This window comes from Streptomyces sp. NPDC037389 (assembly GCF_040636475.1).
Taxonomy (GTDB): domain Bacteria; phylum Actinomycetota; class Actinomycetes; order Streptomycetales; family Streptomycetaceae; genus Streptomyces; species Streptomyces hesseae.
The window spans coordinates 179,236-234,871 of the sequence record NZ_JBEZUS010000008.1 but is presented as its reverse complement, the minus strand read 5'-3'; the positions used below and the strand labels follow the sequence as shown (position 1 = coordinate 234,871).

51 protein-coding genes and 1 pseudogene (2 of these 52 running past the window's edge) are annotated in these 55,636 nt (G+C 70.9%); 24 read left to right on the top strand and 28 right to left on the bottom strand.

Annotation, left to right across the window (positions count from 1 at the left end; all coding sequences use genetic code 11):
• Nucleotides 1–254, bottom strand: the 5' portion of a protein-coding gene (locus AB0E98_RS19830) for a roadblock/LC7 domain-containing protein (protein ID WP_361704153.1). Its footprint begins 118 nt before the window's first position; 254 of the gene's 372 nt are visible here — the first part of the coding sequence; the start codon lies at nt 252–254; its stop codon lies off the left edge, out of view.
• A gap of 269 nt (nt 255–523) precedes the next feature.
• Here AB0E98_RS19830 and AB0E98_RS19825 point away from each other — a divergent pair, with 269 nt between their 5' ends.
• The 4 genes from AB0E98_RS19825 (at nt 524) to AB0E98_RS19810 (ending at nt 4,144) form a co-directional block, all read left to right on the top strand.
• Nucleotides 524–778, top strand: a complete 255-nt coding sequence (locus tag AB0E98_RS19825; protein ID WP_361704520.1) for a hypothetical protein — start codon at nt 524–526, stop codon at nt 776–778.
• 128 nt (nt 779–906) lie between these two features.
• Nucleotides 907–1,824 carry an alkaline phosphatase family protein gene (locus AB0E98_RS19820; protein WP_361704150.1) on the top strand — a complete coding sequence of 306 codons (918 nt, stop codon included), beginning with the start codon at nt 907–909 and terminating at the stop codon, nt 1,822–1,824.
• Between the two features lie 2 nt (nt 1,825–1,826).
• The gene (locus AB0E98_RS19815) at nt 1,827–3,116 is read left to right on the top strand and encodes an MFS transporter (RefSeq protein WP_361704148.1); all 1,290 of its coding nucleotides are present in this window, start codon (nt 1,827–1,829) and stop codon (nt 3,114–3,116) included.
• A 5-nt stretch (nt 3,117–3,121) separates the two neighbouring features.
• The gene (locus AB0E98_RS19810; protein ID WP_361704146.1) at nt 3,122–4,144 is read left to right on the top strand and encodes a TolB-like translocation protein; all 1,023 of its coding nucleotides are present in this window, start codon (nt 3,122–3,124) and stop codon (nt 4,142–4,144) included.
• 16 nt (nt 4,145–4,160) lie between these two features.
• On the opposite strand, the gene AB0E98_RS19805 is transcribed toward AB0E98_RS19810, so the two are convergent.
• Entirely contained in the window at nt 4,161–4,343 is a 183-nt protein-coding gene (locus AB0E98_RS19805; RefSeq protein WP_361704143.1) for a hypothetical protein, read from the bottom strand.
• Nucleotides 4,344–4,510: 167 nt separating this feature from the next.
• Here AB0E98_RS19805 and AB0E98_RS19800 point away from each other — a divergent pair, with 167 nt between their 5' ends.
• The gene (locus tag AB0E98_RS19800; protein ID WP_361704142.1) at nt 4,511–7,387 is read left to right on the top strand and encodes a DEAD/DEAH box helicase; all 2,877 of its coding nucleotides are present in this window, start codon (nt 4,511–4,513) and stop codon (nt 7,385–7,387) included.
• A pseudogene (locus AB0E98_RS19795) lies at nt 7,384–8,316 on the top strand (SWF or SNF family helicase); the annotation flags it as partial. The gene AB0E98_RS19800 and the pseudogene AB0E98_RS19795, both read left to right, overlap by 4 nt.
• Before the next feature lie 94 nt (nt 8,317–8,410).
• Here the strand turns inward: AB0E98_RS19795 and AB0E98_RS19790 are convergent.
• Complete coding sequence (locus tag AB0E98_RS19790; protein WP_361704517.1) at nt 8,411–8,710, bottom strand: hypothetical protein; 300 nt, start codon at nt 8,708–8,710, stop codon at nt 8,411–8,413.
• 286 nt (nt 8,711–8,996) lie between these two features.
• Between AB0E98_RS19790 and AB0E98_RS19785 the strand changes: the two genes are divergently transcribed.
• The gene (locus tag AB0E98_RS19785) at nt 8,997–9,494 is read left to right on the top strand and encodes a hypothetical protein (protein WP_361704141.1); all 498 of its coding nucleotides are present in this window, start codon (nt 8,997–8,999) and stop codon (nt 9,492–9,494) included.
• Here the strand turns inward: AB0E98_RS19785 and AB0E98_RS19780 are convergent.
• On the bottom strand, nt 9,442–10,323 hold the full coding sequence (locus AB0E98_RS19780; protein ID WP_361704138.1) for a phosphatidylinositol-specific phospholipase C/glycerophosphodiester phosphodiesterase family protein: 882 nt from the start codon (nt 10,321–10,323) through the stop codon (nt 9,442–9,444). The genes AB0E98_RS19785 and AB0E98_RS19780 overlap by 53 nt on opposite strands.
• Before the next feature lie 248 nt (nt 10,324–10,571).
• Here AB0E98_RS19780 and AB0E98_RS19775 point away from each other — a divergent pair, with 248 nt between their 5' ends.
• The 3 genes from AB0E98_RS19775 to AB0E98_RS19765 all read left to right on the top strand — a co-directional run bounded on the left by AB0E98_RS19775 (nt 10,572) and on the right by AB0E98_RS19765 (nt 14,938).
• Nucleotides 10,572–11,765 carry a phosphodiester glycosidase family protein gene (locus AB0E98_RS19775; RefSeq protein WP_361704136.1) on the top strand — a complete coding sequence of 398 codons (1,194 nt, stop codon included), beginning with the start codon at nt 10,572–10,574 and terminating at the stop codon, nt 11,763–11,765.
• A gap of 134 nt (nt 11,766–11,899) precedes the next feature.
• Nucleotides 11,900–13,312 carry a family 2B encapsulin nanocompartment shell protein gene (locus AB0E98_RS19770; protein WP_361704133.1) on the top strand — a complete coding sequence of 471 codons (1,413 nt, stop codon included), beginning with the start codon at nt 11,900–11,902 and terminating at the stop codon, nt 13,310–13,312.
• Between the two features lie 219 nt (nt 13,313–13,531).
• Nucleotides 13,532–14,938, top strand: a complete 1,407-nt coding sequence (locus tag AB0E98_RS19765; protein ID WP_361704131.1) for a family 2B encapsulin nanocompartment shell protein — start codon at nt 13,532–13,534, stop codon at nt 14,936–14,938.
• Between the two features lie 18 nt (nt 14,939–14,956).
• Here the strand turns inward: AB0E98_RS19765 and AB0E98_RS19760 are convergent, their stop codons facing one another.
• Genes AB0E98_RS19760 through AB0E98_RS19750 form a run of 3 tightly spaced genes read right to left on the bottom strand, consistent with a single transcriptional unit; the run spans nt 14,957 to nt 16,533 of the window.
• Nucleotides 14,957–15,151, bottom strand: a complete 195-nt coding sequence (locus tag AB0E98_RS19760; RefSeq protein ID WP_126917074.1) for a hypothetical protein — start codon at nt 15,149–15,151, stop codon at nt 14,957–14,959.
• A 48-nt stretch (nt 15,152–15,199) separates the two neighbouring features.
• Nucleotides 15,200–16,102, bottom strand: coding sequence for an AfsR/SARP family transcriptional regulator (locus AB0E98_RS19755; protein WP_361704128.1), 903 nt, complete (start codon nt 16,100–16,102; stop codon nt 15,200–15,202).
• Nucleotides 16,099–16,533 (bottom strand): ester cyclase, encoded by a 435-nt coding sequence (locus tag AB0E98_RS19750; protein ID WP_361704127.1) that lies wholly within the window; start codon nt 16,531–16,533, stop codon nt 16,099–16,101. The genes AB0E98_RS19755 and AB0E98_RS19750 overlap by 4 nt, the downstream gene beginning before the upstream one ends.
• 224 nt (nt 16,534–16,757) lie before the next feature.
• On the opposite strand from AB0E98_RS19750, the gene AB0E98_RS19745 reads away from it, so the two are divergent.
• Entirely contained in the window at nt 16,758–17,618 is an 861-nt protein-coding gene (locus AB0E98_RS19745; RefSeq protein ID WP_361704124.1) for a class I SAM-dependent methyltransferase, read from the top strand.
• A gap of 21 nt (nt 17,619–17,639) precedes the next feature.
• Here AB0E98_RS19745 and AB0E98_RS19740 read toward each other — a convergent pair whose 3' ends face one another.
• From AB0E98_RS19740 to AB0E98_RS19720, 5 genes are read right to left on the bottom strand one after another with little or no spacing between them, the layout of a single operon-like run.
• A complete protein-coding gene (locus tag AB0E98_RS19740; protein ID WP_361704121.1) occupies nt 17,640–18,578 on the bottom strand; it encodes an acyltransferase domain-containing protein in 939 nt (312 codons plus the stop codon).
• Nucleotides 18,575–18,910, bottom strand: a complete 336-nt coding sequence (locus AB0E98_RS19735; RefSeq protein WP_361704119.1) for an acyl carrier protein — start codon at nt 18,908–18,910, stop codon at nt 18,575–18,577. Before AB0E98_RS19735 ends, AB0E98_RS19740 begins: the two co-directional genes overlap by 4 nt.
• Nucleotides 18,907–20,223: a ketosynthase chain-length factor gene (locus AB0E98_RS19730; RefSeq protein ID WP_361704116.1), complete on the bottom strand. Its 1,317-nt coding sequence runs from the start codon at nt 20,221–20,223 to the stop codon at nt 18,907–18,909. Before AB0E98_RS19730 ends, AB0E98_RS19735 begins: the two co-directional genes overlap by 4 nt.
• Nucleotides 20,220–21,491 carry a beta-ketoacyl-[acyl-carrier-protein] synthase family protein gene (locus AB0E98_RS19725; protein ID WP_361704113.1) on the bottom strand — a complete coding sequence of 424 codons (1,272 nt, stop codon included), beginning with the start codon at nt 21,489–21,491 and terminating at the stop codon, nt 20,220–20,222. Before AB0E98_RS19725 ends, AB0E98_RS19730 begins: the two co-directional genes overlap by 4 nt.
• Nucleotides 21,488–21,877 (bottom strand): antibiotic biosynthesis monooxygenase family protein, encoded by a 390-nt coding sequence (locus AB0E98_RS19720; protein ID WP_361704110.1) that lies wholly within the window; start codon nt 21,875–21,877, stop codon nt 21,488–21,490. The genes AB0E98_RS19725 and AB0E98_RS19720 overlap by 4 nt, the downstream gene beginning before the upstream one ends.
• 263 nt (nt 21,878–22,140) lie before the next feature.
• Between AB0E98_RS19720 and AB0E98_RS19715 the strand changes: the two genes are divergently transcribed.
• Together AB0E98_RS19715 and AB0E98_RS19710 are read left to right on the top strand one after the other, a co-directional pair.
• A complete protein-coding gene (locus AB0E98_RS19715; RefSeq protein WP_361704107.1) occupies nt 22,141–23,520 on the top strand; it encodes an SRPBCC family protein in 1,380 nt (459 codons plus the stop codon).
• A gap of 46 nt (nt 23,521–23,566) precedes the next feature.
• The gene (locus AB0E98_RS19710; protein WP_361704106.1) at nt 23,567–24,076 is read left to right on the top strand and encodes a nuclear transport factor 2 family protein; all 510 of its coding nucleotides are present in this window, start codon (nt 23,567–23,569) and stop codon (nt 24,074–24,076) included.
• Here AB0E98_RS19710 and AB0E98_RS19705 read toward each other — a convergent pair.
• Nucleotides 24,054–24,917 (bottom strand): AfsR/SARP family transcriptional regulator, encoded by an 864-nt coding sequence (locus tag AB0E98_RS19705; RefSeq protein WP_361704103.1) that lies wholly within the window; start codon nt 24,915–24,917, stop codon nt 24,054–24,056. The genes AB0E98_RS19710 and AB0E98_RS19705 overlap by 23 nt on opposite strands.
• Before the next feature lie 259 nt (nt 24,918–25,176).
• Between AB0E98_RS19705 and AB0E98_RS19700 the strand changes: the two genes are divergently transcribed.
• Nucleotides 25,177–26,403 carry a histidine kinase gene (locus tag AB0E98_RS19700; protein ID WP_361704100.1) on the top strand — a complete coding sequence of 409 codons (1,227 nt, stop codon included), beginning with the start codon at nt 25,177–25,179 and terminating at the stop codon, nt 26,401–26,403.
• 36 nt (nt 26,404–26,439) lie between these two features.
• On the opposite strand, the gene AB0E98_RS19695 is transcribed toward AB0E98_RS19700, so the two are convergent.
• The gene (locus AB0E98_RS19695) at nt 26,440–27,045 is read right to left on the bottom strand and encodes a response regulator transcription factor (protein ID WP_361704098.1); all 606 of its coding nucleotides are present in this window, start codon (nt 27,043–27,045) and stop codon (nt 26,440–26,442) included.
• Nucleotides 27,046–27,363: 318 nt separating this feature from the next.
• Here AB0E98_RS19695 and AB0E98_RS19690 point away from each other — a divergent pair, with 318 nt between their 5' ends.
• Together AB0E98_RS19690 and lysX are read left to right on the top strand one after the other, a co-directional pair.
• Complete coding sequence (locus AB0E98_RS19690) at nt 27,364–28,149, top strand: SDR family NAD(P)-dependent oxidoreductase (RefSeq protein WP_361704096.1); 786 nt, start codon at nt 27,364–27,366, stop codon at nt 28,147–28,149.
• A 115-nt stretch (nt 28,150–28,264) separates the two neighbouring features.
• A complete protein-coding gene (lysX, locus tag AB0E98_RS19685; protein ID WP_361704093.1) occupies nt 28,265–31,639 on the top strand; it encodes a bifunctional lysylphosphatidylglycerol synthetase/lysine--tRNA ligase LysX in 3,375 nt (1,124 codons plus the stop codon).
• Nucleotides 31,640–31,726: 87 nt separating this feature from the next.
• Here the strand turns inward: lysX and AB0E98_RS19680 are convergent, their stop codons facing one another.
• The 6 genes from AB0E98_RS19680 to AB0E98_RS19655 form a co-directional block, all read right to left on the bottom strand.
• Complete coding sequence (locus AB0E98_RS19680; RefSeq protein WP_361704091.1) at nt 31,727–34,780, bottom strand: glycoside hydrolase family 38 C-terminal domain-containing protein; 3,054 nt, start codon at nt 34,778–34,780, stop codon at nt 31,727–31,729.
• A gap of 45 nt (nt 34,781–34,825) precedes the next feature.
• Entirely contained in the window at nt 34,826–36,898 is a 2,073-nt protein-coding gene (locus tag AB0E98_RS19675; RefSeq protein WP_361704089.1) for an endo-beta-N-acetylglucosaminidase, read from the bottom strand.
• A gap of 63 nt (nt 36,899–36,961) precedes the next feature.
• A complete protein-coding gene (locus tag AB0E98_RS19670; protein WP_361704087.1) occupies nt 36,962–38,191 on the bottom strand; it encodes a glycosyl hydrolase in 1,230 nt (409 codons plus the stop codon).
• 17 nt (nt 38,192–38,208) lie between these two features.
• Nucleotides 38,209–39,039, bottom strand: coding sequence for a carbohydrate ABC transporter permease (locus tag AB0E98_RS19665; RefSeq protein WP_361704084.1), 831 nt, complete (start codon nt 39,037–39,039; stop codon nt 38,209–38,211).
• Nucleotides 39,036–39,899 (bottom strand): sugar ABC transporter permease, encoded by an 864-nt coding sequence (locus tag AB0E98_RS19660; protein WP_361704514.1) that lies wholly within the window; start codon nt 39,897–39,899, stop codon nt 39,036–39,038. Before AB0E98_RS19660 ends, AB0E98_RS19665 begins: the two co-directional genes overlap by 4 nt.
• A 126-nt stretch (nt 39,900–40,025) precedes the next feature.
• Nucleotides 40,026–41,312 (bottom strand): sugar ABC transporter substrate-binding protein, encoded by a 1,287-nt coding sequence (locus AB0E98_RS19655; protein ID WP_361704082.1) that lies wholly within the window; start codon nt 41,310–41,312, stop codon nt 40,026–40,028.
• A 150-nt stretch (nt 41,313–41,462) separates the two neighbouring features.
• On the opposite strand from AB0E98_RS19655, the gene AB0E98_RS19650 reads away from it, so the two are divergent.
• Both AB0E98_RS19650 and AB0E98_RS19645 read left to right on the top strand, forming a co-directional pair.
• Complete coding sequence (locus AB0E98_RS19650) at nt 41,463–42,515, top strand: LacI family DNA-binding transcriptional regulator (RefSeq protein WP_361704080.1); 1,053 nt, start codon at nt 41,463–41,465, stop codon at nt 42,513–42,515.
• A 108-nt stretch (nt 42,516–42,623) separates the two neighbouring features.
• Nucleotides 42,624–43,622 (top strand): phospholipase D-like domain-containing protein, encoded by a 999-nt coding sequence (locus tag AB0E98_RS19645; protein WP_361704078.1) that lies wholly within the window; start codon nt 42,624–42,626, stop codon nt 43,620–43,622.
• Nucleotides 43,623–43,920: 298 nt separating this feature from the next.
• On the opposite strand, the gene AB0E98_RS19640 is transcribed toward AB0E98_RS19645, so the two are convergent.
• A complete protein-coding gene (locus AB0E98_RS19640; protein WP_361704075.1) occupies nt 43,921–44,043 on the bottom strand; it encodes a hypothetical protein in 123 nt (40 codons plus the stop codon).
• Nucleotides 44,044–44,390: 347 nt separating this feature from the next.
• On the opposite strand from AB0E98_RS19640, the gene AB0E98_RS19635 reads away from it, so the two are divergent.
• On the top strand, nt 44,391–46,064 hold the full coding sequence (locus tag AB0E98_RS19635) for an HNH endonuclease (RefSeq protein ID WP_361704073.1): 1,674 nt from the start codon (nt 44,391–44,393) through the stop codon (nt 46,062–46,064).
• 64 nt (nt 46,065–46,128) lie between these two features.
• Here the strand turns inward: AB0E98_RS19635 and AB0E98_RS19630 are convergent, their stop codons facing one another.
• From AB0E98_RS19630 to AB0E98_RS19600, 7 genes are all read right to left on the bottom strand, one after another.
• Nucleotides 46,129–46,908, bottom strand: coding sequence for a transposase (locus tag AB0E98_RS19630; RefSeq protein WP_361704511.1), 780 nt, complete (start codon nt 46,906–46,908; stop codon nt 46,129–46,131).
• 179 nt (nt 46,909–47,087) lie between these two features.
• On the bottom strand, nt 47,088–48,692 hold the full coding sequence (locus AB0E98_RS19625) for a hypothetical protein (protein WP_361704070.1): 1,605 nt from the start codon (nt 48,690–48,692) through the stop codon (nt 47,088–47,090).
• Complete coding sequence (locus AB0E98_RS19620; RefSeq protein ID WP_361704068.1) at nt 48,689–49,438, bottom strand: hypothetical protein; 750 nt, start codon at nt 49,436–49,438, stop codon at nt 48,689–48,691. Before AB0E98_RS19620 ends, AB0E98_RS19625 begins: the two co-directional genes overlap by 4 nt.
• Nucleotides 49,439–49,786: 348 nt before the next feature.
• On the bottom strand, nt 49,787–50,629 hold the full coding sequence (locus tag AB0E98_RS19615) for a DUF1932 domain-containing protein (RefSeq protein ID WP_361704066.1): 843 nt from the start codon (nt 50,627–50,629) through the stop codon (nt 49,787–49,789).
• Nucleotides 50,626–51,213 (bottom strand): guanylate kinase, encoded by a 588-nt coding sequence (locus AB0E98_RS19610; RefSeq protein WP_361704064.1) that lies wholly within the window; start codon nt 51,211–51,213, stop codon nt 50,626–50,628. The genes AB0E98_RS19615 and AB0E98_RS19610 overlap by 4 nt, the downstream gene beginning before the upstream one ends.
• The gene (locus tag AB0E98_RS19605; protein WP_361704062.1) at nt 51,210–52,217 is read right to left on the bottom strand and encodes an AAA family ATPase; all 1,008 of its coding nucleotides are present in this window, start codon (nt 52,215–52,217) and stop codon (nt 51,210–51,212) included. Before AB0E98_RS19605 ends, AB0E98_RS19610 begins: the two co-directional genes overlap by 4 nt.
• A 240-nt stretch (nt 52,218–52,457) precedes the next feature.
• The gene (locus AB0E98_RS19600) at nt 52,458–52,844 is read right to left on the bottom strand and encodes a winged helix-turn-helix domain-containing protein (RefSeq protein WP_361704059.1); all 387 of its coding nucleotides are present in this window, start codon (nt 52,842–52,844) and stop codon (nt 52,458–52,460) included.
• A gap of 636 nt (nt 52,845–53,480) precedes the next feature.
• On the opposite strand from AB0E98_RS19600, the gene AB0E98_RS19595 reads away from it, so the two are divergent.
• From AB0E98_RS19595 to AB0E98_RS19575, 5 genes are all read left to right on the top strand, one after another.
• Nucleotides 53,481–53,660, top strand: a complete 180-nt coding sequence (locus tag AB0E98_RS19595) for a hypothetical protein (RefSeq protein WP_361704057.1) — start codon at nt 53,481–53,483, stop codon at nt 53,658–53,660.
• A 111-nt stretch (nt 53,661–53,771) separates the two neighbouring features.
• Nucleotides 53,772–54,536, top strand: coding sequence for a DUF4097 family beta strand repeat-containing protein (locus AB0E98_RS19590; protein ID WP_361704054.1), 765 nt, complete (start codon nt 53,772–53,774; stop codon nt 54,534–54,536).
• A gap of 14 nt (nt 54,537–54,550) precedes the next feature.
• Nucleotides 54,551–54,937, top strand: a complete 387-nt coding sequence (locus AB0E98_RS19585; RefSeq protein WP_361704052.1) for an RNase adapter RapZ — start codon at nt 54,551–54,553, stop codon at nt 54,935–54,937.
• Between the two features lie 112 nt (nt 54,938–55,049).
• The gene (locus AB0E98_RS19580; protein ID WP_361704049.1) at nt 55,050–55,367 is read left to right on the top strand and encodes a hypothetical protein; all 318 of its coding nucleotides are present in this window, start codon (nt 55,050–55,052) and stop codon (nt 55,365–55,367) included.
• A protein-coding gene (locus tag AB0E98_RS19575) for a hypothetical protein (RefSeq protein WP_361704047.1) crosses the window boundary here: on the top strand, nt 55,364–55,636 show its 5' portion. The gene runs 33 nt beyond the window's last position; 273 of the gene's 306 nt are visible here — the first part of the coding sequence; the start codon lies at nt 55,364–55,366; its stop codon lies off the right edge, out of view. The genes AB0E98_RS19580 and AB0E98_RS19575 overlap by 4 nt, the downstream gene beginning before the upstream one ends.

Here is a 55,636-nt window from a genome sequence, read left to right as displayed (position 1 = left end):
ACGAACAACACGCCCCGATCGAATTCGACCATGGTCTGGCGCACGTCACCCGCCCGGAATTGCCGGCCCGTTCCCCGGGCGAGACTGTGCAGTCCGGAGGCGACCGCCGCCAGGTGTTCGGCCTCCTCTCTCGCCAGACTCGCGCTCGCTCCCGTCACAAGCCCATCGTTGGACAGCACCAATGCGTGGCGTATCCCACCGCCCCTCTCGGCCAACTCGTCCAGCATCGAGTCGAGTTCCATACCGAATCCCATGTCCGCCTCCCCGTTCGGCAATTCCCCGTAACCGCCGTGCAAGCCTTGCCCACCTCCGCGCTCCGGGCAACCCGCCCTCCCCTCCGACACGCATCCGTTCGCCAGTTGACACAGGATGCGGACACGACGCGGAAAACGAGCGGCACCGCGGTATTTTCCGGAGGTTCAACTCCTCGCCCACCGGGCACACTTGAACGACCGCAGGAAATTGCCGCTCACAAGGGCAGGTGATCCGCGTGTTCAACAAACTCCGCAAGCGCTCGGAAGAGATCCGGCGGGCACCGGCGCCGCGGCCGCTCGTGAGCCGCCAGCACAATCTCTTCGAGGCCGCGGCGGCATATGTCGCCGCCTGCGCCGAGAACGACTACGACAAAAGCATGGAAGCGGCGCGCTGGGTCTCGCCGGAAGCCCTCAGCTTCGGCGTGAACGAGCTCGCGTGCCGCGCCGTCATAGCCCTCGCCCGCGAACGCGACGAATCCCCGCAGACGGTGGCCCGCACCCTCCTCGGACTGCCCGCCGCCTGACGCGGAACGGCGTCCATCACGCGTCGCACGCTGCTCGGCCGCCGTTCCCGGATTCGTCATGTTGAAGTCGTGTACATGCCACCGCACACCGCCCTACGCTGCCAGCGCACCCGGCTCACCCCCCACCGATGCCACTTCACCCGGAGGAGCTCGTGCCCGCCGCAGCCAGTCCTGCCCGCCCCCATCGCCCCCGCCGCCGCCACTTCCTCGCCCTCGCCACGGCCTTCGGCCTCGCGGCCACTTCCCTCGGCCTGTGGGCCTCGGACTCCACCGCCGCGCCGGCCGTTCCCACACCTGACCACGTCGTGGTCGTCGTCTTCGAGAACCACGCCTACGACCAGGTCATGGGCAGCTCCAGCGCCCCCTACATCAACTCCCTGGCCGCGGGCGGCGCGAACCTGACCGCCTCGTACGCCGAGACCCACCCCAGCCAGCCCAACTACTACGCGCTGTTCTCCGGCGACACCCAGGGCGTCACCGACGACAGCTGCGTCGACCCCGGCTTCAGCGAGGAGCCCAACCTCGGTTCGGAGCTGCTCGCCGCGGGCAAGACCTGGGCGAGCTACAACGAGTCCCTGCCCGCCGAGGGCTCCACGACCTGTGAGAGCGGCAAGTACCGCCAGAAGCACAACCCCTGGTTCGGCTTCGGCAACGTCCCCACCAGCACCGCCCACACCTTCGGCGCCTTCCCCCGGGACTACGGCGCCCTTCCCGCGGTCTCCTTCGTCGTGCCGAACATGTGCAGCGACATGCACGACTGCTCCGTCGGCACCGGCGACACCTGGCTGAAGAACAACCTCAAGTCCTACGCCGACTGGGCCAAGACCCACAACAGCCTGCTGCTGATCACCTTCGACGAGGACAACCGCCTCAGCGGCAACCGGATCCCCACCGTCCTCTACGGCCAGCAGGTCAAGGCCGGTTCCACCTCCGGCACCGCATACAACCACTACGACGTGCTGCGCACCCTGGAGACCATGCACGGTCTCCCGCACGCCGGAAACGCCGCGAACGCCAAGGACATCACCGGCATCTGGAACAGCTGACCGTGTATCTCACGGACCGTCGTACCACCACCGACGCCGTCGGCCGGAATCCCGCTCCCGGCCGGCGGGCCGCCGTTCCCGCCACGGTGTTCGCGCTCGGCACCGTCAGCCTGGTCACCGACGTCTCCTCGGAGATGGTCAGCGCCGTCCTGCCGCTCTATCTGGTCGCCGGACTGGGCCTGTCCCCGCTCGGCTTCGGGCTGCTGGACGGCCTCTACAACGGCGTCAGCGCGCTCGTGCGCCTCGTCGGCGGCCGGCTCGCCGACCGTCGCGACGGCGGCCACAAGACCGTGGCCGTCCTCGGCTACGGTCTCTCCGCGCTGTGCAAACCGCTGTTGCTCGTCGTGCACGGCGTCCCACTGATCGGCGCCGTCCTGGCGGCCGACCGCACGGGCAAGGGGCTGCGCACCGCACCGCGCGACGCCATGATCTCGCTGGCCTGCGCACCCGCCGACCGGGCCCGGGCGTTCGGTGTGCACCGGGCCATGGACACCGCCGGGGCGCTGCTCGGCCCCCTGCTGGCCTTCCTGGTCCTGCGGACCGCCGCCGAGGGGTACGACGCGGTCTTCGCGGTCAGCGGCTGTGTGGCGGCGCTGGGCGTGCTCGTCCTCTGGCTGTTCGTTCCCGCGCGCCTCGACGAACCCGCGAGCCCCACCGACCCCGCGCTCCCCCGCCGTCCGGAGACCCGGACTCCGCTCCGGGACCTCCTGCGCCGCCCCGGGGTCCGCCGGCTCACCGCCTGCGCGGTGCTCCTCGGGCTGACCACCGTCAGCGACTCCTTCCTCTACCTCACCCTCCAGCGCCGGCTCGCCGTCACCGAGGCGTGGTTCCCGCTGCTGCCCCTGGGCACCGCCGCGGCGTTCCTCCTGCTGGCGGTGCCGCTCGGCGCGGTCGCCGACCGCTTCGGCAGGCGCAGGCTGTTCCTCTGCGGCCACCTCGCGCTCCTCGGCGCGTACGGGCTGCTGATCGCGCCCCTGGGGAGCTCGCCCGCCCTGGCCGGCGCCGTCCTCACGCTGCACGGCACGTTCTACGCCGCCACCGACGGGGTGCTGGCCGCCGCGACCGCCGACACCGTGCCCCGGGAGATCCGGGGCAGCGGCCTCGCGGTCGTCCAGACCGGTCAGGCAGCGGCACGCTTCGTCTGCTCGATCGCCTTCGGCGCGGCCTGGACCGCGTGGGGCGACCGCACGGCGCTGGGCGCTGCGGCCACCGGCCTCCTCGTCTCCGCCGCGGCAAGTGCCGTGCTGCTGCGCCCCTCGCCCACCGACGTCCCACCGGAGCCCGCCCGTTGAACCGGATGAACCGCACGCACCGACTCCTGGTCCTGCTCGCCGCCGTCCTTCTCCTGACGGGGGTCGCCGTCGGCGCCACCCTGCGGGCCGCCGACCGGGCGGCGGAGAAGGACCGGCCCCGGGCGGGCGGCCCGCCCGTACGGCCCGGCGCGGTCGCCCTCGACGCCCCGGGCCGCGACGTCTTCCGGAACATGGCCTGGGGGCCGCACCGCGACGAGGTCGTCTCGGTCTCCGACACCGACCCGGCCGGCCCCCGCACGTCCTCCGGGGTCCGCTGTCTGCGCTTCCACGCGGCGGCGGGCACCGGCGTCTGCCTCCAGTCCGTACGCAGCGGCCTGCGCGACGTCTACCGGGCCGTGGTCCTCGACGCGCGCCTGCGCCCGCTGCGCCGCTATGACCTGGCGGGCATTCCCACCCGCGCCCGCGTCTCCCCCGACGGGCGCGCCGCGGCCTGGACGGTCTTCGTCAGCGGCGACTCCTACGCGGGCACCGCCTTCTCCACCCGCACCTCGGTCCTCGACATCCGCACCGGGGAACTGGACCGCGATCTGGAGACCTACCATTTCCTCCTGGACGGCCGGCCCCACCGGGCCGCGGACCTCAACGTCTGGGGCGTCACCTTCGCCGACGCCGGGCACTTCTACGCCACTGTCGCCACGGGCGGCAAGACCTATCTGGTGCGCGGGGACCGCTCGGAGCGGACGCTGCGCGCCCTGCACGAGAACGTCGAATGCCCGTCCCTGTCCCCCGACGGGACGCGCGTCGCGTACAAGAAGCGCGTCGAGGGCGCGTCCCCCGACGCGCCCTGGCGGCTGTACGTCCTCGACCTGCGCACCCTGCGCGAGACCGCCACGGCGGAGCGGCGCAATGTCGACGACCAGGCGGTCTGGCGGGACGGGCACACCCTTGTGTACTCGCTGCCCGGCGACTACGGCTCCGATCTGTGGACCGTCCCGGCCGACGGCTCCGGCCGCGCGCGGCTGCTGACGGAGGCGGCGCTCGCCCCCGTGTTCTCCACGCGTCCCTAGCGCCGCTCCGGCGGCCCTAGCGACCCAGCTGTTTGCGGGACGCCCTGCGCAGCCGTGTGCGCTGCGACGGATCGAGCAGCAGATAGGCGCCGACGGGGATGCCGACCATCACCAGCAGCGCCGCCCAGAAGGGCAGCAGCCACAGCAGGATCACCCCCACCACCACACCGCCCGCGGCGACCTTGGCCCTGTTGGTCATGTCCGTGCCTCCTTCACGACGGCTGCCGAACCCGGTTTCAGCGTACGTCGGTCCGCGCGAAGAAGAGTGACGCGGCTCACCCCCGGGACCCTCTCATCGGCCGTGCTCTTCATGTACCCTCGGCGGCTCCGACCCGCACTAGTCAAATTTGAGGAATGCGCAGCGCTGTGACCCCGCTCTCTGCCGCGACACCCTCCGACGTCTCCCTGCTCGCCCGCTGTCAGGCGGTCTTCCTCCCCGGGGACCCGGCCCGCACCGGGCGGGTCGCCTTCTGGCTCCCCGACGGCACGCCGCCCCTGGCGGGCGGCACCGTCGAGGAGCTGACCGTCGCCGTCCCCGACGGCGACGAGGTGACCACGACGACCGTCCGGGCGAACGTACTGCCCGTGCGCGACGCCGTGCCCGTCCTCACCCGCGCCCGGGCCGCCCGGGCCGACGAGACGGCCGCCTTCTGGGGCGCCGTCGCCGTCCTCGCCCTCCAGCTCGCCGCGCGCGGCAAGCTGCTGCCCGGACTGACCGGTACCGACCACGACACCTGGCGGACCGGGCCGCTCACCCCCGACGACACCCGCCGCGTCCAGGAGCTCGCCGCCGCCATGCCGCCCACGGCGCACGCCGTACCGCTGCCGGGCGGCGGGATGCCCCTGCTGCCCGAACCCGAGGGGCTCGTACGGTCCTTCCTCGACGCCGTCGCCGACGGCCTGCCCCGCTCCCCCGCCGCCGTCCTCGCCGCCGGCGGCCGCCCCTTCGCCGCCCCCGAGCCCCAGCGGGTGCCCGCCGCGCGCGCCTGGGCCACCGGGTACGACACGGCCGTCCGGCTCTCCCTGCGCGTCGAGGTCCTCGCGCGGACGGGGTCCGACGGGGCGGGCGAGGAGCTCCGCCCGCGCTTCCGGGCCGTGCCGCAGTTGCACAGTCTCCCCGACCCGGCGCTGGTCGCCGACGCCGCCGACGTATGGTCCGGTGCGTCTCCGGCGGGCCGCGCGCTCGGCGGTGCCCGTATGAACGCGCTGCGCGCCCTGCGACGCGCCGCCCACGCCTGGCCCGCGCTCTCGCCCCTGCTGTCGGCCGCGGTACCCACCGCCGTCGACCTCGCCGACGAGGAGACCGGGGAGCTCCTCGGCACGGCCGCCCGGGCGCTGGACGCCGCGGGCGTCGAGGTCCACTGGCCCAAGGACCTGGTCCGCGAGCTCACCGCCCGCGCCTTCGTCGGCCCGCCGGACGACGCGTCCGGGCACCGCCCGGACATGCCGCCCCTGCTGTCCGCCGACAAACTGCTCGCCTTCGGCTGGCGCTTCGCCATCGGTGATCAGGAGCTGACGCGGGCGGAGCTGGACCGGCTCGCCGAGGCGAGCCGCCCCGTCGTACGGCTGCGCGACCAGTGGGTGCTCGTCGACCCCGAGGCGCTGCACCGCGCCCGCGACCGGCGTGACCGGCGGATCACCCCCGCCGAGGCGCTGGGTGTCGCGCTCACCGGCAGCGCCCCCGCCGGGAACGACGACGAGACGGTCGAGGTGCGCGTGACGGGCTGGCTGGCGGCGCTGCGCGACCGCATCGCCGACCCCGAGGCCCGCCCCGAACCGGTCGCCCAGCCCGCCGCGCTGGCCGCCACCCTGCGCGACTACCAGCTGCGCGGCCTCGACTGGCTGAACCGGATGACCTCGCTCGGCCTCGGCGGCTGCCTGGCAGACGACATGGGCCTGGGCAAGACCATTACCCTGATCGCTCTTCACCTGCACCGGCAGACCCTGCCGGAGGCCGCCGGCCCCACCCTGGTGGTCTGCCCGGCCTCCCTGATGGGCAACTGGCAGCGCGAGATCGAACGTTTCGCCCCCGGCACCCCGGTCCGCCGCTTCCACGGCACGTCCCGCGACCTCGACGAGCTCGGCGAGGGGGAGTTCGTCCTCACCACCTACGGCACGATGCGACTGGACACGCCTCGGCTGGCGGGCATCGGCTGGGGTCTGGTCGTCGCCGACGAGGCCCAGCACGTCAAGAACCCCTCCTCCGCGACCGCCAAGGCCCTGCGCGTCATCGGGGCGAAGGCGCGCGTGGCGCTGTCCGGCACCCCGGTCGAGAACAACCTGTCCGAGCTGTGGGCGATCCTCGACTGGACCACGCCCGGGCTCCTCGGCACGCTCGGCGGCTTCCGCCGGCGCCACGCCCGGGCCGTGGAGAGCGGCACCGACCCGGCGGCCGCCGAGCGCCTCGCGGCGCTCGTCCGCCCGTTCCTGCTGCGCCGCCGAAAGTCCGACCCGGGCATCGCGCCCGAGCTGCCGCCCAAGACCGAGACCGACCATCCGGTAGCGCTCAGCAGGGAACAGGCGGGTCTGTACGAGGCCGTGGTGCGGGAGATCCTCGCGGAGATCGCGGAGGCGGACGGACTCGAACGGCGCGGGCTGATCGTCAAGCTGCTCACCGGGCTGAAGCAGATCTGCAACCATCCCGCCCAGTTCCTCAAGGAGCACGTCCCCGGGGGACCGGGCAAGGCGGGCGACAGCCCCCGGATCGAGGGGCGTTCCGGCAAGGTCGAGCTTCTCGACGAACTGCTGGACACCATCCTCGCCGAGGGCGGAAGCGTCCTGGTGTTCACCCAGTACGTCCGGATGGCGCGCCTCCTGGAACGTCATCTGGCCGCGCGGGGCGTGACCACCGCGCTGCTGCACGGCGGTACGCCCGTGGCGCGACGGGAGGAGCTGGTCCAGCGCTTCCAGGAGGGCGAGATCCCGGTCTTCCTGCTGTCGTTGAAGGCTGCCGGCACGGGCCTGAACCTCACGCGCGCCGGTCATGTCGTGCACTTCGACCGTTGGTGGAATCCCGCGGTCGAAACCCAGGCAACCGACCGCGCCTACCGCATCGGCCAGACCCAGCCCGTCCAGGTGCACCGGCTCGTTGCCGAGGGCACCGTCGAGGACCGGATCGCGGAGATGCTGGCGCGCAAGCAGGCTCTCGCGGACGCGGTGCTGGGCGCCGGGGAGGCCGCGCTGACCGAACTGACCGACGCGCAACTGGCGGAGCTCGTGGAGCTGAGGGGGACCGGACGATGACGACGACGGCACACGACCGGCGGGAGCGCGTCTTCGCGGCCCTGCCCCCGGTGGCGGGGCAGGGCTTCGCCACCAGCCGGTGGGGCCGGGCCTGGCTCAAGGCGTTGGAGGACACCGCCCTGGACGGCAAGCAGGTGAAGGCCGGCCGCCAGTACGCCCGCGCGGGGGCCGTCGGGGCGGTGTCCGTCCGGCCGGGGCGGATCACCGCGCTCGTCCGCGACCGGGACGGGGTCCCCTACCGCTCGGACGTGGTGGTCCAGCGATTCACGGAGGCCGACTGGGACCGGCTCCTGGACGTGGTGGCCGACCGTCCCGAGCACATCGCGGCGCTGCTGGACGGGGAACTCCCCCCGCACCTGGCCGAGGACGCGGCCGCGGCGGGCGTCGACCTGCTGCCCGGCATCGGCGATCTGGAGGCCGAGTGCGCCTGCGGGGCGTGGGACCACTGTCCGCATTCGGCGGCGCTGTGCCACCAGGTCGGCCGGCTGCTCGACCGGGATCCGCTCGTCCTGTTGCTGCTACGGGGGCGCGGGGAGCGGGAGTTGCTGGAGGAGCTGCGAGCGCGCAGTGCCCCGCGCGCCGATTCGCACGCGCCGGAGCCGCCCATGGGGATACCGGCGCGTGAGGCGTTCGCGGGGCGCGGCCTCGTGCCGCCGCTTCCGGACCCCCCGCCGCCGGTGGACGTGGCGGGGCGGCCTCCTGTCCTGGCCGGTGAGGGGGACGGGGCCGAAGGGGCGCACGGGCTCGACGTCGAGGCCCTGGCGTTCCTCGCCAGGGACGCGGCGGTCCGGGCGCGGCGGCTGCTGGCGGAGGCGCTGGCTCCGGGCCATGAGCTGACGCCGGTGCCCGGAGAGCCGACGGTACGCGAGGACGCGGAGCGGCTGGCCGCGGCCGGGCCGCCGGAGCGGGTCGCGGCGCGGCTCGCGGAGGCCGGCTAGCCGGCGGGGGCGAACCGGCCGGGTGTCCGACCGGCCGACGCCAGGGACGCCCAGACTGACGCTTCGGGGCCCCCGACCCGGCGTCTCAAGTCGTCCGCTGGAGCCCGAAGATGTCCGTGGGCAGTGCCGAGGGGAGCACCGTGGGCAGGCCCGACGGGAGAGTCGAGGGAAGCGCCGACGGGAATCCTGACGGCAGCCCGGACGGCAGTTCGCTGGGCAGGCCCGACGGGAGCCCGGTCGGCAGCGGGAAAGGTGACGAGACGGTACCCGTGCTCCCGGTCGGCTCCGCGCCGCGGCCCGGCTTGCCGCTGGAGTCCTTGCCGCCGAGGAGCACCACGGCCCCCACCGCGAGGACCGCGACCCCCAGCAGTGCGGCGACGGCCATCGCCACCCGCCGCCCTCCCCCGCCGCCGGGCGGAGGCGGGGGGTCCGGCTGCCGGGCGGGGCCGAAGCCGCCGGACGGTCCGTAAGGTCCGTACGGCGGGCCGGAGGGCGGCCCCGGTGGGGGCCCTGGAGGGGTGGCCATACGGCCAGCGTTCCCCCGCCGTGGCGGCCCGGCCCGCGCGGTGACCGTTCCGCTACGGGATCCACTCCGGAACCGGACATTCCATCGACCCGCCGACGGTGCGGCATTACCGGAAGAAATATCTGTTAACCGTATGATTCAACCAATGACTGCCGAGATCACACGGACACGCGCCGGCGAGGCGAAGGCGGGCGCGGCCCGCCTTCTGCTCGCCTTCCGGCACGGCAATCAGGCGGCGTTCGACGACTCGCTGCCCGGGTCCATGACGGCCGAGGAGGCCCGGGACCTCGTCGCCGCGCTCGTCTGGATCGCCAACGAGGCCATCCGGAAGGCCTACCGGCCCGATGTCGCCGACCGGGTGCTGCGGCACCTCGTCAGGCGGGTGCCGGACGAGCCCGGTTGGGTCGAGACGGACGAGGAGGCCGCACCGGATGTCGCAGTGCTGCTCGAATCCGTGTGGCGGAAGGACACGGAGAGGGTACGGGAGCTGGTGCGCGCCACGCCCGACACGACCTTCGTGCTGGGCAAACTGGTGCAGGCGGTCGCGCTGCTGCTGCCAGCGGTCCGGGACTCGGAAGTGTGCCGGGTGCTCAACGAGCTGCGCGCAGGAACGCCTCCAGGCCTGCCAGGTCGTCCGTGTTGAGGTAGTCCACACCGGCCGCGAGGAGCTCCCGCCACAGCGCGTCCCGCGCCGGGCCGGGCGCGTCCGGCGTGGCCCAGAAGCGGACCGTGCGCCCCTCGGCGTGCGCGGTGGCGACGATCCGCCGGAGGGCGGCCCGCTCGAGGCCGGGCATGGGACCCACCCCCCGCCAGGTGAAGTTCACCCCCCAGTTGTCGCTGATGAGGGGCGCGAAGGAGGCGGGCGCGCCGCCGAGGTCGGTGAGCCGGCCGTCGTAGAAGGCGTGGCGCGTCCGCTCCGCCTCCATGGGGGCGCGGGCGCCCCGGTCCCCCGAGACGACGGCGGTCACCGCGGCGCGGCGCGTCCGCCCGCCGGACCACGCGGTGAGCATCGGGTGGTACGGACGCAGTCGGCGCGACAGGGCCCGGTAGGTGGCGTCGCCCGGGGTCTTGATGTCGATGAGCAACTGGAGGGTCAGGTCGTATCCGCGGTACACCCGGCCGCGGTTGGCTCTGACACGGCTCAGCAGAGGATCGAGGTAGAGGGATTCGATCGTGCGTGCGGGGTCGAGCCCGGAGGCGTCGTGCGCGACGAGGAGCTCGTCCCCGACCAGCCAGATGTCGGCCTCCACGCTGTTGAAACCGTGGGAGAGGGCGTCGATGAGCGGGTGGGGGTGCTCGTAGTCATTGTGCGCGTGGGCGTGGCGCAGCGGCGGCCTCGCGCGCCCGGTGTCCACCGCCGCGGGCGTGGCGACGGGAGCGGCGAGAGCCGGGGTGACAAGGGCCGGGGTGGCGAGGGAGCCGGCGAGCGCGGCTCCGAGGGCGAGGACGGCGGATCGGCGCGTAGGGGACATGGGGCTGCCTCCCGGTGGCTCGGTGAGCGAATAGGGGCGGGCTGCGCGCGCTGACGCTTGCGAGTATCGGGGCCCACCGGGCCGTTTGACAGGGCCGGGCCGAGAGTTGCGCCGGGCGCCGCCTGAGCTTTCCCTGTCGTTCTTTCGGGGCATGGTTAAGTCCCTTGCGCCATGGCAGAGTTGACGGGACCTCTGGGGTGACAGTGGGAAGACGTGGATGCCGCGTACGCGCGGTTCTGACGGTACTGGTGGCATGGGTCTCGCTGGTCGGGGGCGGCACGGCGTGGGCGGGCACGGAGGAGTTCTCCCCGCCTGAGCTGGGCGCGCCGACCGCGCTGGGGCCCGGAGTGACGTATCGGGAGTTCTCTCTGAAGGGATCGAACGGACCGGCGTACGGTCATCTGCTCACGGTCGACCTGCGCGACCGGCGGGTGTCGGTGGACCTGTTGTATCCGGGGGCGGTGGGCGCCCGGGAACGGCTGTCCCGGATGGCCGGCGACCGCGGCGCGGTCGGCGGGGTGAACGGGGACTTCTTCAACATCGCCGAGGCGCAGCATCCCGGGGTGGACGCCACGGGCGCGCCGGTGGGGCCGGCCGTGGCGGGCGGGCACGATCTGAAGGCGGCGGTGCCGGACGGCCAGCGGTTCGGCCCGGCGATGCCGTCGGGCGGCACCACGGAGGACGTCCTGGGCGTGGGCGCGGACCGGACGGCGCGGCTGGACCGGCTCACGCTGGAGGGGTCCGTGCGCGCGCGGAACGACGAGTTCCCGCTGAGCGGCTTCAACCAGTACGCGATCCCGGTCGACGGCATCGGGGCGTTCACCCCGGCCTGGGGCACGGCGTCACGACTTCGGGCCACCTGTGGCACGGACACCGACCGGGGCGCGCCGTGCAGCGACGACACCCGTGAGCTGACCGTGCGCGGGGGCCGGGTGGCGGCCGTGGCGGAGCGGCCCGGCCGGGGCGCCGTCGCCCGGGGTTCGGTGGTGCTGCTGGGGCGCGAGGACGGAGCCCGGCAGCTGCGCAAGCTCAAGGTCGGGGACCGGGTGGCGGTCGACGAGTACCTCCGGCCCCGGCGTTCGGGTTCGCTGCGCTTCGCGATCGGGGGTTTTCCCCTGCTGCGCGGGGGCAGGCCCGTCGGAGGGCTGGACGCGGCGACCGCCGCCGTGCGGACCGCCGCCGGTCTGGCGGACCGGGGGCGGCGGCTGTTGCTGCTGGCGCTCGACGGCGGAGCCGCCCACCGTCCCGGACTGACCCTGTTCGAACTGGCCCAGGCCCTGAAGGGGCTGGGTGCCACCGACGGCTTCAACCTCGACGGCGGCGGCTCGTCGACGCTCGTCGCCCGGGATCCGGGAGAGGCCCGTCCGACCGTGCGCAACCATCCGTCGGGCGGAGCCGAACGGCCCGTCCCCAACGGGATCGGCATTTTTATCCGACCTTGACATCAGGTTTCAATCCCATCCTTTTGAGTGATCGCCCCCATCGATTCGCACTGCTAGCTTCGAATGGGGGCGAGCGGGAATTCCCGACGGTTCCGCAATGGGCACTTCCGTAATGGATGGGTGGGCATTCGATTATGACGACGTCAGTGGAGACCGGAGCGGGCACGGATAATCCACCCGGGCGGCTGAGCCTGGGCACCGAGGCCGCCCGCAATCTGGCGACCACGACAAAGTCCGTTCCGCAGATGCAGGGGATCACCTCGCGGTGGCTCCTGCGGCTGCTGCCGTGGGTTCAGCTCTCCGGTGGTACGTACCGGGTGAACCGCCGGCTGACGCACACACTCGGCGACGGCAAGGTGGAGTTCTTCACGACCGGCGCCGAGGTGCGGGTCATCCCGGCGGAACTGGGCGAGCTGCCCCTGCTGCGCGGCTTCGCGGACCCCGCGGTCCTGGAGGCGCTGGCCGGGCGGTTCGTCCAGCGGGAGTTCCGGCCCGGTGAGCTGCTGGTGGAGGCCGGGCGGCCGGCGGACGAGGTGGTGCTGCTCGCCCACGGCAAGGCCGAGAGGTTCCACGAGGGCGAGTACGGCGAGCCGGCCGTGCTGGGCGTCCTGGCCGACGGCGGGTACGTCGGCGACCAGGCGCTGGCCGCCGAGCAGCCCGGCGAATGGGACTTCTCGGTGCGGGCGGTGACGGCCTGTACGGTGCTGACGCTGCCGCGCGGGGACTTCCAGGAGGCGCTGGACGGCTCCCCCGGCCTGCGGACGCACGTCGAGGCCTATCGCCGCCGGTCGTCCCTCCCCCACAACGAGCACGGAGAATCGGCGATCGACGTCGCCTCCGGGCACAGCGGGGAGCCGTCCCTGCCCGGGGTCTTCGCGGACTACGAGGCCTCGCCCCGCGAGTTCGGGCTGAGTGTCGCCCAGACGGTGCTGCGGGTACACACACGCGTCGCCGACCTCTACAACGAGCCGATGAACCAGCTCGAACAACAGCTGCGGCTCACCGTCGAGGCCCTGCGCGAACGCCAAGAACACGAAATGATCAACAACCGGGAATTCGGCCTCCTCCACAACGCCGACCTCGGCCAGCGCATCCACACCCGCAGCGGACCGCCCACCCCCGACGACCTCGACGAGCTGCTGGCGACGGTCTGGAAGGACCCGGGCTTCCTGCTGGCCCACCCGCGCACCATCGCGGCGATCGCCCGCGAGTTCAACCGCCGGGGCGTCTACCCGGACAGCGCCCAGGTGGGCGGCCACTCCCTGCCCGCCTGGCGGGGCGTGCCCATCTACCCCTGCAACAAGATCCCGATCACCGAGACGGGCATCAGCTCGATTCTGCTGATGCGCACCGGTGAGGAGTCCCAGGGCGTCATCGGCCTCCACCGCACGGGAATTCCCGATGAATACCAGCCGAGCCTTTCCGTGCGCTTCATGGGTATCAGCGAAAAGGCCATCATGTCCTATCTGGTGAGCGCCTACTACTCGGCGGCGGTCCTGGTGCCCGACGCCCTCGGAATCCTCGAGAACGTCGAGATTGGGCACTGAGGAATTCCCTCGAAGGTCTCTTCCGTATGAGCGCGTGAAGAGGATCGCCACCCCGACAGCCGGGCGGGCCCATCGGTCTGGGCACAGCCGCCGTCCGGCTCTCCGGGGTGCCGCCCCGGAGCGCGCCCAGGAACGGTCCCGGGCCACCGGCCGGACCACACCGCCCCGCCCCGCACCACGTTTCACAGCATGAATCACACAGATGGGTGATCACCACATATGACCACGTCAGTGGAGCCGGAGAACACCGAGCAGGCCGCTCAGGCGCAGCTGAGCCTGGGCACCGGCGCGGCACGCCAGCTCGCGACGACCACCAAGTCCGTCCCCCAGATGCAGGGGATCTCCTCGCGCTGGCTGCTGCGCGTCCTGCCGTGGGTGCAGGTGTCGGCCGGCACCTACCGGGTCAACAGGCGGCTGACCTACACCGTCGGGGACGGCCGGGTGGAGTTCATCTCCACCGGCGCCGACATCCGGGTCATCCCGCCGGAGCTGGGCGAACTGCCCGTCCTGCGCGGCTTCGAGGACGCCGACGTCCTGGAGACCCTGGCGAACGCCTTCGTACAGCGGGAGTACGCCGCGGGCGACGCGCTTGTGGAGGCGGGGCAGCCCGCCGACCAGATCTTCCTCATCGCCCATGGCAAGCTCGCCAAGACCGGCACCGGCAAGTACGGGGACGAGACCGCGCTCGGGACCCTCGCCGACGGCGACTACTTCGGTGAGAAGGTGCCGCTGGAGCCCGACGGCACCTGGGGCTTCACCGTCCGGGCCGTGACCCGCTGCGCGGTGCTGACGCTCAACCGGCAGGCCTTCCAGGAGATCGCCGACCGTTCCGACGCGCTGCGCGCCCACGTCGCGGGCTTCGCGTCCCGGCCCGCTCCCCCCGCCAACAAGCGGGGCGAGGCGGACATCGCGGTGACCTCGGGCCACGCCGGCGAGCCGGCCATCACCGGCACGTTCGTGGACTACGAGCTCAAGCCCCGCGAGTACGAGCTGAGCGTGGCCCAGACGGTGCTGCGGGTGCACACACGCGTCGCCGACCTCTACAACGAGCCGATGAACCAGCTCGAACAACAGCTGCGACTCACCGTCGAAGCCCTGCGCGAACGCCAAGAACACGAAATGATCAACAACCGGGAATTCGGCCTCCTCCACAACGCCGACCTCGGCCAGCGCATCCACACCCGCAGCGGACCGCCCACCCCCGACGACCTCGACGAGCTGCTCTCACGCCGCCGCAAGACCCAGGTCTTCCTGGCGCATCCGCGGACGATCGCCGCCTTCGGGCGCGAGTGCACCAGCCGTGGCCTCTACCCGAAGAACATCGATCTCCTGGGCACCTCCGTGCGCTCCTGGCGCGGTGTCCCCCTGCTGCCCTGCAACAAGATCCCGGTGAGCGACACCGGCACCAGCTCGATCATCGCGATGCGAATGGGCGAGGACAACCAGGGCGTCATCGGGCTCCACCAGACCGGCATTCCCGACGAGTTCCAGCCCAGCCTCAATGTGCGCTTCATGGGCATCAACGAGCAGGCCGTGTCGTCCTACCTGGTGAGCGCCTACTTCTCGGCGGCCGTCCTGGTCCCGGACGCGCTGGGTGTGCTGGAGGACGTGGAGATCGGGCGCTGACGGGCCCCGCCCGGCCGGTCAGGGCCTGACGCCGCCGACGATCTCGGCGGTGGCGTTGATCCCGTGCGAGATGGTCGGCGCGACGCTGGTGCTGGCGAGGACGAAGCCCAGCAGAACGCAGACCATCGCGTGCGAGAAGCGCAGCCCTCCGTTGCGCATGAACACCACCGACAGAATCAGAAGCAACAGGACCATGGAAATCGATACGGCCATGATGTACCTCCTCGGTGCGGCGGTGGACGTCCGCCAGTCTTGCTCATCTCACCGCCGGGACCGGCGCGACGGGCATACGCCATCCGGGTGGGAACGCGCCGCTGCGGCCGGGGAAAGGCGTACGGCGGGGGCGTGAAGGAGGCGCGCGTCCCGCCACGCCCGTTCGTCCAAGTCGCCGTCCAATTCGCCGTCCGCGGTCAGCACCGCACGGTGCAGACGCCGCAGCCCCGGCCCCGGGGGGAGGCCCAGCTCCGCCCTGAGCGCGCGCCGCAGGCGCTGGAACACCTCCAGCGCCTGCGCGCGGCGGCCGCCGAGATACAGGGCCCGCATGTACTGGCCGTGCAACCCCTCGTGCAGGGGGTTCCCGGCGGTGAGGGCGGCCAGTTCGGCCAGCACCTCACGATGCCGCCCGAGCCGCAGCTCGGCGTCGACCAGGTGCTCGAGCGTCACCAGCCGTGACTCCTCCAGCTCCCGGCACCGGGACTCCAGCACCCGCCCGGCCGGGACGTCCACCAGAGCGGGCCCCCGCCACAGCGACAGGGCGTCCTGGAGATCGCGCGCCGCGCCGGAGTCGTCGCCGCGCGCCAGCGCCTCCCTCCCGCGCCGCGCCAGGCTCCGGTAGCGATGGACGTCCAGCTCCCCCGCGGCGGCGGTGAGCAGATAGCCGCCGGGCCTGGTCACCAGGACGTCCCGGGCGATGTCGGCCGTGGGCAGTCCGGTGGCGGAGGCGAACAGCTTCCGCAGATTGAGGATGTACGTCTGGAGTGTCGTCGCCCCGCTCATGGGCGGGTGGTCGTCCCACAGGTCCCTGACGAGCGCGGAGACGGGTACCGGCTGTCCGCTGTGCACCATCAGCATCGCCAGGACGTTGCGCGACTTGGGGGCGCTGGGGGCGCTCGACTGCCCGTTCACCCGTACGAACAGTGGCCCCAGGACGCCCAGTTCCCTCATGGCCGCCAGCCCCCGGGCTCGGGCCACGGTTCGCCGAGCTGACGGTAGGTGCCCAGATAGTCGGGCCAGTCGCGATGGTCGCGGATCTTGCCGTCGACGAAGCGGAAGAGATGGATCTGCTCCCCGGAGAACAGCCGGCCCGTCGGGGCCATCCCCACCATGTCGCCGACGTGCCGCCCGTACAGGACGAGCTTGGCGCGGGCCCAGTCGCCGCGTTCCTCGATGCCGACCTCCTCCATCCTGGCGTCCTGGGAGAAGGTCTTCTTGACCCACGCCACGTTCACGGCGAAGAGCTCCGGGCCGCGCAGCGCCGTGAACTCCAGGGTGCCGGGATTCAGGTATTCGGGGTGGATGTACTCGGCCGCGTCGTCGGTCTTCCCGGTGGTGTAGGCGTCGATCAGCCGCCGGACGCTGTCCACGTACGCAGTCATGAACCTCTCCTCGCAGATGGGTTCCCGTGCTTGCCGACCCATTCTCGAAAGGCTTCGCGGCGGTGGACAACCCGTGTCACGGCGGAGTCCAGCGGCGCTTCAACGGCTCTCCATTCCCGCCCGAGATCGCGGCCCGAAGCTGGTGCCCGGCATCCGCGGCCGACCGGAGGAAACCGGAGCCGACCGGAAGAACCGGAAGAACCGTGAGAAGAGGAGCAGCAGCCATGGACGCTTCCGTCTACAAGTCCGAGGTGGCCGCGGCGTTCGACCGGGCGTCGGCCGCCTATGACCGGGCCGGAGTGGAGTTCTTCACCCCCATGGGGCGGCGGCTGGTCGACCGGGTGGCGCCGCTCCCCGGTGAACGGGTCCTCGACGTCGGCTGCGGCCGCGGGGCCTGTGTCTTCCCGGCCGCCGAACGGGTCGGCCCGGCCGGCACGGTGGTGGGCATCGACATCGCGCCGGGCATGATCGAGGAGGCGGTGAAGGAGGCCGAGCGGCGGGGGGTCGCCGGCCGGATGCGGCTGCGGGTGATGGACGGTGAGCGCCCGGACTTTCCCGCCGAGTCCTTCGACGTCGTCACGGGCAGCTACAGCGTGATCTTCTTTCCCGACGCCCCGGCCGCGCTGAGCCGGTACGCGCGGCTGCTGACGGCCGGGGGACGGATCGGCTTCACCTCGCCGGTCTTCACCGACGACACGTTCCCCTTCCTTCCGCCGGTGTTCACCGGGCTCATCCCCCGGGAGCTGTTGCGAAGCCTCCCTCCCGAGTGGCGGCCGGAGCGGCTGCGGGAGCGTTTCAACAGCTGGCTGGCCGACCCGGCCGATCTGACGCGCACGATGGAGGCGTGCGGGTTCCGGGGGGTGGAGTGCGTGGACGAGAACGTACGGCTGGTGGCGGCCTCGGGGGCGGCCTGGGTGGAGTGGTCGTACACGCAGGGCATGCGGTTGCTGTGGGAGCACCTCGGGCCGGCGGAACGGGAGGCGCTGCGCGAGCGCCTCGTCGTCGGGCTGGACGCGCTGCGGGTGGCCGGGGGGCCGGTGGTGATCGACACGCCGGTGCGGTACGTGACGGCGACCACACGGTAGGCGCCCCCGGCCGGGGCATCCCTACGGGCCGTGCTCCGTCGCCCGTAGCGGCAGGACCTTGCTGGTACCCGCGCGGACTCTCGGGTGCCGGCGGGCCAGCCGGGACAGGCCGTCTCCAGGCCCCGTCTCGATCAGAATGTGATCGCCGGTGGACAGCAAGGCGTCGAGAGCCGGCCAGAAGAGAACGGGCGCGACCGGGTGCCGGGCCCAGTAGGCGGGATTCGCCACGTCCCCGTGGGTGAGCGGCCCGGCGGTGTAGGCGGAGTGGATCGTGATGCGCGGCGCCCGGACCGGTACGGACGCGAAGAGTTCCTCCGCTCCCCGGCAGGCGGGCTCCAGCATCGGGCTGTGGAACCCGGTCAGCGACGGCACCCGGCGGCAGGTGAACAAGGCGTCCCTCAGCGCCTGTCCAGTCTTCTCCAGCGGGGCCTCGGGGCCCGCCAGGACCGTCTGGCGGGGCGCGTTGACCGCGCCGACGACGACGTCGTCGCCCAGATACGGCTCCAGCTCGCCCGGTGCCGCCGCCACCGCGAGCATGCCGCCGGGCGGGGCGTCCGCCAGCCGCCGTACCCGGTCGAGCACGAGGGCGGTGGCGTCCGGCAGCGTGAACACCCCGGCCAGGACGGCTGCCGCCATCTCGCCGACGCTGTGCCCGAGGAGGGCGGCGGGCCGTACGCCCCGGCTCATGACAAGACGGGCCAGGGCGTAGTCGACGGCGAAGATCAGCGGCTGGGAGCGCGTGACATGGTCGACGGGCACGGTCGGGCGCTCGGCGAACCAGTCGGCGCGCAGGGGCTTCCCGGCCGCCCCCATCGCCGTGAACACCTCGTCCATGGCGGCGGCGAACTCCGGTTCGGCGGCCTCCCCGGAGTAGAGCCCGGTCGCCATGCGCGGGTGCTGGGAGCCCTGTCCCGGCAGCAGCAGGGCGACCGGGAGGCCGCCGGTGGTCGTGGCCGTCAACGGGTCTCCACCGGCCGCCCGGACCCGGGACGGTCCTGTTCCGCATCACGGCGCGGTTCCGCATCACGGCGCGGTTCCACGTCACGGCGCAGTTCCACGTTGACGAGGGCGACGAACGCGGCGGGCGTACGGACGTCGGCCATCCCCTCCTCCGGGAGCTGGACGCCCAGTTCGCGCTCCACCCTGCTCGCGGTGGCCATCAGGGCGAGCGAGTCGTAGCCCAGTTGGTCGAACTCCTCGTCGGCCGCGGCCGCGGTGAGCTCGGCGCCCTCGTCCTCGCCGGCGCATTCGCGCATGATCCGGATCAGTTCGTCGAGCGTGAAGACGGTCATGTCAATCCCTCCTGGGGTGTGCGGGCGGTGGGAGCCGCGCCGACCACCAGCGCGCTGTTGAATCCGCCGTGCCCCCTGGCCAGGACCAGGGCGGCTCGACCGGTGAAGGGGCGGGCGGTGCCGGTGACGAGGTCGAGGGGGCAGTCGTCCGCCGGGCCACGCACGTGGACGGTCGGCGGTACGAGGCCGTCGCGCAGCGCCAGCAAGGCGGTGACGACGTCGAGGGGTGCCGCGCCCGAGTAGAGCCTGCCGGTCATGGTCTTGGGGACGGTGACGGGGACGCCGCGCGGTCCGAAGACCTCGGTGATCGCCCGGGCCTCGGCCCGGTCGAGGGCCGGGGTGCCGGCGCCGTCGGCGAGGACCAGGGCGATCGCGGAGGGGTCGAGGCCCGCGTCCGCCAGCGCGGTCTCGACGGCCCGGCGCAGGGCGGGGCCGCGGCCCGTGGCGGGGGCCGGGTCGAAGGACGCGCCGTGGCCGAGGATCTCGCCATGGACGTGGGCGCCGCGGGCTCGGGCCCGCGCGGCGTCCTCCAGGACGAGGATCGCGCCGCCCTCGCCGGGTACGTGGCCGTTGGCGTCCGGGTCGAAGGGCAGATAGGCGCGGGCGGGGTCGGCGCGTTCGCTGAGGAGTCCGGCGGCGAGCTGGGCGGCGAGTCCGTAGGGGCACAGGGAGGCGTCCATGCCGCCGGTGAGCATCAGGCGGGCTCCCTTGCGGATCCTGCGGCGGGCGTGGGCGATCGCGTCGAGTCCGCCCGCCTGTTCGGTGACGAAGACGCCGGTGGGGCCGCGCAGGTCGTGCCGGATGGAGAGCTGGCCGGAGTTGACCGCGTAGAACCAGGCGAAGGACATGTACGGGCTGACGCGCCGGGGGCCTTCGCCCCAGAGGTGGGCGAGCTCCCGCTGGCCGAACTCGAAGCCGCCCGAGGCGCTGGCGGTGATCACGCCCCGGTCCAGCGGGCCGGTCTCCCCTTCGGGAAGGCCCCCTTCGGGAAGGCCCCCTTCAGGAAGGCCCGGTTCGGGAAGGCCCGCGTCAGGCAGGTCCGCGTCGGCCAGGGCCCAGCCGGCGCCGGCGATGGCGAAGCGGGTGGTGCGGTCGGTCTGGGCGACGAGCCGGCCGGGGACGTGGTCGCGGACGGCGAAATCGGTGACCTCGCCCGCGAGCCGGGCCGGGTAGCGGGCGGCGTCGAAGCGGGTGAGGCGGCCGATGCCGCTGCGGCCGCGCAGCGTCGCGTCCCAGTAGGCGTCCGTGCCCAGGCCGTTGGGCGCGACGACGCCGATGCCGGTCACCGCGACCGCCGTCCCGGGCGCGGTCATGCCGGCTGCCCTTCGGGCCGGGTGAGGACCATGGCGCTCTGGAAGCCGCCGAAGCCGCTGCCGACGGTGAGCACGGTGCCGGTCGGCCGTTCGCGGGCGGTCAGGGGTACGTAGTCCAGGTCGAGCAGCGGGTCGGGCTCGTACAGGCCGGCGGTGGGCGGGACGATCCCGTGCTCGATGACGAGGGCGGAGGCCGCGATCTCCAGGGAGCCGACCGCGCCCAGGGAGTGCCCGATGACGGATTTGATGGAGCTGACCGGGACGTGGTGGGCGTGGTCGCCCAGGGCGTGTTTGATGGCCGCCGTCTCGTGGAGGTCGTTCTGGCGGGTGGCCGTGCCGTGGGCGTTGACGTAGGCGACGGCGGTGGGGTCCATCCGGGCCTCGTCGAGGGCGGCGGTGACGGCGGCGGCCAGCTCGCGTCCGTCGGGGCGCAGCCCGGTCATGTGGTGGGCGTTGCCGCGGCACGCGAAGCCCGCGATCTCGGCGTGGATCGTGGCGCCCCGGGCGCGGGCCGCGTCGAGTTCCTCCAGGACGAGGACGGCGGCGCCTTCCCCGAGGACGAAGCCGTCCCGGGTGCGGTCGAAGGGGCGGGAGGCGTGTCCGGGGGTGTCGTTGCGGGCGGTGGTGGCCTTGATCGCGTCGAAGCAGGCGACGGTGATCGGGGCGATGGGCGCGTCCGTACCGCCGGTGATCATGATGTCGGTGATGCCCTCGCGGATGAGTTCGCAGGCGTAGCCGACGGCGTCCAGGCCGGAGGTGCAACCGGCGGAGACGACGGTGGCCGGTCCCTCGGCGCCGGCGTCCCGGGCGACCTCGGCGGCGATGGAGCTGGGGACGAAGTAGTCGTAGAGGTGCGGTGATCCGGCGGTGGGGTCGACGAGCCATTCCCGTCCGGTGTCACTGCGGGCGACGTACTCCTCCTCCAGTTTCTGGGTGCAGCCGACGGCGGTGCCGAGGGCGACGCCGACGCGGTGGGCGGTTTCCTCCGTGATGTCCGGGCCGCTGTCGGCGAGTGCCTCGCGGGCGGCGACCAGGGCGAACTGGGCGGCCCGGTCGAGCCGTCGGACGTCCTCGGGGGCGAGCCCGGCCCGTACGCCGTCGAAGTCGCACTCGGCGGCGACGCGGGAGCGGAAGGGCGTGGGGTCGAAGGCGGTGATCGTGCGCGTGGCGGGGATCCCGGAGACGACGCGTTCCCAGAAGGCCTTGGTCCCGTGGCCGCCGGGGGCCACCGCCCCGATGCCCGTGATCACCACCCGGCGTCCGGTCATGACGGCTCCCCGGGGCCCGCAGCGGGGCCCGGGGCAGGGGCCGGGCGGTCGGCCGTGCGGGTCCGGCGCGTCTCGTACAGGTCGGGTTCGCTGCTGCTCAGGGCCCGTAGCCCGGCCGCGTGGGGCCGGAAGCCGGGGTGGGCGACGGCGGCTTCGAAGGACGCGGCGTCCTCCCATTCGGCGATGTTGACGTAGTGGCCCGGCCGGTCGACGTGGCGGGCGAGGGTGTGCCGGAGGAAGCCGGGCTGCCGGGCCATGTACTCGGCGGTCCGGGCGAAGGCCGCCTCGAACTCCTCGGGCGCGGCGTGCACGGTGAATCTGTTGACGAACGTCACGGGGCGCGGGCGCGGCTCGGCCGCCGCGGCACCGGGGTGGTGATCGGGCATCTGGCTGGACTCCTCGCTTCCGGCTGGCTCGCCCGCTCCTTGACAGGGCGTCATGGGCGCGCTCGCACAGCCAACGTGCGGGTCCGGTCTCGCAGGCGGCTGGACCGCCGGTGGACCGCCGGCGCGGGCCGGACGCGGGCCGGGCACGGTCCAGCGCGATTCGAGCGGGGGCTGCGAGCCTCGCTGCCGGACGGACGCGGTCACGGCGCGCGGTCCCGCCGCCGGCAGCCGCCCCGCCACCGCCTGACGCGGAGGGGAGCAGCATGAACCGACCCGTTGCGCACACCGATGTGCGGAAGACCGAGCACACGGTCACCGTGGCCGCACCGGCCGGGACCGTCTTCGGGCTGATCGAGAACGTGGCCGACTGGCCCCACGTCTTTCCGCCGACCCTGCATGTCGAGCACCTGGAGCGCGGCGGCGCCGAGGAGCGGATCCGCATCTGGGCGACGGCCAACGAGGAGGTGAAGGACTGGACGTCGCGCAGGACGCCGGACCGCGCGGGGCTGCGGATCCGCTTCCGGCAGGAGGTGTCGCGGCATCCGGTCGCCGCGATGGGGGGCGAGTGGCGGGTGGAACCGCTGCCCGGCGGCGGCTGCCGGGTCCGGCTCACGCACGACTTCCGGGCGGTGGACGACGGTCCGGAGCACCTGGCGTGGATCGAGCGGGCCGTCGACCGCAACAGCGAGGCCGAGCTGGCGGCGCTGAAAGCGGCCGCCGAGCGGCCCGGTGGCGCGGGGGCGGCGTTCACCTTCGAGGACACGGTCCGTGTGGACGCCCCCGCCGACGACGTGCACGCCTTCCTCCTGGCGGCCGGGGAGTGGGAGGAGCGCCTTCCTCATGTCTCCCGGGTGGTGCTGAAGGAGGACGCGCCGGGAGTGCAGCTGCTGGAGATGGACACCCGCGCGGCGGACGGCTCGACGCACACCACCTCGTCCGTGCGGATCTGTCTGCCCGGTCGGCGGATCGTCTACAAGCAGCGGCGGACGCCGGCGCTGCTGGCGGCGCACACGGGGCGGTGGACGGTCGAGGAGACCCCGGCCGGCGCGCTGGTCACCTCCCGGCACACCGTGGTCGTCGACCCCTCCGCCGTCGTCCCCGTCCTGGGCCCGGGGGCGACGGCGGAGGACGCCCGGGCGTTCGTCCGACAGGCGCTGGGGCACAACAGCACGACCACGATGCGGCACGCCAAGGAGTACGCGGAGGCCCGCGCGGGCGGCCGGCCGGTGCCCCCGGCGACGTACGCGGCGCTCCAGCAGTTCTACGCGGCGCAGTTGCGGCTGCTGGACGACGGCGAGGGCGGGGCGTGGGCGGAGACCTTCGCCGAGGACGGGGAGTTCGACGGGAACAACGGCGACGGGAGCAACCGCCCGAAGCCGTTGCGCGGGCGGGCCGCGATCGCGGCGGCCGTCGCGGCGGCGGGCCCTCGGCCCGGGCGTCGCAGGCACTTCACGGGCATGCTCACCGCCCGGCAGCGGCCGGACGGTTCGGTGGTCACCCGCTTCTACGCGCTGGTCGTCGATACCGGCACGGGCGAGGCCCCGGCCCTGCGGCTGACCGCGACCTGCGAGGACGCGCTGGTGCCCGACGGGGCGGGCGGCTGGCTGGTGCGCCGGCGACTGGTCGCCCACGACGGCCCATGACGGCCACGACGACCTGTGACGCGACGGCAAGAGGGAGACGACAGCCATGACTGCACCAGCGGGCACGGCGACGGGCCACGACAACGCGGAGGTCGAGGACTACGTGGAGGTCGAGCACGCGGAGGTCGAGCACTTCTACGCCCGGCAGATGCAGTCGCTGGACTCCGGGGACGCCGACGCATGGGCGGCCACCTTCACGGAGGACGGTTCCTTCGCGCCGCCCTCGCTGCCGGAGCCGGTACGGGGGCGGGCCGCGCTCGCCGAGGGGGCGCGCCGGACGCGCGCCGCCCTGGCGGCCGGGGGCGAGACGCACCGCCACTGGCTGGGCATGCTCACCGTCCGGCCGTGCGAGGACGGGTCCCTGCTGGCGGAGAGCTACGTCCAGGTGGTGGCGGTCCGCGAGGGGAACGGCCCCCGGCTCCACCTGATGTGCGTCTGCGCGGACGTCCTCGTACGCCGGGGCGGCGAGCTGCTCGTGCGCGAGCGCGTCGTCACCCGGGACGACCGGGGCGTCACCCGGGACGACCGAATCGTCACGCGGGACGACCGGGCGTAACGGCACCGGGCGTAACGGCACCGGCCGGCAGCGTGCCGTGCGGGGCCGGCGGTCCCGGTGGGTCCGGTTCGTCGAGCTGCGGGTCGGCGGACAGGACGGCCTGTTGGAGCCGCCGCAGCCGGGGCGAGGGCTCCAGGCCCAGGTCCTCCACGAGCCTCCTGCGCAGCCCCTGGTAGACGTCGAGCGCCTGCCAGGGGCGGCCCGCCCGGTAGAACGCGGTCATGCACTGGGCGTGGAGCCCCTCGTGGAGGGGGTGGTGGCCGGTCAGTTCGACGAGCTCGGCGAGGAGTTCCACATGTCGGCCCAGCCTCAGCTCGGCCTCCAGGCAGCGCTCCAGCACGCCCAGGCGGCTCTCCTCCAGCCGTGCCACCTGGATCCTGAGCACGGGTCCGATGCGGACGTCCACCAGGGCGGGCCCCCGCCACAGCGCCAGCGCCCGGCGGAAGCACACGGCCGCCTCGTCGTGGCGGTACGCCTCGGCGGCCGCGCGGCCCGCGCCGACCAGCGCCTCGTAACGGGTGACGTCGACGGTGCCGGGAGGCGCCTCCCAGCGGTAGCCGCCGTATTTGGTGACCAGGATGTCCTTCGCACGCAGGGCCGGGTCCGGGCCGAGGGCGACGGCGAGCCGGCGGCGCAGCTGGAGGATGTAGGTGTGGAGGGTGGTGAGCGCGCTGTGCGGCGGGGCGGTGCCCCAGATCTCCTCCATCAGGGTCCGCACCGGCAGGACGTGATTGGCGTGGCTGCCCAGCAGCGCCAGGATCTGGCGGGGCTTGGCGGCGGTGGGCACGACCGAGACACCGTGTATCCGGGCGGTCAGCGGGCCCAGCAGACTGATCTCCAAGGCTTCTCCCCCATGACGGTCCTCACGGGGCGCACGGCCCGCGGGCACGTTCGCGCCCCCTCGCCCACGAAACCTTTCCGGACAGGGGTCGGTACCGGCCAGTGCCATGGACCCGAAGGGGCCGTGAAAGCTGCGGCGGGGTGGGGGTGAACTCCTCATGGGTGAGGCGTGAGGGGCCGGGGCCGACCACATTTTCGCACTGACGCCTTAGCATCGACAGTGCGTTCTCACGGGTGCTGTTCGGCGTACGGGGGACTCGATGCGGGATCCTGATGGCCATGGCGGTCCGGTGCGCCGGCTCACGACACGGCTCACGGAGGCAGCGCCGGACCCGCCCGTGCTGGTCACCACGATCGTTCTGGGCGGATTCCTCGTTCTGACGGCCTGCTATGTGGTGGCGAGCCGTCCGGAGCCCCTGGTGCTCGCCGGCGCGCTGACGGCTGTACCGCTCGTCTTCTGCCTCCAGTTCCTGCACTGTCTGCCCCGGCCGGCCCTCTGCCCGGCGCGCCGCCGGTACTGGACGCTGGGTCTCCAGGGCCTGCTGACGTATCTGCCGTACCCGGTGTTCGGGGACGCCTGGCTGGCGATGCCGGGGCTGTTGGCCGGATCGGCCCTGGCCGTCCTGCCGCCGCGGTGCGCGTGGCCGGCGTTCGCCGGCGCCGTGCTCTCGGCCGGTCCGATGGCGCTGGGCGAGGGCTGGGGCACGGACCGGCTGGGGTGGGTGAGCGGCACGGCGGCGCTCATGGGGCTGGTCGTGTACGGGCTCTCCCGGATGGCCCGCCTCGTCCATGACGTCCGGGGGTCACGGCGGGAGTTCGCGCAGGCGGCCGTGGACCGGGAGCGGCAGCGGTTCGCCCGCGACCTCCACGACCTGCTGGGCTGCAGCCTGACCACGATCGCGTACAAGAGCGAGCTGGCCCGCCGGTCCCTGCCGCCCATGAGCTCGCGCGCCCGGCGGGAGCTCACCGAGATCATGGAGACCGCCCGGCAGGCCCTGTCGGACGTACGGGCCGTCTCGTACCGCTACCGCGACCTGTCGCTCCGCTCGGAGCTATCGGCCGCCGAGTCCACGCTCGCGGCGGCCGGGGTCCGGGTGGTGCTGCGCGCCTGTCACGGGCCGCTGCCGCACCCGGTGGAGACGACACTCGCGACGGTGCTGCGGGAGGGCGTCACCAACATGCTCCGGCACAGCGGTGTGCGGACGTGCGTCATCGAGACCGGCCGCGACGGGCGGTCGGTACGGCTGTGCGTCGTCAACGACGGGGTGCCCGGGCCGGCCCGGGCCCGCTTCGGCGCGGCCGGCGCGGGCAGCGGCCTGGGGAATCTCCGGACGCGGGTGGAGGCGCTCGACGGGCGGCTCGCCGCGGAGGTGTCGGCCGGGGGAGGCTGGTTCCGGCTGACGGCGGTGGTGCCCGTGAGCGCCGCCGCGCCCGGGGCGCGCTCCGGCGACGGCACCGGGGTGCCGGGCTCCGCCACAGTCGCCTGAACGGGCAGGGGCGGGGGCTTTCGGCGGCGGGGCGGCTCAGAGCCAGCCGGCCTCGCGGGCGATCCGGACGGCGTCGATGCGGTTGCGGGCGCCCAGTTTGACGACCGTGCTGCTGAGGTAGTTCCGCACCGTTCCCGGGGAGAGGAAGAGCCGGCCGGCGATCCGGACGGGGTCCTCCCCCTGCGCGGCCAGCCGCAGCACCTCCAGCTCGCGTGGTGTGAGCGGCTGCGCCGACTCCTCCAGGGCAGCCAGGGCGAGCTCCGGGTCGATCACCCGGCGGCCGGCGGCGACGTCCCTGATGGCCTGGGTCAGCCGCGCGGGCTCGGCGTCCTTCAGCAGGAACCCGGAGACGCGCGCCGCCAGCGCCCGGCGCAGCGTGCCCGGCTGGCGGAGCCCCGTCAGCATCAGGACGCGGCAGCCGGGCACGGTCTCGCCGAGCGCGGCGGCGGCCGTGATCCCGTCCACGCCCGGCAGGTCGATGTCGAGGACCGCGACGTCGGGGTCCGACTCGACGGCCATGGGCACGATCCTGTCGCCTCTGGCGAGCTCGGCGACCACGCACATGTCCGGCTCCAGCGTCATCAGCTCGGCCAGCGCCCTCCGGAGGAGCACCATGTCCTCCGCGATCAGGATCCGTATCATCGCCCCGCCCCTCGGACGCCCGCCCCGCGTGTGGCCGGTGAGGGGAGCGTCCGTCGCCGTGTCGGTCGGACGGGCGCGTCCGCCCCGTCCACGAACTTCACGAACTCCTGCACGAACTCCTGCACGAACTCCTGTGAGCATCGTAGAGCGGTCGACGCACCCGGCACCGGGTCCACGGACCTCCGTCGGTTGTCGACCGGCCTCCATCGGGTCGAGGGGCCCGTCGGCAGTCGACAGGCCTCCATCGGCGGTCGACCGGTCCGCGAGGCGGGGGCGGCACGGTCGTGGCGTCCACGGTCACGACGGCGGGAGGGAACGATGGCGGCGACGGAACGGCGGGTCGCGTTCGTCACCGGCGCGAGCAGCGGGATCGGCCTGGCCGTGGCCGGGCTGCTGGCGGAGCGCGGGGCGGCGGTCTTCGGGGTGGCGCGCGGGGCCGAGGGCGTGGCGGCCATGGTGAAGGGCCTGCACGCGAAGGGGCTGGAGGCGGACGGGACGGTCTGCGACGTGACCTCCTCCGCACGGGTGCGGGAGGCGGTGGGCGCGGCGGTGGAGCGCTATGGGCGCGTCGACATCCTCGTCAACAACGCGGGCCGGGGCGGGGGCGGGGAGACCGCCGAGCTCGAGGACGCGCTGTGGCTGGACGTGATCGACACCAATCTCAACGGCGTCTTCTACGTCACCCGGGAGGTCCTGCGGTCCGGTGGCATCAGGGACGGCGGCTGGGGCCGGATCGTCAACATCGCCTCCACCGGCGGCAAGCAGGGGGTGGAGCTGGCCGCCCCGTACTCGGCGTCCAAGCACGGTGTCATCGGTTTCACCAAGGCCCTGGGCAAGGAGCTCGCGAAAACCGGGGTCACGGTGAACGCCGTCTGCCCCGGCTATGTCGAGACGCCCATGGCCCGGCGGGTGCGCCAGGGCTACGCCGCGCACTACGGGGTGAGCGAGGAGACCATCCTGGAGCGGTTCCAGGCGAAGATCCCGCTGGGCCGGTACACCACGCCCGAGGAGGTCGCGGGGCTGGTCGGCTATCTCGTCACGGACGCGGCCGCCTCGATCACGGCGCAGGCGCTCAACGTCTGCGGCGGCCTCGGGAACTACTGACGGGCGGGCCCACCGAGGGGCCGGACGCGGACGGTCCGCCCGCCCGCACCGGACACGCGCCCCGGCGGGCCGTCTTCGGCGGGCGTGACGACCGGTGGATGCCTAGGCTGACGGAATGAGCCGCACAGTCCGGGACCGGTCCGCCGCGACGGCACGGGAGTCGGGGGCGCGCTCGACGCCGGAGAGCGCGGGGGCCGCCGAACGGGTGACCGCGTGGCAGCGCTTCCTGCACCGGGTGCCCAACGGCTTCGCGCTCTTCTTCGGGCTGCTCGGCGTCTTCTGCGCGCTGACCGCCCTGATCCCGCCCCTGCGGCGGGCGGCGCGGCCGCTGACCCGCGCCCTGGACCTGCTGACGATCCCGACCGCCGCGAACCTCGCCTACGCCGTCTTCCTGCTGCTGCTCGCCGCCGCGACCGCCGCCCGTAAACGGGTCACGCTCTGGTTCGTACTGGCCTATCTGACGCTGCTGGTCTTCACCGACGCGGTGCTGCTGGCCGTGGGCTACTGGGACATGATCCCCTCGCTGGCGCTCAGCCTCGCCGCGATGACGCTGCTGATCCTGGCCCGGCGGGAGTTCTACGCGGCGTCCCGGCGCGGGGCGTTCCTGCGCGCCCTGCTGGTGCTGGCGGCGGGCCTGGCGGTGGCGATCCTGCTGGGCTGGGGGCTGGTGTCGCTGTTCCCGGGCACACTGGAACGCGGCGGCGGCAACCGGCTGCTGTTCGTGGCGAACAAGGTGTGCGGCGGTCTGGTCAGCGGGCGGCACTTCGACGGGCACCCGCCGCACTGGCTGTTCTTCCTCCTCGGCCTGCTCGGCGCGCTGGCCCTGCTGAACGCGGCGATGACGCTCTTCCGCTCCCAGCGCCTGGAAGCGGCCCTCCACGACGACGAGGAGCCGCGCATCCGCGCCCTCCTGAGCCGCTACGGCGGCCGTGACTCCCTCGGCTACTTCGCGACCCGCCGCGACAAGGCCGTCGTCTTCTCCCCCAGCGGCAAGGCCGCCGTCACCTACCGGGTGGAGACCGGCGTCTGCCTGGCCTCCGGCGACCCGCTGGGCGACCCGGAGGCGTGGGACCCCGCGATCGCGGCCTGGCTGGAGGTCGCGGGCCGCTACGGCTGGCAGCCGGCGGTCATGGGCGCCGGCGAGGAGGGCGCCAAGGCCTACGCCCGCGCGGGGCTGGGCGCGCTCCAACTGGGTGACGAGGCCATCCTCCAGGTGGCCACGTTCGACCTGGAGGGCCGGGAGATGCGGGTGACCCGGCAGGCCGTCCACCGGGTGGAGCGCACGGGCGCGACCGTACGCGTACGGCGCCACTCGGCGCTCTCCGACGAGGAGATGGGCGAGGTCATCCGGCGCGCCGACGCCTGGCGGGACACCGAGACCGAGCGCGGCTTCTCGATGGCGCTGGGCCGGCTGGGCGACCCGGCCGACGGGGACTGCCTGCTCGTCGAGGCGTTCGACAGCGAGGGCACGATGATCGCGCTGCTGTCGTTCGTACCCTGGGGAACCGACGGGATCTCGCTGGACGTGATGCGCCGTGACCGGGCGGCGCCCAACGGCGTCATGGAGTTCATGATCGGCCGCCTGTGCGCCCAGGCCGGGCGGTTCGGCGTCAAGCACATCTCCCTGAACTTCGCCGTCTTCCGGTCCGCGTTCGAGGAGGGGGCGCGCATCGGCGCGGGCCCGGTGCTGCGTCTGTGGCGCAGGCTCCTGTTGTTCTTCTCCAAGTGGTGGCAGTTGGAGGCGCTCTACCGCTCAAACGTGAAATACAACCCCGAGTGGCGCCCCCGCTTCCTGTGCTACGCCGACGCGGGCGCCCTGGCCCGGATCGGGCTCGCCGCGGGCATCGCGGAGGGCTTCGTCGCGGTGCCGAGCCTGGGGAAGCTGTGGCGCCGGGGGCGGGCCCGGGGTATCGCCAGCCCCGCCTCCACGGCCGGGCTCCCTTCCCTCTCCGAGCTGGGCTTCGTCCCGGGTGAGGGGACCGGGGCGGCGGAGGCGGACGAGCTCGCGGGCCTGCCCGAGCAGGTACGGGTACGACGGCACAAGCTGGACCGGCTGCGGGAGGCGGGCGTCGACCCGTACCCCGCCGACGCCCGCCGCACCCACACCCTGGCCGCGATCCGCGCCGCCCACCCCGGTCTGCCCCCGGCCTCCCGCACCGGCGAACGGGTGACCGTCGCCGGGCGCGTACTGCTCGTCCGCGACCACGGCGGCGTCGCCTTCGCCGTGCTCCGCGACTGGTCCGGCGACCTCCAGCTGACCTTCACCCGGGACGGCTCCGGCGAGGAGCTGCTGCGCCGCTTCACCCGCCACGTCGACCTCGGCGACCACCTGGAGGCCGAGGGCGAGGTGGGCACCACCGACCGGGGCGAGCTGACCGTCTTCGTCACCCGGGCCCGGCTCATCGCCAAGTGCCTGCGCCCCCTGCCCGACAAACGGCGCGGCCTCGCCGACCCCGAGGCCCGGGTCCGGATGCGCTACGTGGACCTCGCGGTCAGCCCCGACGCCCGCCGGACCGTACGGGCCCGCAGCGCGGCCGTCCAGGCACTGCGCCAGGGCCTGCTCGACCGGGGCTTCCTGGAGGTGGAGACCCCGATGCTCCAGCAGGTCCACGGCGGCGCCAACGCCCGCCCCTTCACCACCCACATCAACGCCTACGACCTCGACCTGTACCTGCGCATCGCCCCCGAGCTGTACCTCAAACGGCTGTGCGTCGGCGGCATGGAGAAGGTCTTCGAACTGGGCCGGACCTTCCGCAACGAGGGCGTCTCCTACAAGCACAACCCCGAGTTCACGATGCTGGAGGCCTACCAGGCCTTCGCCGACTACGACGTGATGCTCGACCTGACCCGCGAGCTCGTCCAGCAGGCCGCCACGGCCGCCCACGGCGCCCCCGTGGCGGTACGGCCGGACGAGCACGGCAGGCCCGTCCGGCACGACATCTCGGGACCGTGGCCCGTGAAAACCGTCTACGGCGCCCTCTCCGAGGCCCTGGGCGAGGAGATCGACGCGAACACGACCGTCGCGGCGCTGCGCTCCCACTGCGCCGCGGCGGGCGTACCGCACCGGCCGGAGTGCGGACGCGGCGACCTCGTGCTGGAGCTGTACGAACGGCTCGTCGAGGAGCGCACCACGCTCCCGGTCTTCTACAAGGACTTCCCCACCGACGTCTCCCCGCTGACCCGCCCCCACCGGGCCGACCCCCGGCTCGCCGAGCGCTGGGACCTCGTCGCCTTCGGCACGGAACTGGGCACCGCGTACTCCGAGCTCATCGACCCCGTCGAACAGCGCCGCCGTCTGACGGCCCAGTCGCTGCTGGCGGCGGGCGGCGATCCGGAGGCGATGGAGCTGGACGAGGACTTTTTGCGGGCGCTGGAGTATGCGATGCCGCCGACCGGGGGGTTGGGGATCGGGGTGGACCGGCTGGTGATGTTCCTGACGGGGTTGTCGATCCGGGAGACGCTGCCGTTTCCGCTGGTGCGGCACCGTTGAGCGGTGGGATTGCCCCGGTCCCGCCCTTCCACCGTTTCCCGGAGCTCCGCCCCGGACCCCGGTCCTCAAACGCCGGGCGGGCTGATTTCAGCCCCGCCGCAGCCGCAGCGTCACGATCTCGAACGGCCGGAGGGACAGGCTCTCGGTCACGGGCCCGAGTGGCCGCTCCAGCAAGTCGCAGACCGTCATCTCCCCCACCTCGAACCCCGCCGTCAGACGAGCCGACGCCCGCCCGCCCAGCGATTCATAGAGCCGCACGACCACGTCCCCGCTCCCGTCGTCCGCCAGTTTCACCGCCGACACGACGACCGCGTCGTTGTCCACTGACACCAGCGGGGCGACACCCGCCGGCGCCCCCGGAACACACCGCTCCGGCAGATTGATCCAGTGCCCCTCCCGCACCGCGTCCCCCACCGACGCCCCCGGCACCAGCGCGTAGCGGAAGCGGTGCACGCCCTGGTCGGTACGCGGGTCGGGGAAGCGGGGGGCGCGCAGCAGGGAGAGCCGCAGGGTCGTCACCGTGCCGACGCCGCCCGTACCGGAGCCGTCCCGCGCCGCCCGCGTCACGTCGTACCCGTACGTCGAGTCGTCCACCAGCGCCACGCCCCACCCCGGCTCCTCCACATGGAGGAAGCGGTGCGCGCAGGCCTCGAACTTGGCGGCGTCCCAGCTGGTGTTGGTGTGCGTGGGCCGGTGGAGGTGGCCGAACTGGGTCTCGGCCGCCACCCGGTCGGTGTGGACGTCCAGTGGGAAGGCGGCCTTGAGGAACTTCTCCGTCTCGTGCCAGTCGACCTCCGTCTCCACCTCCACCCGGCGCTCCCCCTCCGGCAGCGTGATCCGCTGCTCGACGCGCGAGGAACCGAAGGTGCGGACGAGCCGGACGGCGCCGCCGTCGTCCGTCCGCTCCAGCGCGTCGACGTCCGTCAGATCGGTGACCGTGTTCCGGTAGAAGCGGTCGACGTCCCACGCGTCCCACATGTTGGGGAAGTCCTGGTGGAGTTGGAGGAGATTCCCGGCGGCTCCGGGCGCCAGGGTCTCGCGGCCGGCCCTCCGGTCGTACACGGAGACGAGCAGCCCGCGCTCATCGACGACGACCGTCAGCAGGCCGTTGTCCAGCACGAAACCGCCGTCCTCGCGCGGCTCCACGGCGGTGCCCGAGGACGCCGCCGACGGCTCCTCGCGGACGGCGGCCCCCAGAGCCGGCACGCCACCGCGCGCATGGGGCGCCGCGTTGAAGACGACCGCCGCACGGCCGGCGCCATCACCACCACCGTCGCCGTCGCCGTCGCCCGCCAGCGCCCCCAGCGCGTCCGCGATCAGCGACTCCAGTCCGGCGGCCACCTCGGCGTACGTCCGGGCCGCCTCCCGGTGCACCCAGGCGATCGACGTCCCGGGCAGGATGTCGTGGAACTGGTGCAGCAGCACCGTCTTCCACAGCCGGTCCAGCGCCTCGTACGGATACGGGAACCCGGGCACCCGTACCGCCGCCGTGGCCGCCCACAGCTCCGCCTCGCGCAGCAGGTGCTCGCTGCGCCGGTTGCCCTGCTTGGTGCGGGCCTGGCTGGTGAGCGTCGCCCGGTGCAGCTCCAGATAGAGCTCGCCGGCCCACACCGGGGCGTCGGCGTACTCGGCGTGGGCCTTCTCGAAGAACGCCGACGGTTTCTCGAAGACGACCTTCGCCGAGCCCTCCAGATCCGCCAGCCGCTTCGCCCGCGCCAGCATCTCCCGTGTCGTGCCGCCCCCGCCGTCGCCCCAGCCAGTGGGTGCCAGCGAGCGCGTAGCGCCGCCCTTCTCGCGGAAGTTGCGCTCGGCATGGGCGAGTTCCCGGCCCGAGAGCTGGGAGTTGTAGGTGTCGATGGGCGGGAAGTGGGTGAAGACCCGGGTGCCGTCCAGGCCTTCCCACCAGAAGGTGTGGTGGGGGAAGGTATTGGTCTGGCTCCAGGAGATCTTCTGCGTCAGGAACCACTTCGCACCCGCCAGCCGCACCAGTTGCGGGAGCGCCGCCGAGTAGCCGAAGGAGTCCGGGAGCCACACCTCCTCCGTCTCGATCCCGAACTCCTCCAGGAAGAAACGCTTCCCGTGTGTGAACTGCCGGGCCAGCGCCTCCGACCCGGGCATGTTCGTGTCGGATTCGACCCACATGCCGCCCACGGGGACGAAACGGCCCTCGGCGACCGCCTTCTTCACCCGTGCGTACACCTCCGGCCGGTGCTCCTTGATCCACGCGAACTGCTGCGCCTGGGACATGGCGTAGACGAAGTCCGGTTCGTCCTCCAGCAACGCGGTCATATTGGCGGTCGTACGGGCCACCTTGCGTACCGTCTCGCGCAGTGGCCAAAGCCACGCCGAGTCGATGTGGGCGTGCCCCACGGCGCTGATCCGGTGCGCGGAGGCGTGCGCGGGCGCGGCGAGGACATTCGTGAGCCGCTCGCGCGCCCGTGCCGCCGTCCCGCCGACGTCCTGGAGGTTCACGGCGTCCAGGGCGCGTTCGACGGCCCGCAGGATCTCCCAGCGGCGGGGCGAGTCCACCGGCAGCTCGTGCATCAGCTGTCCCAGGACGTCGAGGTCCTGGACGAGCTCCCACACCGTCCGGTCGAAGACGGCGAGGTCCATCCGGGTCAGCCGGTAGCGGGGCCCGTCGTCGGCGGTCTCGCGGTCGCCCAGTTCGGTGGGGACGAAGGGGTGGTAGTCGAGGATGACGGGGTTGGCGGCCGCCTCGATGTGCAGCAGCACCGGCTCGCCGCCGGTGGCGCGCTCGGCGATCCGGACCCACTGGTTGCGCGGGTTGAGCCCCTTCACGGGCGAGCCGTCGGGGCGGTAGACCAGGCCCTCGCACTGGAAGCCCGTCATGTTCTCGTCGAAGCCCAGGTCCAGGAGGGCCTCGACCGTACGCCCCGCCCAGGCCTCCGGCACCGCGCCGGACACGGTGAACCAGCTGGTGCCCCATGCCGGGCCCCACTCCGTGCCCACCGCGACGGGCGTGCGCGGCGCCGCCAGCCCCTCCGCGACGGGCGCGGGCTCGCCGGGCGCGTGCCACACGGAGACCTCCAGCGGCACGGACTCGGGGTGGACGGCCGGGCGGATGCGCTCCTCCAGGACCCGCTTGAGCCGGGCCTCGGTGATGGTGCGGTCGTTGTGCATGCCTCTCCTTGTCCGGGACGGCGGGGGCTACCAGCGATACGGGGACTACCAGCGGTAGGTGACGGAAGCGGGGGCCGACGCGGTGTACAGCTCGTCCATGGCGCGCACCTCGATGCGGGTGGCCGCCTCGTCGGCCGTGCGGCGCAGCGCCGGGACGTAGTAGGCATGCCCACAGGTGCCGCCGAGGAAGCGGGGCCGGCCGCCGGGCACCACTTGGTGGAGCTCGTAGTGGCGGACGGGCCCGGCGCCCAGCCGCGTGGGCTGTCGCACAGGCCGCCGCGTCGGCCGCCAGCTCAGGCGGAGGGCGGCCGTGCCGTCGGGGTTGCGGGCGGTGGCGGTGACGGCCGGCGCGTCCGGCGGGCCGGGCGGGGTGGGTGGGCCGTCGTGCAGCGCGAGCTCGCCCAGCCGCCAGCGGACGCCTCCGCCGTCCGGGGCGGTGAGCCGGATGCCGAGGACGTGGGCGGTCGCGGCGGCCCGGCCGTGCAGCAGGGAGGTGAGGCGGAGGGTGACGGTGGTCCAGCCGCTGCCGCCGGCGGGGAGGGTGCCCACGGGGAGGTAGGTGAAACGATCCGGATCGTCCAGGGCGACCGCCAGCTCCACGCGGACGGCCGCCGAACCGGGGTCGGTGCGGTGGGCCAGCTCTGCCACGGTGGCGGGCGACAGCGGAAGTCTCGATGCGTAGAGCTCGACGGTGGTGGGTTCCGCTGTCGCGGCGGCGACTGTCGCGGCGTCGATGAGGAGGCTGCCACCACCGCGCCAGGCGTCGGCGAAGTCGAAGCCGACGGAGGGCCGGGCCCCGGCCGTATGGATCACCCAGCGGCGGCCGGGGAGCCGGTCCTGAAGCCCCAGGTGGTTCCAGGGCGTGTCGGTGACGCGCACGCCCCGCTCGTACCAGCCGAGGCCATGGCCGGTGTTGAAGGTGGTGGCGAAGGGGAGTGAGGTGAGGGTGGAGCGGTCCGCGACACTGGCCGCCGGGGCGCGCCAGGGTCCGGGGTCGTCGGGACGGGTGGGGTCCAGGGAGTCGCCGGACCAGAAGCGGTCGTCGCGCGCGTGGAACGCGGCGGGGGCACGATCGGTCCTGGGCAGGCTCTTCCACGTCCACTCGGGGCGGTAGAAACCGTACGAGGCGACGTGGGGGCGCCCGGCGGGGACCACCGCGTCCCAGTCGACACGCGTGTCCCAGCCGTTCGCCTCGACATCGATGCCCGCCCATAGCTCGTACGGGCTCCGGCCGAGACCTCGGGCGAGCTCCCCGGAGGAGGCCAGGCCGGTGCGGCTCCAGTTGAAGTTCAGGAACATGGTGTCGGCGGCGCGGAAGAACGGTGAGTTGTGGTCGTTGAGCTCGTTCTGCCAGGCGATGTCACCGGAGATGGCCATGGCGTCGTACCACGTCACCCGGAGGCCCGTTCCGCCGAGCCGGCGCAGGTAAGCGACGAAGTCCCGCATGCCGGCGCCGAGACGGGCGTCCCCGCCGCCCGTCTCGGCGTTGAGGAACCAGCCGTCGAAGCCGTACGCCCGGGCCACCTCGATCAGCTTGTCGGCGAGCGGGAAGCCGCCGTCGGCGCCCCGCCGGACGAGGTCGCGGGTCCACTCCAGCCGCCCGCCGTAGGCGGTGGGCGGCAGGAAGACCGTACCGAGCACGGGCACGCCGTTGCGGTGCGCGGCGTCCACGACGGGGGCGTTGGGCGCGAGGATCAGCCCCTCGTCCGAGGAGCCGCCCCAGAAGACGAGCTCGTCGAGGTAGGCCCAGTGGGTGAGGGCGTAGTAGTCGGCGGTGGCCGACCCCTGCGAGGGGTTGCCGGACGTCGGGGCGAACGCGGCGAGCGCGGATATCCGCGCCTCGTCCCGCCGCGCGGTGGAGTTGGGCGGTGGCGGCGCGAAGCGGGGGGCGAGGGGGACGGTGACTCTGTTGAAGGGGAGGTCGGGATCGCCGGCCGCGGTCCACGTACGGAGGCCGCGGCGGCGGACACCGGGGGGCGGGGTGCCGGGTGGGAGGGTGTCGGGGTACCAGTAGGAGGCGTAGGGCTGGAGGTCGGTCGGGGTGGCCGCGTGGGCCGTCGCCACGGCCGCGGTGGCGAGGGTGGCGGCGCCTGCGGCGAGGGCCTGGCGGCGGGACATGTCCAAGGTGGCTCCTTCGGGGGTTCGGGGACGGAGCCCCTGAAAGAAACGGGAAGTGGGGGGTCAGGGGAGGACGACCTCCGTGATGCCACGGGCGGCCAGATACCCCGTGTTCCGCGCCCGTTGCGCCAGCACGACCCCCGGCCTTCCCCCACCGGAAGCGCCCCGCATCCACGCCTCGAAGAACGCGCCCCCCGGCGCGCACACCGACCGCCCCGGGGCGTCGTCCAAGTCCCCCGCGTCCAGGACGAGCGCCGTCCGCCGCGCCCCCGTCACCGGTCGGCGGTGGCGGGGGCGCTCCCGCGCGTACCGCCCCACCACCTCCCCCGCCGGCTTGATCACCCGGTCGTTGGTCAGCAGCCCCAGCCCGTACTCCAGCTCCGGGAAGTCCGCCAGCGCCCGGTCGACGTCGTGCGAGCACCACCAGGTGATGCCCCAGACGTCCGGGCAGTCCAGGACGGCCTCGATCGTCGCCTCCGCGAAGGCCGCCGCGCTCGACGGCGGAACGTGCGGCGCCGGTGCCCCGACCTCCTGGAGCCAGACCGGGCGGGCGGGGTCGTCGGCCCAGGCCTTGGACAGCTCGACGGTGTACGCGGCGTGCAGCCCGGTCGCCGCGCCGTCGTGCCCGTAGCGCTGCGCGGTGCCGTCGAAGACCCACGAGTGCACGGCGGTCATGGCGCCGAGCCGGGCCGAGTGGGCGGGGGTGAAGGGGTGCGTGCCGTCGTACCAGGCGGCGTTGTAGGAGGCGTGGACGTGGGGCAGCCCGGGGGCTCCCGCCTCGCACGCGGCGAGCATCCGGCGCAGCCACCGGCCGGCCTGTGCGGGGGTGACCGGGTCGGGGTCGGGGTGGGGGCGGCCGGAGAACTGGTTGGTCTCGTTGCCGACGGTCATGCCGAGGAAGCCGGGCCGGCCGGCGAGGGCGGCGGCGAGCGTCGTCAGATAGGCGGCCTGTGCGTCGACGACGTCGGGGTCGGTGAAGATGTTGCGGCGGTGCCAGGTGGTGGTCCATGAGGGGACGAAGTCGAAGCTGGACAGATGGCCCTGGAGTCCGTCGACGGCGACGTCGAGCCCGCGTTCGGCGGCGGCGTCGGCCAGTCGTACCAGTTGGTCGACGGCGCGGGGGCGGATGAAGGTGCGGTTGGGCTGGAAGAGCGGCCACAGGGGGAAGACGCGGATGTGGTCCAGGCCGAGGGCGGCGATGGAGTCGAGGTCGGCGCGGATGTCGTCGAGGTCGAAGTCGAGCCAGTGGTGGAACCAGCCGTGCGTGGGGGTGTAGTTGACGCCGAAACGCATGACGGTCGGTGATCCCTTCAGCCCTTGACGGCGCCCTCGCCGACGCCGCGGAAGAAGTACCGCTGGAGGCAGGCGAACATCACGACGAGCGGGGCGACGGCGATGACGGTCCCGGCCGCCACCAGCCGGGGGTTCTGGGTGAACGTTCCGTGGAGGTAGTTCAGCCCGACGGTGAGGGTGAAACGGTCCTGGTCGGAGAGGACGATCAGCGGCCACAGGAAGTCGTCCCAGGCACCCATGAAAGCGAAGATCGCGACGACCGCGAGGGTGCCGCGGACGGCCGGGAGGGCGATCCGGGTGAAGCGCTGCCAGGCGTTCGCCCCGTCGATGACGGCCGCCTCCTCGGTCTCGTAGGGCAGGGCGGCGAAGGCGTTCCGCATGAGCAGGACGTTCAGGGCGCTCACGGAGCCGGGGAGGACGACGGCGACGAGGGTGTTGTTGAGGTGGAGGTCGCGTACGAGCGTGAACTGGGCGATGACGATGGACTCCACCGGTACGAGCAGGGCCAGGACGAAGGCGAGCGCTGCCGCCCGCCGGCCGCGGAAGCGCAGCCGGGCCAGGGCGTAGCCGGCCATGGCGGCGCCGACGAGGTTGGTGAGTACGGCGGCGGTGGCGACCTTGAGGGAGTTGAGGGCGTAGTCCCAGACGGGGATGGTGTCGGCGACCTCGGCGTAGTTGTGACCGGTGGGGTGCTGGGGGAGGAAGCGCGGGGGTGAGGTGTAGATGTCCTCGGTGGTGTCCTTGAGGGAGGTGGACAGCTGCCAGAGGAACGGGCCGACGGTGATGGCCAGTACCAGCAGCATCAGCAGATACCGCAGGGCCTTCTCCCAGCGGGGCGCCCGGGTCATCGGTCCCCTTCCTCGCGTCGGGTGCCGCCTGCGCGCAGGACGAGCAGCATCAGCAGCAGCACGATGACGAAGACGACGAGGGAGAGCGCGGAGGAGTAGCCGACCCGGCCGTTGAGTCCGGTGCCGGTGCGCTGGACGAGCATCACGAGCGTGGTGTCCTGCCCGGCCGGCCCGCCGGTGGGCCCGGCCATCAGATACACCTCGGAGAAGACCTTGAACGCGGCCACGGCCGACAGGGCGGCGACCAGCACCATCGTCGGCCGTACGGCGGGGAGGGTGACGCTGACGAAGCGACGCAGGGCGCCGGCGCCGTCGACGGCGGCGGCCTCGTGGAGCTCGCGGGGGACGTTCCCGAGCGCCGCCAGATAAATGATCATGTAGTAGCCGAGGCCCTTCCACACCGTCAGGGCCATGGCGCTGAACAGCAGCAGCCACGCGTCGCCCAGGAAGTCGACGGGCCCGGCGCCGAGGGCGCGCAGGATGCCGTTGACGAGGCCGCGGTCGTCGAGCATCCAGGTCCAGATGAGGGCCACCACGACCACGGAGGCGACGACGGGGGTGTAGTAGGCGGCGCGGAAGAACGTGACGCCGGGCAGTTGCTTGCGCACCAGGAGGGCGAGCAGGAGCGGGAGGAGGACGGTGCAGGGGACGACGAGGAGGACGTAGAGGGCGCTGTTGCGCAGGGCGGTCCAGAACTGTTCGTCGTCCAGCATGGCGCGGAAGTTCTCGAGCCCGGTCCACCGGCCGGGGGTGAGGGTGCGGGCGTCGGTGAACGCCTGGTGGGCGGTGGTGAGGAAGGGGTAGAGGCTGAAGACGGCGACGACGGCGAGGGCGGGCAGGAGAAAGAGCCAGGGGCTCAGGGGCCGGTGGGTGCGGAGCGGGCGGGTGGACGACGCTTGCCCGGAGTCCCCGGCATCCCCGGCATCCCCGGCGCTCGCGGTGTCCCCGACGCTCGTTGTCACAGCAGGCTTCTTCACGACGGCGGCTCAGCTCTGCCGGAGAAGTCTGTCACTCTGCGCGACGGCGTCGTCGAGCGCTTGCTTGGGGGACTTCTTGCCCTGGAGGGCCTTGGCGACCTCGTTCTTGAGGACGGTCTTCATCTCGTCGCTCATCACCACGGGGGTGTAATTGACGGCGCCCTTCAGCATCCTCGCGGAGGCCACGCGGACCCGGCCCTCGTCGGTGCCGTCGTCCTTCGTCCAGTACGGGTCGTCGAGCGAGCCCCGGGTGCTGGGGAAGACGGCGACCTCGTGGGCGAAGGCCTCCTGGTTCTTCCGGTCGGTGACGAAGTGGGCGAGGGCGATCGCGGCCGCTTTGTGCTTGCTCTTCTCGTTGACGGCCACACCCATCACGTACATGTTGGGTTTTCCGGTGTTGTTCGGCGCGTCGGTGATGCCGAGGTTCCGGTAGAGGGTGGGGGCGTTCTCCTTGAAGGTGGCCAGGTCGTTGGCGCCGCCGGGGTTCATGGCGACCTTCTGTTCCAGGAACTTCTGGCCGGATTTCTCGGGGGTGTTGGTGAGGGCCTGCGGGTCGAGGCCGCCGCGGTCGTAGAGCTCCTTGTACTTGCCGAGCAGTTCCACGCCCTTGGGCTCGTTGTAGGTGAATTTCGTGGCGTCGTCGTTCATCAGTTTCACGCCGTAGCGGCCGAAGTCCTCGACGGACGGGGTGTTCGCGAGGGTCGCGGTCCGTCCGCCGGAGTTCCCGGCCATGGCGAGGGCGGTGGTGAACAGTTCCGCGTAGTTCTTCGGCGGTTTCTCGGGATCGAGCCCGGCGGAGCGGAAGAGGGCCTTGTTGTAGAAGAGCGGCCCGGTGGTGAGGTACCAGGGGAAGGAGTATGAACCGCCCAGGCCCGGGAGGGTGTTGCCCTGCCAGGCCTCCGCCGTGTATTCGCCCTTGAAGCGCGCGGCGGCCTTCTCCTTGTCGAGGCCGACCAGCATTCCCGCTTTGGCGAGCGGATAGGACAGGTCCGGGGAGACGTTGACGACGTCGGGCAGGGTGCCGGCGGCGGCGTCGGCGCTGAGCTTGTCCGCGTAGTGCTCGGCGGGCTGGTCCAGCCAGGTGACCTTGACGCCGGGATTCTGTTTCTCGAAGTCCTTTACCAAGTCTTCGAAGTAGTCCTTGAAGTTCGCGCGGAGGTTCCAGGTCTGGAAGGTGATGCCTCCTTCCGGCTTTCCGTCGGCACGCGATCCGCCACCCCCTCCACCGCCCCCGCAGGCGGTGAGCGCCAGGGTGGCGGCGACGGCGATGACGTGGCGCGGCCGGGATATGGGCATGGCGGACGAGCTCCTTCGATCGGGTCGGGCGGTCGGCAGGAGGCCGGTCAAAACCTGCACCCGGCAAGGGAGTTGCGTCAATACTGCCGTCACGGACTAATGCGCTTTAGTGTGGTCGGGACTCGAAGGAAGCGGCGGGACGGGACGGAGATGCTCCGCAGACCGACGATCAAGGACATCGCGCGGCGCGCGGGCGTCTCGGAGAGCGCGGTGTCCTTCGCGCTCAACGGCCGGCCGGGGGTCTCGGCCGCCACGCGTGAGCGGATCCGCCGTGTCGCCGATCAGCTCGGCTGGTTGCCCAGCGCCGCCGCCCGGGCCCTGTCCGGCGAGGGCTCGGCGACCGTCGGCCTGGTGCTGGCCCGTCCCGCCCGTACGCTCGGCGTCGAGTCGTTCTTCCTCCAACTGGTCTCGGGCGTGCAGGAGGCGCTGGCCGTGCGCCGGCTCGGCCTGCTCTTCCAGGTGGTGGAGGACGTGAACGCCGAGTGCGCCGCCTACCGGCGCTGGTGGGCCGAGCACCGCGTGGACGGGCTCCTCGTCGTCGACCCGCGCGAGGACGATCCGCGCCCGGCGCTCCTCGCGGAACTGGGTCTGCCCGCGGTGATCGTGGGCGCGCCGGGAGCGGGCACCATCCCGTCGGGCGCCGCGATCTCCTGCGTCCGGGCCGACGACGCGGCCGCCATGGCCCTGATCGTCGGCCACCTCCACCGCCTGGGCCACCGCCGCGTCGCGCACATCGCCGGGCTGCCCGGCCTGACCCACACCCGGCGCCGCGTCACGTCGCTGCGCGCGGAGGCCGACCGCCGGGGGCTGCGCGAGGTGACGTCCGTGACCACCGACTACTCCGACGCCCAGGGCGCCGAGGCGACCCGGCGCCTCCTGGCCCACGAGCGCCCGCCCACCGCGATCGTCTACGACAACGACGTGATGGCGGTGGCCGGTCTGGCGGTGGCGGCGGAGCACGGCGTGTCCGTACCGGCCGAACTGTCCATCGTCGCGTGGGACGACTCGACGCTCTGCCGCAACACCCACCCCGCCCTCACGGCCCTGACCCGCGACACGGCCGCCTTCGGCCGACACGCCGCCGAGGAGTTGATCGCACTGCTGGACGGGGGTCCGGCGCGGTGGGTGGAGGATGCGGCACCCCGGCTGATGGCGCGTGAGTCGACGGCGCCGCCGCCGCGAAGTCGAGCGCGATTGTCGTGACACCGACAAAAATTCACCCGCAACCCCTCCCCGCGTAAACGCCGGCGGCCACACGATGGGGGCGCCCCCGCTCACTCCCACCGCCCCTCCTCACAATCGGAGTTCGGTATGCGCGCTCCCCACCCCCTCCGCCGGATCGCTGTCGCGGCCGGTGCCCTGCTGCTCTCCTCGGTATCCGTACTGGCCACCCCGGACGCCGCCCAGGCGGCCCCCGGTACGTACTCGCTGCTCGTCTTCCCGGATCAGAGCCACGGCGCGGTCCGGGACCTCATACGCTCGGCCACCGCGTCGGTGGACGTGACCATGTACGAGCTGGACGACACCGAGGTCGTGGACGCGCTGGTGAACCGGGAGAGAGCCGGGGTGGCCGTCCGGGTGATCCTCGACGGCAAGCACCCCTCGGTGAACGGACCGGCCTTCCAAGCCCTCGGCGCCGCGGGCGTGGGCGTGGTGTACTCCTCGCCCGACTTCGTCTACACCCACCAGAAGAGCATCACCGTGGACCGCGCGAAGTCGCTGATCCTGACGGGCAACCTGGACGCGAAGTACTACGCGACCGGCCGCGACTACGGCGTCGTCGACACCGACGCCGCCGATGTCGCCGCCATGGAGCAGGCCTTCGACGCGGACTACGCCCACACCGCCGTCACCCCCTCCGACGGCAACAACCTGCTCTGGTCGCCCACGGACTCCCAGGACCGTCTGCTCGCGCTGATCAACGGAGCCCTGCACTCGCTGGACCTGGAACAGCTGGAGTTCGGCGACAGCGCCCTGGTCGACGCGGTGGTGGCCGCGCGGAACCGCGGCGTATCGGTCCGGGTCGTCGGCATGAACCCCGACCGCTACGGCAGCTACTTCGACCAGGTCAAGGACGCCGGCGGCACCGTCGTCACCTTCTCCTCGACCGAGGGCCTCTACATCCACGCCAAGGCGATCGTCGCCGACTACGGGACGGCGTCGGCCAAGGTCTTCGCGGGCTCGCAGAACTTCTCCGACAACTCGCTCAACAACAACCGCGAGCTCGGCTTGATCGTCGACGACGCGGGCGTGCTCAACGGCATCGAGTCGACCTTCAAGACCGACTTCGCCAACGGCACCCCGTACTAGGTGTCGGCAGGCCGCATGGCGCTCGACTCCGCGCCGGTGCGATCTCGACGGGACCGTCCGGCTCGGGCCGGACGGCCTGTGACACTACGTGATCGACAACCCGTTCGGGAGGAAGGCCGAGCACCCCCGATCACAGCCACTCCTTTACCACTGCTCTAAGACGGCCCTTCGGCCCACCAGCCGAGATCCCCGCCCTGGCCCAGAAACCGCAGAACGGCCGTCCGCGGTTGTTCGCGGACGGCCGCCTGATGTCGCGGTCGGTGGCTCCCTCTTTGGCTCCCTGGAGAGCCGGGTGGAGTCACTTCTTACGGGACTTGGCCTGCTTCCGCTTGACCTCCTTGAGCTCCCTCTCCCGCCGGTCGAGGACGCCCAGCGCCGACCACTCCCCCTGGTGCTTACGACAGCGCGAAGTTCCCCTCACGACCGTCCCTTTGCATGGCCTGCCGGTCGTCTTGGTCCGGACTCCACACTTCTGTGTGGCCCCAGCCACTGCCATCAGCCTCCCCTCCGATACACCTCACCACATCTCGATGACGGGCGTAGGTGACCAGGCTTCCGCCGCAGGGTGGTCGGCGGTAGGCGCACGACGGGCGAGGTAGCGGCACACGAGCGCATACACCTCCGGAGGGCATGCCACTACAGGTCAGCAAGAAGCGCCTGACCTGCGAAGTTTCACCCGGGGCCGTCGGGGCCTGCGCTGATCTCTGTCGCATACCATGCACAGGAACCAGCAAGGCTCTGTCAGTGTCCTGATCTACTGTGTCGGTCATGGCACCTGCTGAGATCACGCGCGCGGGGATCCTCCAAGCGATTACAGAACACGATCAGCTCGGACGGGAGACGTTCCTCGAGACCTACGGCTTCCGTGCGGCAGCGTCCTACCTGCTTGTTTATGAAGGGCGTGAGTACGACTCCAAGGCCATAGCCGGCGTTGCTCACCTGTATGACTTCGGTGAAGCACTCAAACCCTCACAGTTCAGCGGAGGGCTCAAGCACGCGGTGGCCTGGCTGCGGCGGGAGGGCTTCACCGTTGTAGAGCCGCCAAAGACGTTTCTCAGGCGTGTGGGTGAAGTGCGGCCGGCGCGTAGGGCTGGCGGCACTTCAGTGCATCGTCCCGCACTCCTTCTGCGGGCGATTGGGCAGGCCGCAGCTGGCGCACCTCGCATGCAGTTGTGGTCGACCACGCGCGATGCAATGGCGCCCCTACTGGAGAAGTACACCCAGGTCGAAGACGGCAAGGACGGTGTCCTCTACCCGTTTTGGGCGCTCGTGAACGATAGTCTGTGGACCGTGGACTCCGTCCAAGAGCTCGCTCTGACCAGCCGGGGACGGCGCCCAACGCTGGAGTCATTGAATCGCGTCGACCCGTCGGGGGGACTGCGCGAGGACGACTACAAGCTGCTGCGTTCACACCCCCAGGTTGCGGCCGAGGCAGCAGCGGGCCTCATTCTGCGCTACTTTTACCCTCTGCCGACAGGCCTGTTGGAGGACTTTGGCCTTCACGACTTGCTCGCTGGTAGATGGGCCGATGCCCTGCGTCCACAACTCGGGGAGAGTTTCAAGGACCGTGACGCCATCTGGCGCACCTACGGCGGACAGAAGATGGCAGGCATTGGCTGCCTCGCTGACGGCGTTCTAAGCGTCTTTTCGGATGAAAAGGGGCCCTATGCAGACGGTCGCCTGCCCGACACAGGTTGGATCGCTTACGTCGGCGATGGCCTCTCCGGAGATCAGCGGATCACAGACGGCAACGAACTCATGGCGGAGTACCAGTCCGCTGGCCGCCCATTGCGCTACTGGCACAAGCCATTCCAAAAGCAGTTCAGCTTCGAAGCCTGGTCCGTCATAGTTCAACGTCGGCTGCGATGGGGCCTAGGAGCCGACGGCCAATGGCGCCGTGAGTTCGTTTGGATTCTGGCCCCCGTGCCCTCCCCTGAGCGCGAGAGCTGGACTCCGGACGTACTCGAGGCGCTAGAGGCCGACACCGGTGCGCTTCACGACGACACAGTCAGCTACCGTCCTGGCGACCTGGACTCCGAGGAACGCGACGACACCACGGAGACCGACGAAGACGCATACAAGCGCTTGGTAAAAGCCGCAGAAGCCAATGCCAAGCGGCGAGGTCAGAGCAAGAAGCCGTCACTCGTTGAACGCTTCATCCGCGACCCAAGTGCCAGAGCAGCAGTGATACGACGCAGCGGAGGCAACTGCGAAAGTCCCCAATGCGCTGGCCACCCCGAAGAACGCACCACCACGGGAGAGCCCATCTTGCAGGTCGACCATGTACGGGACCTTGCCAAGGGCGGGGCCGACCTCCCTTCAAACATGATCGCCCTGTGCCCGAACTGCCACGCACTGAAGACCTACGGCGCAAACCGCGACAAGCTTCGGCGCATACTTGCAGCTACCGCCCGCCGGCTACACGCCGAGGCTCTTGGCTAAAGATCTTCTCGTAACCCGGTAACTGCGCTGTGGCGACAAAGGGGTTGCGATTTCTGGTTTCGGCTCAGCCGGTGAGAGCGAGGTTGTGCATGTGGGCGACGCCGCTGGTGGCCCAGTGAACACCGTCGCCCTTGAGACGGCAGTCGCGGAGGATCTTCCAGTTCTTCATGCGGGCGAAGACGTGCTCGACGCGCGCTCGCACCCGGCGGTGAGACGCGTTGTGCTCTTCCTTCCATTGCGGCAGCCGTTCCTGTCCGGCCTTGCGGCGGTGCGGGATGAGCAGTCCGGTGCCCTGGTAGCCGCCGTCGGCGATGACGGTCGCGTCCCCACAGGCGGTATCGATGCCGGAGTCGGTGAAGGCGGTGCAGTCGTTGTGGTTGCCGGGCATCGGGCGGCCGACCGCGAGCACGAGCTTGGTCTCCGCCTTGATGAGGACCTGCATGTTCGCCGAGTACCGGTGGTTCTTCGAAGAGGCGGCCACCGACCGGTCCCTCGTGGGCACCAGCGTGCCGTCCACGACGAGCACGTCACCACTGCCCGGCCTGCGCTTGGCCGGCGCGAGGGCCAGCAGCGGACCGTGCCGTTTGATGATCCGGCCGACCGCCGCCGTGGAGATCCCGAACAGCGGCGCGAGCTGCGGCATGGACAGGTTCGTGCGGCAATACATCGCCACCAGCAGCACCCGGTCCTCCAGCGGCAGCGACCACGGCCGGCCCGGCCGGCCAGGGTCCAGGGCCTGTCCACCGGCCCGGTGGACAGCCCTGACCAGCCGCTGGAACTGCCGCGGGCGAAGCCCGGTGAACACCTCGACGAACTCACGACGCTGAGCGGAGACCACCTGCACGACCAGACCAACGCAGGACACCCAGCACGGTTACGAGAAGATCTTTAGGGGGACGGGCAGCCATATCGCCCCGAGCTTTTAACTGTGCGAACTACGACCCAATGCAACCGAACCGCAGCCCCCACCCTCATCACCCGAGATGGGGCCATGATATCAGGAATATCCCCGGACGCTGCATATCAACCGGAGAGGTACTCCATTACCGCTGCGGTTGCCTTATTCATCACTCGACGTGACCTCACAGTGCCGACATATCTGGCTTCCTGAAGGTTACTCTCGGATGCTGCCAGGATTTTCCCAACAGTGTCGAAACCAAGTTCCTTGCATTTCCTCTTGGCAAAATCGGTGAGGTCCAATAGATCGACGCTTCGATCAAGCTGGGACTTGATAAAATCCCGCTGCACCTCATCCATCTTTTCAATGTCGAGACTTGCAATGCTCTCATAGGCTTCGTGATTTGCCCCGAATTCCACAAAGCGCTTAATTGAAATGGAACCCCTCAGTCGGTTCGTTGCGGAGACGGGGTCCGCGTCGGGTGCTGTCCGCGTCCCGATGTTGAGCATGTATCGAGTCCCAGTCTGGGCACGCGTTCCGACTACCCAGGTCCCGGCTTCGTGCAGAATCCCGCTGTAGCAGAGTAGGCGCAGAGCCTCTTTCACTGCGGAAGGGGCGTCACGATGGATCCACAAGAATACGCGCTTGTCGGTATCGCGCGTCTGTCGCGTCCCTTTATGCAGCGTTGAGATGACCTCTCTCTGAAGGAACTCGCGGCCCCAACTGATCACCGCACGGTGGCCAATGTAGCGGTCAGCCAGAGCCGAGTGCTCAGCCCAGATGGTGTCTCGATAGTACTCTTTCATGACACGCTGAGCGTTATTCGTACTCAGGGGCGAAGTGGCAGATACAGTCTTCAGTAGTGTCCGTGGATTTCCACTAGAGGCAAGCGCCAGCGCATCGAACACCGCCCCATGACGATTGATCAACTTCTCTAGTTCCGGGTCCTGTCGAATCACAATCTCGCGCATTGAAGCGAGGTAACCAGGATCCTGAATGTTGCGATTAACGTTGATCAATTCGGCGTCATGGCTCATTTGGAAAGAGTCGCCGAAGTATGTGACGCCGGGGTACACCGCAGCCTTTACGGAGAGGTATGGACTACGCAGGTCACGCATCACCGTGAAGAACTGTCGCTGCTGCTCAGGAATGAAGACATGCGCCGCTTCATCGATAAGCAGTGCGACCCTTCTCACGCCGGCCTGATCGCATAGGTCTTCAACAGCGTCCTTAATCATCTCCGGGTCAATACCAGAGTCCGCCTCAACTGGCGCCGTGTCGTTCTTCCAAGCGTCCTGCAAGCTCTTATATAGGGCCTCTAGCCTCACGGCAATAGCTTCATCATCTGCCCCACCGACGAGCGATGTGAATACACTACTACTACTCTGCAATAGACCTTTCTTACGCGCCTCACGAATGACCCTATTGCAAATCTTGGCAAGCATCCAATGCTTAAACCGTTCCGGGTCAGATGTCTGAAGGAGTCCGGCTGCATTGAATGTGACGTAAACGGCGAGTGTCTTGGATTTGGAAAACTCCGCATCCATCTCCTTCTGGGCCACTTTCAGCAAGAAGGACTTGCCGACACCGCGCGCGCCTTGGAGAACGATGGTCTTCTTGCTCTTCAAGGCGTCGATCGTCTGGCGATCAAAATCCGTTTCGACGAAATACCTGCCGACGTCCTCCAGGGTGAGGTCTTCAGTTCGAAAGCTCAGTTCGTTTTTGCTCACGAGCGCGTCCCCTCCACTGGGAGGCCTAGCAGTTGCCTTACGGATACAAGGTGAGAGAAATGATCCTCGAGGGAACCCTCGACGATTCCTTTCAAAGGTTGAGAGAGGTCTTTATAGTATCTGACCATAAGGCAATGCATAGTCACACTGAGGGCAGATTTAGCGACTGAAAGCCACTCCCTCGCGATGTCTTCTCGGTAAGAGATTTCGGTGGGAAGCATCTGGGAAGTCGACACGTTACCGTGGATGTACTCAGAGCATCGCCGGTACGCCTGCTTTAGGTTGGCAAGCATTTCTCCTTGCTCTTCCATGACTTCCGGACAGAACTCCTCGAGGAACGGACTAGAGTAAAGCCCACTATCGATCGAGGTGATTGCCTTCCAGCTTATGTCGAGCTTTCCGCTTACCCATTGACGGCGCTTGAATTCATGGGAACTTAGGTATGCAGCGCCTACCGTCACTTCAAGGAATGACCTCAGCGTAGAAAAAGCCTGGCGATAGAGGCCGCTCATCGCAGCATAGAAGGCAAGTCCGAAATCACGATGCGCCGATTGAAATTGTTGAGCCTCTGGCCTTGATTCCAAGACTTCGAGCCAAGTAGCTAGATCAGCCTCAAGATGCAATACCCGGTTTATTTCGAGTTCATTGGATCCCGTTGCTCGCTCGATGTGATCCATGCAGGACTTGTGTAGCTTGAGCATTATTTTTTCAACACTCGAAGCATCTTCGGCGCTTCGCTGCGACATAGCCTCAATGTAGCACTGAGATCACTGTCTGTCATCGGGTTAGATCAAGCTCTGCGAGAAGTGAGAGCGAGCTGGCCCGATTGCAAGTCGGGTCAGGTCGCCACAGAGAACCCTCCCTAGCGTGCCGCGACCGTGGGGTCCTTGGCATCGAGCGAAGGAGCGACGCGAGAGGAGCAGAGGTCGCGGAGGCCAGTCCGCGAGAGTCGTCCAGACCGTGCCGGATGCACAGCATCGTCGACGGGTGGATTTGAAACATCTGAATGCATGTAAATCGGCATGCGAAGTTTGACCGGAAACGGAATCTCGCTGGCCTCTTGACGGCACCGGCCACCATTCCCATGACTTCTGTCATCCCTCAGTTGTGTGGTGAAGCCGATCCATAGCTTCAGGAAGCCCCAAAGGAAAATTTCTTGCGTCCCCCCAGCGTTCGAGGACCAGCGATGCGGCTTCAGCTAGTCCGGCAGGCAGGGAAGACTCCATTAGGGCTTGTACCGCCTCCCGCATCTCGGGGCCCCAACGCCATGCGCGCGAAGCCGTCTTGGAGATGTATTCGGTTTCCGTGAGATAGCTGGTTGTGCGCTGCTTCGCGACGTCCAGAAGTTCACGCTCGACGCCGTAATCGTGTGCCAAGGTGTACGAAACTGCGGCGAGGACGCGGCTGATCTTCTGGAAGGTGCTGTACGACAGCTTGAGCGCCGACGCCTTTCCGATGCCGCCCGGCAGCGCGATGGCGTTCACCGCCGTCCCCTCAAAGAGTCGTGCGACGGCCTCGACTGGCGCCTCAGGGCCGGAGAGGTAGAGCCTCGGGGTCTTCGTGGTTGATGGAGGGGACCCGATGACGGAGCCATCAACCAGCTGAGCGCCAGCCGACGACATGATAGTGCTGATCGTCTTCATGCTCGCAGGCGAGATGGCGTTGCCGTCCACGAAGATGCCCGAGAAGGAATGCCCTGCGACCGAGGACGCGACGTCCACAGCGTTGGCCGGCGGGCAGAGGCTCAAGATCACATCGGAGTTGTGCACCATCTCGGCGATATTGCCGACTGCTGCGAGCCCTGACCTGACAGCTCGGTCCTTGGTCGCGTCGCTGCGTCCCTCGGGGCACCAGAGAACCTCGGCGCCGGCCGCCTTGGCCTGTGCCGCCACAGCGGCTCCCATGCTGCCGGGGTGCAGGATGCCCAGCGTTGTCATGCGACCACCCTCCGAATGTCCTGTGTCCTGCCAACCGCGTTATTGGCCACGGCTCGACGGATAGTGCGCGCTGCCTCGGGAGGACTCAGTAACTGGGTCTCCAGCGCCAGCGACCACGAGTCGCTCGGATGGTTCAGCAGGTCCTCTTGGGTTTCGTGCCACGCCTTAAGGCGCGCTTCGATGTCCTTGTCGCCACGCTCGGTACAGCGGGCTTGGGTGACCTCCAGCGGGCACCAGAGCAGCACCTTCACCCACTGGATGGGGAACGCCTCGACCGCCCTTGCTCCCGTCACCTGCCCCATGTGCAGCACCGGGATGTGGCCGCGGTCAATGAGTGCGGAGAGGCCTCCCCGGTCGATCGCGTACTCGGCTTCGTAGCGGGCATTGCGATAGAGCACGTCCCCGGCCCGGTCGAGGTCGTCAATGTGCTGGATCGACGTGAGCCGGTAGCCGACTGTCCGGCCGGGGCCCGCCTTAAGCCGCTGGAAGAGCGCATACGACGCGTCCTGCCGGATCAGCTCTGCGGTGATGGTGTCCTTACCCGCACCCGGAGGGCCGTACAGGATGACGCCGGCGGACGTCACAGACCACCTCCGCTGAGGACGTCTCGCGCCTGGTCGGCCATAGCGATGGCTGCCCCTAGCCGGTTGTCCACGACGAAGTGCGAACCCTGTGGGCGCATCTCCAGATTGATACTGGCGAGATACTCGTCCCACGCTTCCATCTTCCACGTGTCGCGAGCGGCTCCCCGGAACTCGATATAGTCGCGCATGGAATCGGGGTCACATTCGACCCATATGGTTGCAACGGAAACCCGCTTCGACTTGCACCGGTTATAGAAGCGTTGCATCCATGAGGACTGCGAGAACTCCGAGACGAACGGAGCATCGAGGATGGTCGATACTCCGCAGTCGACGTTGTCCCAAGCGGCTTCCATCAGGCACCGGTATTCGAGGGGGCGGACCTTCTCGCGGTAGAGATCGGAGCTTCGGTCGTGAGCCGCGCCGCCGAGGGCGACGAGCAATTGATCCACCAGCGGGCGCGTAAGCGAGTCCTTATCGAGGATCGGCCACCCTGTCAGCCTGCCCAAGAACTTCGCGAACTCTGACTTGCCGGATCCAGCGAACCCTCCCACCAGGACAACGGTCGGTCCCTGGTCGCTGCTCCATTCGCTGTGTATGCGCCAAGCACTCAGGAGCCGGTTGCGTAGATCCTCGCTGCTGACGTCCTCAGTCCCCTCCTGAATACTGCCGAGTGCGGTGCGAACCGCTTCCGACTGATCGGGGAGTTGGGGATTCGACGGGGCGGCAACGGGTTCCACCTGAGCGTCCTCTCCGGGGAGGGCTCGACGGAAACCGAGTTCGGCTTCATTGCGACCGTAGAGAAGGCAGTAGGCCCGGCGGTAGTGAGGGCCGGGGTAAATGTTTTTCTCATGCCCCCATATGGTCTGGAAGTTTGCGGCGATGTTGAAGTTGTGCCGCTCGGCGATCTCTCGTAGTTTTTCGCCGGTGTCTTCCAGTGTGAGCCCGTGCTTTTCGCGATACTCGCGTAATGCTGCCGGGTTCCAATCGGGTCGCTGTCGAGCCATCTTCCCCTCCTAGATAGCTTCCGAGCCGCGAGTGTAGCGACTCGTGAAGGTGTAGGAAAAGCAGTGATAGAGGATGTGTAAGCGCCTGTATAAAAGTTGCGGGAGTTCTTCAGGTAAGACGATGTGATACCGACTTCATCGCCTCTGGAGTGAACTGGTTGCACGCCCGATCACGGAGGTGCAGATGCTGGCATACCAGGGCATAGCGATTCGCGGGGCCGATGTCGCGCCGACCCGGCGTCAGCTGGCTTCCAGGTCCGCAACTCGCTCGCGCAGTTCGCTGACTTCCCTGCGGAGGAGTTTGACCTCCTGTTGCAGGGCGTCGACGGAGGCTTGGAGGTCGGTGCCCTTGGCCAGGTTCGAGGAACTCGGGGTGAGGAAGGCCCCTTTGCCCTGGTGGCTCACTGCGAGCCCCTCGGCCTTGAGGGTTCGAATGGCCTCACGGGCCACGGTGATGGTGATCTGGTAGGCCTCCTGAAGCTCTGCAAGTGATGGCAGCTTCCCGGATCCGGCGAACTCCTCGGCGGCAATCCTCCGCCGGAGGTCATCTGCCACCTGCTGGTAGGCCGGTCTGCCGGTCCACTCGATCATCTGCACCTCAAAGCCTCTCTTCTGTCTCTGCCTCATAGTGCCCAAGGTCGACGGGCAGGGCCAGCAGCTCTTGAACTGGGTCTGGCGCAAGGGGGGTTGACCGACTCTGCCTCACAGTGCACTCTGAGGCAGAGCTACTCGCGGCGCCCATCGATTCCCGGGCAAGCGGGGGCTCGTACGACCTGCTCTACCTGCACAAACGCACGTCGTTCCTTGAGCGCCACCAATAAGAGGTCACCCGGACCGGAACACGGGAGGTCAGGCAGGGACACCGTGGCCCTGGACCTACGCAGATGGGGGTTACATCCCGGACGCCGGCGAATCGCCCGCGAGGGCGGAGTGGGGCCCTTGGGCCTGAGCTTCTCGGAAGCGGCACCGCCCTGACAGGGGCCAGTGCCGCCGGGCTACCGCCGCCCGAATCAAGGCGATGCTCCAGAACCATGCCTCCGCAGCGCACTGCTGCGGCCGGCTGCCTCCCCCGCTCGACTACGAGCGGGGTTGAGGGGAGCCGGATCCCTCCAGCGCCGACCGCAGCCGCTTCGGCGGCTGACGTCGTGCCTCTGGGGCTCTAGCTCTGCCGGGCTGTGGGCCCGGTCATCAGACATGAAGGTGGGCGCGCCCCTCGCCTGGACAGCTTCCGGGCGCGCCCCGTGACCCTCGAAAGGATCGATGGTGAGCATATTCCGCTCGCACAGCGATGCCCAGAGCGAGGCCGAGCAGCTGCTGGCCGAGGCGCGTGAGGACTACCGCCGGCACAACTCCGCGGAGACGCAGGGTGCGGCACGTGAGCAGGCCGGGCACGCCCGGACCCACGGCAACGTGACCGCCGGCGGCTGGCACGGACACAAGTAGTCAGGCCACGAGCCCAGCTCAGCACCACCAGGCGAGATGGCTGCGCCCCGAAGGGGCGGTCGGCCGCCGCCGCTTCCTTTGATCGTTCTTCGACACAAGGAGTTCAAGGCAATGACTGAGCGCTTCTTCAAGGCCGAGGGCACGGGCCCGATCGTGCTGGGCCTGTCGCTGTCGCTGGGGAAGGTCCTGGTCAGTGTGGACCCGGCCGTGAGTCAGGCCGAGGTGATGCTGCACACCGACGACACCTCCGGCCCCGGTGCGGACGCGGTACTGGGAGCCCGCGTCCGGCAGGACGGACGGGTGATGTCCGTGGAGGTCCCCGAGATCACCAACGCCATGGTCGCCGGTGGCGGCGGCATGCACGTCGTGCAGAACTTCGGCACCGTGACCAGCTCGGTCGTCGGCGCCACCATCATCAACGGGCGCGTCGTCTCCGGCGGGGCGATGCCGACCATCCAGCCGCTGAAGGCGGTGGTCATCCTCCCGCCCGGTTCCTCCGTGGCCGTCGTCACGACCTCGGCTGACGCTGTGGTCGCGGGTGAGGTCGAGCGACTGGAGTTCCGGTCGGTCTCCGGCGCCATGGCGGTGGAGACCGCGCGCAGCCTGACGGTGGATACGACCTCCGGGCGCGTGCGGGCCGACCGCGTCACCAGCGAGGCGGCCATCCGGTCCGTCTCCGGCAGCACCACGATCCACTCCTACTCCGGATCCACCGCCAGCGTCACCTCCACCTCCGGGACCATCCGCGTCACGGCGACGGCGCAGGCCACCGGCTACATCCGCGCCGAGTCCGTCTCCGGCGACGTCCACGTGACCGGTGCCGATCACCTCACCGTCCACGCGCGCAGCCTCTCGGGCTACGCCCGCGCCTCCTGAAACCGGAGCCACGTGTGGACACCTCCGTACTGATCGTTTCCTTCGGCTACCTGCACGGGGAGCCGCCCGCGGCCCACATCACGATTGATCTGCGGGAACACTTCCGGGACCCGCACATCAGCCCGCAGCTGCGCTACATGACCGCCGATGACGAGCCGGTCCGCACCGCCGTGCTGAACACCCCGGGCATCACAGACCTGGTGGAGGCGGCCGTCAGCGCGGTCCGCGCTTTCGCCGCAGGCCCCAGCACGGGACCGGTGACGGTCGCCGATGGATGCGCGGGCGGCCGGCACAGGGCCCCGGTCTTCGCCCGGACCTTGGCCTCCCGGCTGCGCCAGGCCGGATTCCCCCAGGTCGACGTGCGTCACCGTGACCGGGACAAGCCCGTCGTCCAGCGCTGAACGCGCCTGCCGCACATCTGATCCGCCCCCGGGGCGGCGGCACTCCCCTGCAAGGACACACCGCCGCCCCGAGGTCTCCCCATCCCGCTTCTTTCGAAGGAGCTGTACTGCCATGAAGGCATTCATCGGCGGCCACCAGGTCGTCACGGATGACGACTTCCTGGAGCTGTCGCTGGGCACCCCGCTGGAGTTGTGGCTGGGCGTCGACGGCGAGAGCCGCGAGGAGCGTGCGGCGCGGCTGGACGCGGCCCGCGACATCCTCGCCGACCAGCCCGAACTCCTCGACACCATCGCCCGCGTCGCGGCCGAGGTCGCCGAGATGGCCGGCGCCTACGCCCCGACCCGGCTCACCACCGCGCGTCGGGGCGTGCGCGCCGCCGCCCGGGCCCGCCAGAACACCGCCGGGGACCGTACGGAGGTGGCGGCATGAGCGACTCCCTGCCCCTGGGCGAGATGGCCGTCCCGCTCCTGTACGAGCTGGCCATGACCTTCGGGCACCTTCCGGCGCCGACTGTGCGGATGAGCCCGATCTTCCCGGAGCGCCTGCACCTGGCCTTCCACGACGAGCCCGGTGCCTTCGAGGCCTGGCGCGAGGCCCTGGGCATCGAGCCCGACGCCGTGGCCTACGACACCCAGGGCGACGGCCATACCCATGTCCTCCAGACGAGCACCACCTACGCCGGCGCCGGGCTCGACCTG

What these genes read in the sequence shown, in the direction of transcription:
- AB0E98_RS19820 (WP_361704150.1), top strand. Translation starts at nt 907, where the DNA reads ATGCCACTTCACCCGGAGGAGCTCGTGCCCGCCGCAGCCAGTCCTGCC.
- AB0E98_RS19810 (WP_361704146.1), top strand. Translation starts at nt 3,122, where the DNA reads ATGAACCGCACGCACCGACTCCTGGTCCTGCTCGCCGCCGTCCTTCTC.
- AB0E98_RS19805 (WP_361704143.1), bottom strand. Translation starts at nt 4,343, where the DNA reads ATGACCAACAGGGCCAAGGTCGCCGCGGGCGGTGTGGTGGTGGGGGTG.
- AB0E98_RS19790 (WP_361704517.1), bottom strand. Translation starts at nt 8,710, where the DNA reads ATGGCCGTCGCCGCACTGCTGGGGGTCGCGGTCCTCGCGGTGGGGGCC.
- AB0E98_RS19785 (WP_361704141.1), top strand. Translation starts at nt 8,997, where the DNA reads ATGACTGCCGAGATCACACGGACACGCGCCGGCGAGGCGAAGGCGGGC.
- AB0E98_RS19780 (WP_361704138.1), bottom strand. Translation starts at nt 10,323, where the DNA reads ATGTCCCCTACGCGCCGATCCGCCGTCCTCGCCCTCGGAGCCGCGCTC.
- AB0E98_RS19770 (WP_361704133.1), top strand. Translation starts at nt 11,900, where the DNA reads ATGACGACGTCAGTGGAGACCGGAGCGGGCACGGATAATCCACCCGGG.
- AB0E98_RS19765 (WP_361704131.1), top strand. Translation starts at nt 13,532, where the DNA reads ATGACCACGTCAGTGGAGCCGGAGAACACCGAGCAGGCCGCTCAGGCG.
- AB0E98_RS19760 (WP_126917074.1), bottom strand. Translation starts at nt 15,151, where the DNA reads ATGGCCGTATCGATTTCCATGGTCCTGTTGCTTCTGATTCTGTCGGTG.
- AB0E98_RS19755 (WP_361704128.1), bottom strand. Translation starts at nt 16,102, where the DNA reads ATGAGGGAACTGGGCGTCCTGGGGCCACTGTTCGTACGGGTGAACGGG.
- AB0E98_RS19750 (WP_361704127.1), bottom strand. Translation starts at nt 16,533, where the DNA reads ATGACTGCGTACGTGGACAGCGTCCGGCGGCTGATCGACGCCTACACC.
- AB0E98_RS19745 (WP_361704124.1), top strand. Translation starts at nt 16,758, where the DNA reads ATGGACGCTTCCGTCTACAAGTCCGAGGTGGCCGCGGCGTTCGACCGG.
- AB0E98_RS19735 (WP_361704119.1), bottom strand. Translation starts at nt 18,910, where the DNA reads ATGACCGTCTTCACGCTCGACGAACTGATCCGGATCATGCGCGAATGC.
- AB0E98_RS19730 (WP_361704116.1), bottom strand. Translation starts at nt 20,223, where the DNA reads ATGACCGCGCCCGGGACGGCGGTCGCGGTGACCGGCATCGGCGTCGTC.
- AB0E98_RS19725 (WP_361704113.1), bottom strand. Translation starts at nt 21,491, where the DNA reads ATGACCGGACGCCGGGTGGTGATCACGGGCATCGGGGCGGTGGCCCCC.
- AB0E98_RS19720 (WP_361704110.1), bottom strand. Translation starts at nt 21,877, where the DNA reads ATGCCCGATCACCACCCCGGTGCCGCGGCGGCCGAGCCGCGCCCGCGC.
- AB0E98_RS19715 (WP_361704107.1), top strand. Translation starts at nt 22,141, where the DNA reads ATGAACCGACCCGTTGCGCACACCGATGTGCGGAAGACCGAGCACACG.
- AB0E98_RS19710 (WP_361704106.1), top strand. Translation starts at nt 23,567, where the DNA reads ATGACTGCACCAGCGGGCACGGCGACGGGCCACGACAACGCGGAGGTC.
- AB0E98_RS19700 (WP_361704100.1), top strand. Translation starts at nt 25,177, where the DNA reads ATGCGGGATCCTGATGGCCATGGCGGTCCGGTGCGCCGGCTCACGACA.
- AB0E98_RS19695 (WP_361704098.1), bottom strand. Translation starts at nt 27,045, where the DNA reads ATGATACGGATCCTGATCGCGGAGGACATGGTGCTCCTCCGGAGGGCG.
- AB0E98_RS19690 (WP_361704096.1), top strand. Translation starts at nt 27,364, where the DNA reads ATGGCGGCGACGGAACGGCGGGTCGCGTTCGTCACCGGCGCGAGCAGC.
- lysX (WP_361704093.1), top strand. Translation starts at nt 28,265, where the DNA reads ATGAGCCGCACAGTCCGGGACCGGTCCGCCGCGACGGCACGGGAGTCG.
- AB0E98_RS19680 (WP_361704091.1), bottom strand. Translation starts at nt 34,780, where the DNA reads ATGCACAACGACCGCACCATCACCGAGGCCCGGCTCAAGCGGGTCCTG.
- AB0E98_RS19675 (WP_361704089.1), bottom strand. Translation starts at nt 36,898, where the DNA reads ATGTCCCGCCGCCAGGCCCTCGCCGCAGGCGCCGCCACCCTCGCCACC.
- AB0E98_RS19670 (WP_361704087.1), bottom strand. Translation starts at nt 38,191, where the DNA reads ATGCGTTTCGGCGTCAACTACACCCCCACGCACGGCTGGTTCCACCAC.
- AB0E98_RS19665 (WP_361704084.1), bottom strand. Translation starts at nt 39,039, where the DNA reads ATGACCCGGGCGCCCCGCTGGGAGAAGGCCCTGCGGTATCTGCTGATG.
- AB0E98_RS19655 (WP_361704082.1), bottom strand. Translation starts at nt 41,312, where the DNA reads ATGCCCATATCCCGGCCGCGCCACGTCATCGCCGTCGCCGCCACCCTG.
- AB0E98_RS19650 (WP_361704080.1), top strand. Translation starts at nt 41,463, where the DNA reads ATGCTCCGCAGACCGACGATCAAGGACATCGCGCGGCGCGCGGGCGTC.
- AB0E98_RS19645 (WP_361704078.1), top strand. Translation starts at nt 42,624, where the DNA reads ATGCGCGCTCCCCACCCCCTCCGCCGGATCGCTGTCGCGGCCGGTGCC.
- AB0E98_RS19635 (WP_361704073.1), top strand. Translation starts at nt 44,391, where the DNA reads ATGGCACCTGCTGAGATCACGCGCGCGGGGATCCTCCAAGCGATTACA.
- AB0E98_RS19620 (WP_361704068.1), bottom strand. Translation starts at nt 49,438, where the DNA reads ATGTCGCAGCGAAGCGCCGAAGATGCTTCGAGTGTTGAAAAAATAATG.
- AB0E98_RS19615 (WP_361704066.1), bottom strand. Translation starts at nt 50,629, where the DNA reads ATGACAACGCTGGGCATCCTGCACCCCGGCAGCATGGGAGCCGCTGTG.
- AB0E98_RS19605 (WP_361704062.1), bottom strand. Translation starts at nt 52,217, where the DNA reads ATGGCTCGACAGCGACCCGATTGGAACCCGGCAGCATTACGCGAGTAT.
- AB0E98_RS19600 (WP_361704059.1), bottom strand. Translation starts at nt 52,844, where the DNA reads ATGAGGCAGAGACAGAAGAGAGGCTTTGAGGTGCAGATGATCGAGTGG.
- AB0E98_RS19590 (WP_361704054.1), top strand. Translation starts at nt 53,772, where the DNA reads ATGACTGAGCGCTTCTTCAAGGCCGAGGGCACGGGCCCGATCGTGCTG.
- AB0E98_RS19580 (WP_361704049.1), top strand. Translation starts at nt 55,050, where the DNA reads ATGAAGGCATTCATCGGCGGCCACCAGGTCGTCACGGATGACGACTTC.